This window comes from Streptomyces ureilyticus, assembly GCF_011045025.1.
GTDB classification, from domain to species: domain Bacteria; phylum Actinomycetota; class Actinomycetes; order Streptomycetales; family Streptomycetaceae; genus Streptomyces; species Streptomyces ureilyticus.
In genome coordinates, this window is record NZ_JAAKZX010000048.1 from 1 (window position 1) to 51,846 (window position 51,846).

Annotated in this window: 34 protein-coding genes and 1 pseudogene; 25 read left to right on the top strand and 10 right to left on the bottom strand. The window is 70.4% G+C overall.

The genetic code is table 11. The annotated features are described in order from the left end of the window. Positions 1–53 precede the first annotated feature (53 nt). The 21 genes from G6048_RS17420 to G6048_RS17520 all read left to right on the top strand — a co-directional run bounded on the left by G6048_RS17420 (position 54) and on the right by G6048_RS17520 (position 27,914). Entirely contained in the window at positions 54–1,532 is a 1,479-nt protein-coding gene (locus tag G6048_RS17420) for a sugar transferase (RefSeq protein WP_165340460.1), read from the top strand. 103 nt (positions 1,533–1,635) lie between these two features. Further along, the gene (locus G6048_RS17425; RefSeq protein ID WP_165340461.1) at positions 1,636–2,961 is read left to right on the top strand and encodes a nucleotide sugar dehydrogenase; all 1,326 of its coding nucleotides are present in this window, start codon (positions 1,636–1,638) and stop codon (positions 2,959–2,961) included. Next, positions 2,951–4,258 carry a glycosyltransferase family 4 protein gene (locus G6048_RS17430; protein ID WP_165340462.1) on the top strand — a complete coding sequence of 436 codons (1,308 nt, stop codon included), beginning with the start codon at positions 2,951–2,953 and terminating at the stop codon, positions 4,256–4,258. Before G6048_RS17425 ends, G6048_RS17430 begins: the two co-directional genes overlap by 11 nt. Continuing rightward, on the top strand, positions 4,255–5,622 hold the full coding sequence (locus tag G6048_RS17435) for a Wzz/FepE/Etk N-terminal domain-containing protein (RefSeq protein WP_165340463.1): 1,368 nt from the start codon (positions 4,255–4,257) through the stop codon (positions 5,620–5,622). Before G6048_RS17430 ends, G6048_RS17435 begins: the two co-directional genes overlap by 4 nt. Next, positions 5,619–7,172, top strand: coding sequence for a Wzz/FepE/Etk N-terminal domain-containing protein (locus tag G6048_RS17440; protein ID WP_165340464.1), 1,554 nt, complete (start codon positions 5,619–5,621; stop codon positions 7,170–7,172). The genes G6048_RS17435 and G6048_RS17440 overlap by 4 nt, the downstream gene beginning before the upstream one ends. Positions 7,173–7,175: 3 nt before the next feature. Beyond that, a complete protein-coding gene (asnB, locus tag G6048_RS17445) occupies positions 7,176–9,122 on the top strand; it encodes an asparagine synthase (glutamine-hydrolyzing) (protein WP_165340465.1) in 1,947 nt (648 codons plus the stop codon). A 17-nt stretch (positions 9,123–9,139) separates the two neighbouring features. Next, positions 9,140–11,326 carry a bi-domain-containing oxidoreductase gene (locus G6048_RS17450; protein ID WP_165340466.1) on the top strand — a complete coding sequence of 729 codons (2,187 nt, stop codon included), beginning with the start codon at positions 9,140–9,142 and terminating at the stop codon, positions 11,324–11,326. Next, positions 11,323–13,275 (top strand): heparinase II/III family protein, encoded by a 1,953-nt coding sequence (locus G6048_RS17455; protein WP_165340467.1) that lies wholly within the window; start codon positions 11,323–11,325, stop codon positions 13,273–13,275. Before G6048_RS17450 ends, G6048_RS17455 begins: the two co-directional genes overlap by 4 nt. Positions 13,276–13,284: 9 nt before the next feature. Continuing rightward, complete coding sequence (locus G6048_RS17460; RefSeq protein WP_165340468.1) at positions 13,285–14,826, top strand: right-handed parallel beta-helix repeat-containing protein; 1,542 nt, start codon at positions 13,285–13,287, stop codon at positions 14,824–14,826. Position 14,827: 1 nt separating this feature from the next. Then, positions 14,828–16,141: an O-antigen ligase domain-containing protein gene (locus G6048_RS17465; RefSeq protein ID WP_165340469.1), complete on the top strand. Its 1,314-nt coding sequence runs from the start codon at positions 14,828–14,830 to the stop codon at positions 16,139–16,141. Positions 16,142–16,149: 8 nt separating this feature from the next. Continuing rightward, positions 16,150–17,394, top strand: a complete 1,245-nt coding sequence (locus G6048_RS17470) for a glycosyltransferase (protein ID WP_165340470.1) — start codon at positions 16,150–16,152, stop codon at positions 17,392–17,394. After that, positions 17,391–18,635 (top strand): class I SAM-dependent methyltransferase, encoded by a 1,245-nt coding sequence (locus G6048_RS17475; protein WP_165340471.1) that lies wholly within the window; start codon positions 17,391–17,393, stop codon positions 18,633–18,635. The genes G6048_RS17470 and G6048_RS17475 overlap by 4 nt, the downstream gene beginning before the upstream one ends. An 11-nt stretch (positions 18,636–18,646) precedes the next feature. Beyond that, positions 18,647–19,468, top strand: a complete 822-nt coding sequence (locus G6048_RS17480) for a glycosyltransferase family protein (RefSeq protein ID WP_165340472.1) — start codon at positions 18,647–18,649, stop codon at positions 19,466–19,468. Then, positions 19,465–20,112, top strand: a complete 648-nt coding sequence (locus tag G6048_RS17485; RefSeq protein WP_165340473.1) for a PIG-L deacetylase family protein — start codon at positions 19,465–19,467, stop codon at positions 20,110–20,112. The genes G6048_RS17480 and G6048_RS17485 overlap by 4 nt, the downstream gene beginning before the upstream one ends. A 3-nt stretch (positions 20,113–20,115) precedes the next feature. Next, a complete protein-coding gene (locus G6048_RS17490; RefSeq protein ID WP_165340474.1) occupies positions 20,116–21,150 on the top strand; it encodes an NAD-dependent epimerase/dehydratase family protein in 1,035 nt (344 codons plus the stop codon). A 20-nt stretch (positions 21,151–21,170) separates the two neighbouring features. After that, positions 21,171–22,445, top strand: a complete 1,275-nt coding sequence (locus tag G6048_RS17495; protein WP_165340490.1) for a DUF4910 domain-containing protein — start codon at positions 21,171–21,173, stop codon at positions 22,443–22,445. Further along, entirely contained in the window at positions 22,442–23,749 is a 1,308-nt protein-coding gene (locus tag G6048_RS17500; protein ID WP_165340475.1) for an MATE family efflux transporter, read from the top strand. The genes G6048_RS17495 and G6048_RS17500 overlap by 4 nt, the downstream gene beginning before the upstream one ends. After that, positions 23,746–24,747: a glycosyltransferase family 2 protein gene (locus G6048_RS17505; RefSeq protein ID WP_165340476.1), complete on the top strand. Its 1,002-nt coding sequence runs from the start codon at positions 23,746–23,748 to the stop codon at positions 24,745–24,747. Before G6048_RS17500 ends, G6048_RS17505 begins: the two co-directional genes overlap by 4 nt. Beyond that, positions 24,744–25,991, top strand: a complete 1,248-nt coding sequence (locus G6048_RS17510; RefSeq protein WP_165340477.1) for a polysaccharide pyruvyl transferase family protein — start codon at positions 24,744–24,746, stop codon at positions 25,989–25,991. Before G6048_RS17505 ends, G6048_RS17510 begins: the two co-directional genes overlap by 4 nt. 11 nt (positions 25,992–26,002) lie before the next feature. Beyond that, positions 26,003–26,554 (top strand): dTDP-4-dehydrorhamnose 3,5-epimerase, encoded by a 552-nt coding sequence (gene rfbC / locus G6048_RS17515; RefSeq protein WP_165340491.1) that lies wholly within the window; start codon positions 26,003–26,005, stop codon positions 26,552–26,554. Between the two features lie 7 nt (positions 26,555–26,561). Next, positions 26,562–27,914 (top strand): glutamate-1-semialdehyde 2,1-aminomutase, encoded by a 1,353-nt coding sequence (locus G6048_RS17520; protein ID WP_328826220.1) that lies wholly within the window; start codon positions 26,562–26,564, stop codon positions 27,912–27,914. A 32-nt stretch (positions 27,915–27,946) separates the two neighbouring features. Here G6048_RS17520 and G6048_RS17525 read toward each other — a convergent pair whose 3' ends face one another. The 8 genes from G6048_RS17525 to G6048_RS17560 all read right to left on the bottom strand — a co-directional run bounded on the left by G6048_RS17525 (position 27,947) and on the right by G6048_RS17560 (position 42,847). Then, positions 27,947–28,633 carry a phosphatase PAP2 family protein gene (locus G6048_RS17525; RefSeq protein WP_165340478.1) on the bottom strand — a complete coding sequence of 229 codons (687 nt, stop codon included), beginning with the start codon at positions 28,631–28,633 and terminating at the stop codon, positions 27,947–27,949. Positions 28,634–29,345: 712 nt separating this feature from the next. Continuing rightward, complete coding sequence (locus G6048_RS17530) at positions 29,346–32,456, bottom strand: alpha-N-acetylglucosaminidase (RefSeq protein WP_165340479.1); 3,111 nt, start codon at positions 32,454–32,456, stop codon at positions 29,346–29,348. 75 nt (positions 32,457–32,531) lie between these two features. Further along, on the bottom strand, positions 32,532–33,446 hold the full coding sequence (locus G6048_RS17535; protein ID WP_165340480.1) for a beta-glucosidase: 915 nt from the start codon (positions 33,444–33,446) through the stop codon (positions 32,532–32,534). Beyond that, a complete protein-coding gene (locus tag G6048_RS17540) occupies positions 33,443–34,387 on the bottom strand; it encodes a hypothetical protein (RefSeq protein ID WP_165340493.1) in 945 nt (314 codons plus the stop codon). Before G6048_RS17540 ends, G6048_RS17535 begins: the two co-directional genes overlap by 4 nt. 5 nt (positions 34,388–34,392) lie before the next feature. Continuing rightward, positions 34,393–35,841, bottom strand: a complete 1,449-nt coding sequence (locus G6048_RS17545) for an alpha-L-fucosidase (protein ID WP_165340481.1) — start codon at positions 35,839–35,841, stop codon at positions 34,393–34,395. An 11-nt stretch (positions 35,842–35,852) separates the two neighbouring features. Further along, the gene (locus tag G6048_RS17550) at positions 35,853–38,003 is read right to left on the bottom strand and encodes a GDSL-type esterase/lipase family protein (protein WP_165340482.1); all 2,151 of its coding nucleotides are present in this window, start codon (positions 38,001–38,003) and stop codon (positions 35,853–35,855) included. Between the two features lie 9 nt (positions 38,004–38,012). Beyond that, the gene (locus G6048_RS17555) at positions 38,013–39,233 is read right to left on the bottom strand and encodes an SGNH/GDSL hydrolase family protein (protein ID WP_235989991.1); all 1,221 of its coding nucleotides are present in this window, start codon (positions 39,231–39,233) and stop codon (positions 38,013–38,015) included. A gap of 14 nt (positions 39,234–39,247) precedes the next feature. Then, positions 39,248–42,847 (bottom strand): beta-galactosidase, encoded by a 3,600-nt coding sequence (locus G6048_RS17560; RefSeq protein ID WP_235989990.1) that lies wholly within the window; start codon positions 42,845–42,847, stop codon positions 39,248–39,250. Positions 42,848–43,053: 206 nt separating this feature from the next. Here G6048_RS17560 and G6048_RS17565 point away from each other — a divergent pair, with 206 nt between their 5' ends. After that, positions 43,054–44,262 (top strand): RNA-guided endonuclease InsQ/TnpB family protein, encoded by a 1,209-nt coding sequence (locus G6048_RS17565; RefSeq protein WP_165340485.1) that lies wholly within the window; start codon positions 43,054–43,056, stop codon positions 44,260–44,262. A 13-nt stretch (positions 44,263–44,275) separates the two neighbouring features. Here G6048_RS17565 and G6048_RS17570 read toward each other — a convergent pair whose 3' ends face one another. Both G6048_RS17570 and G6048_RS17575 read right to left on the bottom strand, forming a co-directional pair. Further along, positions 44,276–46,150 carry a DUF4091 domain-containing protein gene (locus tag G6048_RS17570; RefSeq protein ID WP_165340486.1) on the bottom strand — a complete coding sequence of 625 codons (1,875 nt, stop codon included), beginning with the start codon at positions 46,148–46,150 and terminating at the stop codon, positions 44,276–44,278. A gap of 115 nt (positions 46,151–46,265) precedes the next feature. Continuing rightward, positions 46,266–49,193 carry a TIM-barrel domain-containing protein gene (locus G6048_RS17575; RefSeq protein ID WP_165340487.1) on the bottom strand — a complete coding sequence of 976 codons (2,928 nt, stop codon included), beginning with the start codon at positions 49,191–49,193 and terminating at the stop codon, positions 46,266–46,268. On the opposite strand from G6048_RS17575, the pseudogene G6048_RS17580 reads away from it, so the two are divergent. From G6048_RS17580 to G6048_RS17590, 3 genes and pseudogenes are all read left to right on the top strand, one after another. Then, a pseudogene (locus G6048_RS17580) lies at positions 49,177–49,917 on the top strand (IS200/IS605 family accessory protein TnpB-related protein); the annotation flags it as partial. The gene G6048_RS17575 and the pseudogene G6048_RS17580 sit on opposite strands and share 17 nt — an antisense overlap. Positions 49,918–49,932: 15 nt before the next feature. After that, the gene (locus tag G6048_RS17585; RefSeq protein ID WP_165340488.1) at positions 49,933–51,012 is read left to right on the top strand and encodes a serine/threonine-protein kinase; all 1,080 of its coding nucleotides are present in this window, start codon (positions 49,933–49,935) and stop codon (positions 51,010–51,012) included. A 68-nt stretch (positions 51,013–51,080) separates the two neighbouring features. After that, positions 51,081–51,566, top strand: coding sequence for a ribose-5-phosphate isomerase (locus tag G6048_RS17590; protein ID WP_165340489.1), 486 nt, complete (start codon positions 51,081–51,083; stop codon positions 51,564–51,566). Positions 51,567–51,846 lie beyond the last annotated feature (280 nt).

Consider the following 51,846-nt stretch of genomic DNA (forward strand, 5'->3'; position numbering starts at 1 on the left):
TAAGAGACAGGTGTTAGGCGATCACGTCGTACCACTGGGGACCGGGGGGTTCTGTGCGGCAGGGGGGAATAGTCGACCCTTTTTCGTCAGCGCGCGGGGGTCTGGCGAACGGGGCCATCAGCCGGCCCGCGATCGACTGGGAGCAGCGGTACCGCCGTACCGTGATCACCAGCGACACCGTGGCCACCGCCTTTGTGGTGGCAGCGATCGGCAACTTCTTCGGGGTCCGGGACGCGGCCAACTGGCACGAGAAATGGGGAATTCTCGCATTCGGCACCGAACTGCTGGTGCTGGGTGCGCTTGCGGTGGGCCGGGCGTGGACTCCGGCCGTGCTCGGTCAGGGCGCCGAGGAATTCCGCCGGCTCGGACGCTCACTGTTCGCGGCGACCGTCGTACTGGCGCTCGGCGGGATCGCCCTCACCTCGCGCAACATCAAGCTTTGGATCTTCGTCGCGATCCCCGCCATCGCGCTCGTCACCATGACCGCGCGATATCTGCTCCGCCTCCGGCTGCACAAACAGCGCAAGGATGGACGGTGCCTGAGACCGGTGCTCGCTGCCGGGAGCCCGGACACCGTGCGCGACCTGATCACCCGAACCCGCAAGTTCCCGCACATCGGCTGGCGGGTGGAGGCGGTGTGCACGACGGACGGTCGCGGGCTCGACGGTGACCACCTGGATGGAGTGCGGGTCGTCGGCCGACTGGCGGACGTCGCCAAGCACGTCCGACACGACGGCTACCGGGTCGTCGCGGTCACACCGGACCCGTACTGGACACCGCACCGGCTGCAACGGCTGGCCTGGAACCTCGAAGGCAGCGATACGGAGATGGTCGTGGCCCCGGTGCTGATGGAGGTGGCCGGCCCGCGGCTGCACGTCGACGCCGTGCTCGGGATCCCGCTGCTGCGGGTCAGCATGCCGACCTTCACCGGGGGCCGCAGGGCGATCAAGGGGGTCGTCGACCGGGTAGGCGCAACGATTCTGCTGGTGCTGTTCGCGCCGCTGATGGTGCTCGTCGGGCTGCTCGTGCTGGTGGACAGCCGGGGCGGGGTGTTCTACCGCCAGCGCAGGGTCGGCAAGGGCGGCCGCGAGTTCACCATTCTCAAGTTCCGCACCATGGTCGCCGGGGCCCACGGGGCACGTGCCGAGCTGGCCGACTGCAACGAGGGCGCAGGCCTGCTGTTCAAGCTCCGCCGGGATCCGCGGGTGACCCGGGTGGGAGCAGTGCTGCGCCGTTACTCGATCGACGAGCTCCCGCAGCTTTTCAACGTACTCACCGGATCGATGTCGCTCGTCGGACCGCGGCCTCCGCTGCCGGAGGAGACCGCTGCGTACGGTCCGGACATCCGGCGGCGGCTGCTGGTCAAGCCCGGACTCACCGGTCTGTGGCAGATCAGTGGACGTAGCGACCTGCCGTGGGAGGAGGCGGTCCGCCTCGACCTGCGGTACGTGGAGGACTGGTCGCTCGCCCTGGACACAGTGATCTTGTGGAAGACGCTGCGCGCGGTGTTCTACGGCCAGGGGGCCTACTGATGCGCGAGGGCCGTCGTCCGGCCGACGCGCGGACCGCAGGCCGCAAGGGTCTGCTTTGGGGGACCGCAGGCCACAAGGGTCTGCCTGGGGGGAGAGACGGGTCATGAGAGTCAGCGTTTTCGGGCTCGGCTACGTGGGCTGTGTGTCGGCCGCGTGCCTGGCCAGCATGGGTCACGAGGTCATCGGGGTGGACGTGAACCAGGTGAAGGTCGACCTGGTCAACGACGGCAAGGCCCCGGTGGTCGAGGAGCGGATCGGCGAGCTCATCGCCGACGTCGTGCGGACCGGAGCCTTAAGCGCCACCGACGACGTCCGCGAGGCGATCATGGGCAGCGAGGTGTCGCTGGTGTGCGTGGGCACGCCGTCGGAGCCCAACGGCAGCCTGTGCACCACGTACTTGGAGCGGGTCACCGAGCAGATCGGTGCCGCGCTGGCCGAGGGGGCCAAGCAGGGGGGCCGGCACACCGTCGTATTCCGCAGCACCATGCTCCCGGGGACCTGCCTGAACCTGCTGGTACCGATCCTGGAGAAGTACGTCGGCGGCACCGCCGGGGTAGACATCGGGGTCGCGGTCAACCCGGAGTTCCTGCGCGAGGGCACGAGCGTGCGGGACTTCTTCGACCCGCCCAAGACCGTCATCGGCGAGCTGGACCCGGCAAGCGGCGATGCGGTGATGGCGCTGTACGACGGCCTGCCCGGCGAGGTGTTCCGGGTGCCGGTCCCGACGGCCGAGGCGATCAAGTACGCGGACAACGCGTTCCACGGCCTCAAGATCGGCTTCGCGAACGAACTGGGCGCGGTGTGCCAGGCGCTCGGGGTGGACTCACACCAGGTGATGGATGTGTTCCTGGCCGACCGCAAGCTGAACATCAGCCCCGCCTACCTGCGGCCCGGCTTCGCCTTCGGCGGCTCCTGCCTGCCCAAGGACCTGCGCAGCCTGGTCCACGCGGCGCAGCGGGCCGACGTCTCGGTGCCCATCCTCTCCCACGTACTGCCCTCCAACTCCGACCATCTGCAGCGCGCGGTGGAGCTGGTCGAGCGCACCGGCAAGCGTCGTGTGGGCCTGTTCGGGCTGTCCTTCAAACCCGGCACCGACGACCTCCGCGAGAGCCCACTCGTCGAGCTGGCGGAGAGGCTCTTCGGCAAGGGGTACGACCTGCGGATCTACGACCCGAACGTGAACCTGTCCCGGCTGCTCGGCGCGAACCGCGAGTACATCGAAACCCGGCTGCCGCACCTCGCGCAGCTGCTCGCGGAGTCCGTCGACGAGGTGCTCGAGCACGCCGAGGTGTGCCTGGTCGGGACCAGGGATCCGGCCGTCCTTTCGGCGCTGCCCCATGGTGACGGCCCGGTGATCGTCGACCTCATCCACCTTCCCGACGCCGAAGCGCGCCGGGCCGAACCGGGGTACGTGGGCCTTGCTTGGTGACACATCGTTTGATGACGCATCGCTTGATGACCACGCCGCCGGCGACCGGCCGGGCCGGCGCGCGCTGATCCTGGTGGAGAACCTGTCGGTGCCGTTCGACCGGCGGGTGTGGCAGGAGTGCACGACGCTGCGCGACGCGGGCTGGGAGGTGCACGTCATCTGTCCCCGGGGGGAAAAGCGGGACACGGAGCCGGAGGCGGTGATCGACGGGGTGCGGATCCTCCGCTACCCGTTGCGTGCGGCCACCGGAGGACCGGCCGGCTACCTGCGGGAGTACGGATCGGCGTTGTGGCATACGGCCCGGCTGGCCCGCAAGGTCGGCCCGGTCGACGTGGTCCACGCCTGCAACCCGCCCGACCTGCTGTTCCTGCCGGCGCTGTGGCTGAAGCGGCGCGGGGCGCGGTTCGTCTTCGACCAGCACGATCTGGTACCCGAGCTGTACCTCTCCCGGTTCGACCGGGGCGAAGATCTGCTCTACCGCGCCGTGTGCGCGCTGGAACGGCGGACCTACCGGGCCGCGGACATCGTGCTCGCCACGAACGAGAGCTACCGGGACGTCGCGATACGCCGTGGCGGTCAACGCCCTGAGGACGTATTCGTGGTGCGCAGCGCGCCCCAGACCGACCGGTTCCAACCGGTGCCGCCCGAGCCGGAGTTGAAGCGCGGCAAGCCTCATCTGCTGTGCTACCTCGGGGTCATGGGCCCCCAAGACGGCGTCGACTACGCCCTGCGGGCCCTCGCGAAGCTGCGCGACGAGTTCGGACGGACCGACTGGCATGCGGTGTTCGTCGGCGCCGGCGACGCCTTCGACGCGATGGTGGAGCTGTCCCGGCAGCTCGGGCTCTCGGAGCAGGTGCAGTTCACCGGGCGCATCCCGGACGCCGACCTGGTGCGCTACCTGTCGACCGCGGACGTATGCCTGTCCCCAGACCCGCGCAATCCGCTCAACGACGTGTCGACCATGAACAAGGTCCTGGAGTACATGGCGATGGGCCGGCCGCTCGTCTCGTTCGACCTGAAGGAGGCGCGCGTCTCCGCCGGTGACGCCGCCGTCTACGCGCCCGCCAACGACGAGGCCGAATTCGCGGGGCTCATCGCGCTGTTGCTGGACGATCCGGAGCAGCGGGCTCGGATGGGCAAGATCGGCCAGGAGCGGATCAGCGGGCCGCTCTCCTGGCGGAACTCGCAAGCGTCGCTGCTCGCCGCCTACGCCGCCGCCTGCCGTGACCACACTCCGGTGCCGGCGAGCGACCCGGTCCGCACAGGGAAGAGCACAGGGAAGAGGCCGCGCCGTTGAGTGAAGACACGATCCGCCTGGTCACGATCGGGCGGATTCTCCGACGGCGGTGGCGGCTTCTCGCCACCCTCGCCGTGGTGGGCGCGCTCGTCGGCTACGGCGCCTCGGTGGTGTTCCCGCCGCGGTACACGACCTCGGCATCGGTACTGCTGCCGGGGCAGTGGGAAGAACGCGAGCTGCTGACTCAGGTGGACGTCGCGACCAGTTCGACGGTGGTCGACCGCGCGGCCGCCCAGCTCGGCTGGCCCGGCGTCAGCGGCGCCGAGCTGCGGGATCGAGTGAGCGCCAAGGCCGCCGACGGGAACATCATCAAGATCTCGGGTACGGCCGAAACCCCGGAGCGCGCGCAGCGGCTCTCCGACCAGGTGGCCAAGGAATTCGTCACATTCGCCGCACGGATCGCAGGCGGCAGTACCGACCCCGAAGCGGCCACGGCGCCCGAGACGCTGCGGAAGAAGGTGGAGGAGACCAACCGCCGCATCACCGACCTGGCCGAGGCCGCGGATCCGGGGCAGACCGTGGAGAGCGTGCAGGCCCGCACCGCGCTCGAGAGGCTGCGGACCTCGCTGGAGGAGGCCATGGAGAAGCTGGACCAGGCCGACCCGGCGAACACCGTGGCCGGCCTCGTCGTCATGGGACCGGCGACCCGGCCGGCCGGCGAGGCGCCGCCGACGAGGATCCATCTCATCGTCGCCGGGGCACTGCTGTTCTTCCTGTTCGCGGTCATCGGCCATCTGGTCGCCGCACGGATGAATCGCCGGCTGCGCACCGAACCGGAGATCGCCGCGGCGCTGGGCTCGGCACTGCTCGGCACCGTCGACGTACCTGATGAACCACGCGCGCACCGGCCGCAGGACCGTGGCCCACGGGCCTCGATCCGCCGACTCCTCGGCATCGATACCCGGTGGGACATACCGGCCCCGCAGAGGTCGGTGGACGAGGCCGGCAGGCGGATCCGCTACCGGCGGGTGTGCGCTCGTATCCGTGCCCAACTGCCTGCCCCTTGGCGGCTGTTGGTTGTCATTCCGGACGGCGACGAGATCGCCCGCCGGGCCGCCGATCAGCTCGTCGCCGAGGCCGAGGGCGATCCGCTGCTGCGGGTGGTGGAGGTCTCGGTGGACCGGCCGATGGTGCCGGACCGCGACACCGAGTCCGGTGCCCTGGTCGTCCTCAGCGCGGGCAGCCGGACCGCACAGGAGCTCGCCGGCATCGCCGAGGCGTGTGCGGACGGCGGACATGAGGTCGTCGGCATCGTCGTCGCCGGCACGGTCCGGGCCCGTGAGACGCGGTCCGCAGGCCCTCCTCCGGACGACGCCACTCCCGCGCCCGCGCTTCGCGGCCACTCGACGGGAGGTTCAGCGTGACGACGAGCACGACTTCGGAGTCGTCGGCCGCCACTCCGCTCTTCGACCTGCAAGCGCTGGTGGTGGCGGTGCGCAGGCGCCGCCGCTTCTGGTGCGCCCTGGCACTCTTTGGGCTGCTGGTCGGCGCGGCGGTGGCGGTCCTGCTGCCGCCGCCGCCGAGCGCGATGACCAAGGTGCTCGTCGCGCACGCGGAGGACCAGCCGAACGACACCGGGACCCTGATCCGCACCGACGTCGAGGTGCTGGGGACCACGCGGATCGCCGACAAGGCCCTGCAGACCCTCAACTCCCCGGAGAAGCCGGAAGACTTCATGCGGGACTACCGGGGCACCGGCTTGACCAACAACCTGCTGCAGATCGATGTGACAGGTGACAGCGACGCGGAAGCGGTGGCCCGGGCCAAGGCGCTGGCCGACGCGTTCATCGCGGACCATGTGCGGCGGATGCGGGAAACCGCGAAGGCCGAGTCCAAGGCCCTGCTCGACCAGCGTGACCGCATGCGGGAAGAGCTCGCCCAGGTCAATGAGGACATCGGAGGCCGATCGCCGGAGAGCGACTCGCAGGAGTCGGCGAGCATCGAGACGCTCTTCGCCCGCCGGGCCGAGCTCAACTCGCGGATCGCCGACTTCGACCAGCGTGCCGCGGAGGCGCGCACCGGCACACCCAAGGTCGTCGCCGGCACACAGATCGTGGACGCCCCGCGCGCGGTGCGACACTCCCTGCCCAAGGCCGCTGCCACCAACTCCGCGATCGGGCTCGTCCTCGGACTCGTCCTCGGACTCGCCCTCGCCGCGGTCCGCACGGTGGTGGCGGACCGCCCCGTACTGCGTCGGGACATCGCGGCGAACCTGGGCGCCTCGGTCATCGCCGAGCTGCCCCGCCGGTCGGGCAAGCTGTGGCGGCGCCGACGGACCCGGGCGGCACGCGAACGGCTCACCGCCACCCTTGCCCGCACCGTGCGCGGCTCCGCGGAACCGGTGTCGCTGCTGGAACTGGGCTGTGCGCGCAGCACGAGCGTGCTCGCACTGGACCTCGCCAGGGCACTGGCGGCGGAGGGGCCCGTGGTCATCGTCGACGCGCTGCCCGGCCAGCGGCTCGCACGCCGCCGCCCGAAGCCGGGAGACCCGACCGTGGTCAGCGGCGAGCCTGCCGCGGGCGTGTCTCCTCAGGAGCGCCGGATCGGCGTCGGCTCGGTGGCGCCCGGCATGGCGTGGACCGACCTCCAGTACCTCGGCACTCAGACCGCGCTCGTCGTGCGTGCCGGGCACGGCAGCGCCGCATGGCTGCACACCGTGGCGCGGCAGCTCGCGGACCAGCACATTCCGGTGATCGGCGTGGTGCTGATCGACCCCGATCCGCGGGACCGGACCGACGGCACGCTGTGGGACGGGCTGCACACCGCGCTGCGCGGCCGCAGCGAGTGGTCGGCCCGGCAGAACGGTGGGGGCACCTCCCACGCCGTTCAGGCCGTGGGGGAGGGCGGGCTGCGGACGGAGCGGCTGTCGAGGCCGGCCGTACGAGTCCCGGACAACGACCAGGAGGCGCGGTAGGAGATGTGTGGCATCGCAGGCACCTACCGATGGCCCGACGGGAAGGTCGTGACCGACCGGCTCACCGACACCCTCGCCCACCGCGGTCCGGACGGGGCGGGCCGGTACGGCCACCCCGTCGGCGACGGCGAAGTACAGCTCGGACACCGCCGGCTGGCCATCATCGACCTGTCCGAGACCGGCGCCCAGCCGATGGTCTCGGACGGCCTCGCCCTGACGTACAACGGCGAGCTGTACAACGCGCCCGAGCTGCGTGCCGAGCTGGCAGCCGCCGGCGTGCGCTTCCGCGGTACCTCCGACACCGAGGTGTTACTGGAGGCCTGGCGGCGCTGGGGCACGGACTGCCTGCCCCGGCTGCGCGGCATGTTCGCGTTCGGGATCTTCGACGAGCGCACCGGTGAACTGGTGCTGGCCCGCGACCAGTTGGGCATCAAGCCGCTGTTCCTGCTCCGCCGCGGTGCGGGCCTGGTGTTCGCCTCCGAGCTCAAGGCGCTCGCCGCCGCGACCGGCGGATCACTGGAGGTGGACCACGCGGCACTGGTGGCCTCCCTGCTCTACTACTGGGTGCCGGACTCACGCTGCGCGTTCCGCGAGGCGGAGAAGCTGCCGCCGGGGAGCTGGATGAGGTGCCGGCCCGACGGCCGGGTGGAGCGCGGCCGGTACTGGCACCTGAAGGACGTCGCCGCCGAGGGCCGCGAGCGAGCCCGGAGCGGTGAGCGGCCGGACCTGGCCGCCATCGTCGAGGAGTCGACTCGGCAGCACCTGCTCTCCGACGTACCCGTGGCGACGTTCCTCTCCGGCGGCCTCGACTCCAGCTACCTGACCGCGCTGGCCGCCCGCCACCAACCCGGGATCTCCGCCTACACGATCGGATTCCGCGCCGAGGACGCCAAGTTCGAGGCCATGCCGGACGACCTGCGCTACGCCCGTCAGGTGGCGCAGCAGTTCGGCGTCGACCTGCACGAGATCGAGATCGCCCCGAACGTGCTCGACCTGCTGCCGCAGATGACGTACCACCTGGACGAGCCGATCGGCGACCCCGCAGCGATCAATACGTACCTGATCTGCTCGGCCGCCCGGGAGGCCGGGGTCAAGGTGATGCTCTCGGGGATGGGCGCCGACGAGCTGTTCGCCGGGTACCGCAAGCACCTGGCCAACCTGCTCGCGCTGCGCTACCAGCGCGTGCCCCGGCCCCTGAGGCGCGGGGTGTCCGCGGCCGTGGACCGGCTGCCGGTCGCCACGGCCCGCCGGGGGTACCGGTCGGTGCGCTTCGCGAAGCGGTTCCTCTCCTTCGCCGATCTGCCGGAGGAGACCGCGTTCCGGCGCAGCTACACCATGTACGACCAGGACGAGCTGCTCGCGCTGCTCGATCCGGACCTGGCCGGGACGGTCGACGACGTACTGACCGAGCACGCGGACACCTACGAGGACAACGACCTCGACGACTTCGTCAACCGCATGTGCCTGACCGACGCCCGGATGTTCCTGCCGGGCCTGAACCTCGCCTACACGGACCGGTCGAGCATGGCCGCGTCGACCGAGGTGCGGGTGCCGTACGTGGATGTCGAGGTGGTCAAGGCGGCGTTCGCCGTGCCCGGCGAGCGCAAGATCGCCGGACGGCAGGGCAAGGCCGTCCTCAAGGAGGCGGCCGTCTCGGTCCTGCCCCGGGAGATCGTGTACCGGCCCAAGGGCCTGTTCAGCGCCCCGCTGCGCGCCTGGATGAGCCGGGATCTGGCACCGCTGGTGCGCGAGGTGGTCAACGACGGCTTGCTCGTCCGTTCCGGGTTCCTGCGCCGCGACGCGCTGGCGCGGATGGTCGCCGAGGACGCCGCCGGACAGCGGGACTTCTCCAAGCATCTGTGGCATGTGCTCACCCTCGAGTACTGGTATCGCGACGCGACCTCTGGGTCCGGCTCTGGGTCCGGTCAGAGCACTCGGTCAACGGATTAGGAATCAGAGGAGTTCGGGTGAAACAGGTTGTACAGAACTACAAGAGCGGCGAGCTGGCGGTGCTCGACGTTCCGGTGCCGGGGTGCAAGCCGGGGGGTGTGCTGGTCCGCAGCGCCTACTCGCTGATCTCCACCGGGACCGAGCTCATGAAGGTGTCCGAGGCCGGCATGTCGATGCTGGGCAAGGCCCGCTCCCGCCCTGACCAGGTGGCCAAGGTCATGCAGAGCGTGGCCACCAACGGGGTGCCCGCCACCTACCGCAAGGTGATGGGCAAGCTGGACTCCTATACGCCGCTGGGCTACTCGCTGTGCGGGGTGGTCGAGCAGGTCGGCGCCGGCATCGACGATGTGAAGGTCGGCGATCTCGTGGCCTGCGCCGGCAACGAGCACGCGCTGCACGCCGAGCTGAACTGGGTGCCGAAGAACCTCTACGCCCCGGTGCCCGATGGCCTCGCCCCCCGGCACGCGGCCTTCGGCACCGTCGGGTCGATCGCGCTGCAGGGAGTCCGCCAAGGCGAACCGCAGCTCGGCGAAGTGGCCCTGGTCATCGGCCTCGGGCTGATCGGGCAGCTGGTGGTGCGGCTCCTCACCGCCTCGGGAGTCCGCGTCGTCGGCGTCGACCCCGACGCGGAGCGCTGCGAGCTGGCCGAGCGTCTGGGCGCCGCGGCCTGCGGCGATCCCTCGTCCGCGGCCGTGGAAGCCACCGTCGCCGAACTCACCGACGGTCACGGCGTGGACCAGGTGTACCTGGCCGCCGGCGGCGGCAGCAACCAACCCGTCGAGCTGGCCGCCAAGTTGAGCCGGGACCGCGGCCGGGTCATCGACATCGGCAAGTGCCGTCTGGACCTGCCGTGGAACGCGTACTACGAGAAGGAGCTCGACGTCCGGTTCTCCCGGTCGTACGGTCCCGGTCGCTACGACCCGGAGTACGAGCTCGAAGGACGCGACTACCCGATCGGCTACGTCCGCTGGACCGAGCGCCGCAACCTCGCGTGCTTCCTCGACCTCGTCGCCCGCGGCAGCGTCGACGTGGAGCCCCTGATCTCCCACGTCGCCGACTTCGACGACGCGGTCGAGACGTACCAGAGCCTGAAGGACGGCGACTTGAAGGCCGTGGCCGTGCTGTTCCGGTACCCCGAACAGGCGGTGGAAGCCGAGGCTCCCGCGGTGGCCGTTCCTCCGGTGAACGTGCAGCGGAGTCCGGCTCGCGCTGCCAAGGCGCCAGTGCGCCTTGCGTTCGTCGGCGCGGGGAACTACGCGACGTCGATGCTGCTGCCGCACCTGGCACAGCGCGATGGCGTCGAGTTGTCGACCGTCGTCACCACGACAGCGCTGTCCGCGGCCAACGCGCAACGGAAGTTCGGCTTCGCCGAGGCGACCACCGACCTCGACGCCGTGCTCGGCGACAAGTCCATCGACGCGGTGTTCGTGGTCACCCGGCACAGCTCGCACGCCGAACTGACCCGGAAGGCGCTGCTGGCCGGCAAGACCGTATTCGTGGAGAAGCCCCTGGCCCTCACCGAGGACGAGCTGACCGGCGTACTCGCGGCGGTGGAGGAGTCCGGCAACGACCGGCTGCAGGTCGGTTTCAACCGCCGCTTCGCGCCGCTGCTCCAGGAGGCCAGAAAGCGGTTCGGCACCCGGACGGGTCCGGCGAACCTCCGCTACCTGGTCAACGCGGGCCGACTGCAGCACGGCAGCTGGTACCTCCAACAGGGCAGTGAGGGCTCGCGGTTCGCCGGCGAGGGCGGGCACTTCATCGACACGGCGAGCTGGCTGCTCGAGGCCGACCCGGTCTCGGTGTACGCGGTCGCCACATCCGGCAACGAGGACCTGCAAGTCGTACTGCGTTACCCGGACGGGTCCACCGCCACCATCAGCTACGTCACCACCGGTCCGTCCGGCTTCCCCAAGGAGACGCTGGACCTGGTCGCGGACGGCAAGGCGTTGCGGCTCGACGACTTCGTCCGCGCCTCGCTGTATTCGGACGGCTCGGCCGACCGCAAGCGGTGGGTCAGCTCGCGGCTGCCCAAGGCCCGGGACAAGGGCCAGAACGCCGAACTGGCCGCGTTCATCAAGGCCGTGCGGACCGGCGGGCCGATGCCAGTGCCGCTGGAGTCGCTGGTCGCCACCACGGCGGCCACCCTCGCCGTGCAGACCGGCCTGGCCGGCGGCGTGCCGGTGACGTTGGCGAGGACGCGATGACGATGAGCGCGGGCTGGTACCTGCGCCGGCTGTCCCGGATGGGACCGCGGGAGATCGGCGGCCGGGCGGGCGACGCGGTGCGCAGGCGCCGGTGGCGGTCGGCGCGGCCGGACTGCCCGAGCGTGACCGGCGCCCGGTTCACCGCCGTACTGCCCGCCGGGACGATCGCCGCTGTGCCACCGGACGCCGCGAAACGTCTCGTCGCCGAGGCGGACCGGCTGATGTACGGGCACGTCGAGTACTTCGGGGTGGTCCGCGACGACCTGACCGACCCGGACTGGTGGTGCGACCCGAAGACCGGACGCCGGGCTCCGTGGGGCTACGCCTTCGACGTGCCGTACCGGAACGAGGACGCGGTCGGAGACATCAAGCAGATCTGGGAGCTCTCCCGGCACCAGTACCTCACCGTGCTCGCCGCCGCCTATGCGATCACCGGGAACGAGCGGTACGCCGAGCGCGTGGCCGAGCACCTGAGGTCGTGGTGGGCGGCCAATCCACCCCTGCGCGGAGTGCACTGGATCAGCGGCATCGAGCTGGGCATCCGGCTGCTGTCCTGGGTGTGGATCCGCCGGCTGCTCGACGGCTGGCCGGGCGCGGCCGGGCTGTTCGAGGACAACCAGGTGGCCCTGAAACAGATCTGGCACCACCAGCGCTGGCTGGCCGCCTTCCCCAGCCGGGGGTCTTCGGCGAACAACCACGTCATCGCCGAGGCAGCCGGGCAGTTCGCAGCGGCCTGCGCGTTCGGCTGGTTCCCCTCCTCGACGCGTTGGCGAGCCGACGCGCTGCGGTCGTTGGAGAGGCACCTGCTCAGCAACACCTTCGGCTCCGGCCTCAACCGCGAGCTGGCCACCGAATACCACGGGCTCGTACTGGAGTTGGGCCTGGCCGCGGTGGCCGAGGCGGATGCCGCCGACGTGCCGGTTCCCGCGTCGATCCGGCTGGTGCTGCTGCGCATGACCGACGCGCTCGCGGCCGTCGTGGACAGCCGCCTGCGGCCGCCGCGCCAGGGGGACGCGGACGACGGGCACGGCCTCATCCTCGACGGGCCGGGCACCGACCGCTGGGGCTCGCTGCTTGCCACCGGGGACGCCGCGTTCGGCCGGCGCGACTGGTGGCCGGCGGTGACCGGCACCGATGTACGCACCCCGCTGCTGACCGCGCTCATCAAACCCACTGAACCGACCGTGCCCCGACCGGCAAGCCGCCCCGCGCACTTCGCCGACGCGGGCATGACCATCCTTCGCGGCCCGGGAGAGATCTGGTGCCGCTGCGACGGCGGCCCGCACGGCTTCCTGTCCATCGCCGCGCACGCCCACGCGGACGCGCTGTCCGTGGAGGTCCGGCACGACGGGGTCGACGTGCTCGCCGACCCGGGGACGTACTGCTACCACGGGCAGCCCGAGTGGCGGCAGTACTTCCGGTCGACCCTCGGCCACAACACCCTGCAGCTGGACGGCGATGACCAGTCCGTCTCCGGCGGCCCGTTCCTGTGGACCCGGCATGCCCACAGCCGCGTCCTGGTCGTGGACACATCAGGCGAGGATGTGGCCCGCTGGTGCGCCGAACACGACGGCTACCGGGGCTCCGTGCACCGCCGTCGGGTGGAACTGACTACCGCGAGCCAGGAGTTGAGAGTCGTCGACGAGGTCCGCGGCCAACACAGCCCGCGCCGGGCCGTACAACTGGCGTTCCACCTCGGCCCGGCGATCACCGCGGACCTGACGGGCGACCGTGCAGCGCTCACCTGGACCCGGGACGGCGAGGACCGTTCCGCGGTGCTCGGCCTGCCCGCGCAGCTGTTTTGGCGGGCGCACCGTGGCGAGACCGACCCGCCGCTGGGCTGGTACTCCGCCGGCTTCGGGCGCAAGGAACCCTCGACAACGCTGGTCGGCACCGGATTCGCCGACGGCGTGGAGGACTTCACCACCGTGCTCAGGTTCCACAGCTAGGGAGGACGCGTGGGGATGAAGTGGCGGAACTGGGCGAGCTCGTCGGCACCGCTGGCGGTCGTCCTGCTGGTGGCGACCGGCTGTACGAGCACGCCGGACGACGCCCGGGCGAAGCCGACCGGTACGCCCTCCACATCCGGGGCGCCCTCCACATCCGTGGCCCGGGTGTGCGCCAAACCCGCGGCCGGTCCTGCGAAGGCGCCGACGGGCGCGGTGACGGTCGACCCCGCAGTGGTCGGTGACCTGGCCGAGAAGACCGAGAGCAGCCCTCCGGGCACCACGTTCTGGCTTCGACCGGGCACGCACAGGCTCGTACCGGAGCAGTACGCCCAGGTCATCCCCAAGAAGGGGAACCGCTACCTCGGGGCGCCCGGCGCGGTGCTCGACGGCCGCAAGACCAACCAGTACGCGTTCGGCGGCGGTGCCACCAACGTCACCATCCGCTACCTGACCGTGCAGCGTTTCATCGCGCCGCACGACGAGGGCGTGGTCAACAACAGTTCGTCCGACGGGTGGGTGATCGAGCACGCGACGATCCAGAACAACTCGGGCGCCGGGATGATGGCCGGTGCCCGCCAGCAGGTCCGCGCCAGTTGCCTGCGTGACAACGGCCAGTACGGCATGAACGCGTACAAGAACGGCGACTCCATCCGCGGCCTGGTGGTCGAGGGCAACGAGATCGTGGGCAACAACACCGGCGACTGGGAGCGGCAGAAGCCGGGCTGCGGCTGCACCGGAGGGATCAAGTTCTGGGCCGTCAACGGCGCCGACATCCGCGGCAACTGGGTGCACGACAACCGCGGAGCCGGGTTGTGGGCGGACAACAACAACAATGACTTCCTCTTCGAGAACAACGTGTTGGAGGCCAACGACGGCACCGCGCTGATGTACGAGACCAGCTACAACGCGGTCATCCGGAACAACACGATCCGGCGGAACAACTGGGTCGAGGGCCGCAGGTCCGCCGACCGCGGCGACAACTTCCCGTACGCGACCATCTACGTGTCCGAGGCCGGCGGCGAACCACGCGTCCCAGCCCGCACGGACAAGATCGAGATCTACCGGAACGTGCTGGAGAACAACTGGAACGGGATCACCCTGTGGGAGAACGCCAACCGGTTCTGCAACAGCCCGGCCAACACCTCGACCGGTTACTGCACGTTGCTGGTGAAGGACACCAAGCGCTGTGCGAAGCCGGCGATCGCCACCGCACCGCTCTACGACGACTGCCGGTGGAAGACCCAGCGAGTGGACATCCACGACAACCGCTTCCTGCTGGACACGTCCGTCGTCGAGTGCACGGATCAATGCGGCCGAATGGCGGTCCTCTCCAACTACGGCACCTATCCGGACTGGTTGCCGTACAAGGGCAAGCGGGTGGCCGAGGCGATCACCCACAAGCAGCACAACCGCTGGCACGACAACGTCTACCGCGGGCCGTGGGACTTCACCGCGGTCGACACGGACCAGAAGTTCGACTCCGGGCAGTGGCAGGGCACGCCGTACCGGCAGGACGCGGGCAGCACCTTCGACCCACGGGCCGGTGGTTGAGATGCACGGAGACCTGAAGCGCGGCGTCCTGCCGGGCGGACCGGATACGACGGTCACGCAGCCCGGCGCCGAACCGCGCCCTGCTGCCGGCACACCGAAGGCCGTCGGGATCGTCTGGGCGTTGCTGGGCCTCAACACGCTCGGCTCCGCAGGGGCGAAGACCATCGTCCCGCTGCCTCGCTCCCTCATCCAGATGGTCACCATGGGCGCGCTGGTCGCCGCGTTCGCGCTGGCGCTCGCGCTCAATCGCCGGCTGCGCATCCGACCCAGCGCCTTCGTGTTCCTGCTCACCCTGCTGCTGGTGCCGAGCGTGATCTCCAGCGTGAACCTGGAGGTCGGGTTCGGCGCGCTGTTCCGCTGCGCCCGGTTCGCTCTCTTCGTCGGCACGCTCTGGCTGCTCACCCGATGGTGGGACGGCAGCCTGACGTTCGTCCGGCACCACATCCGGATGTACTTCGCGGTGCTCGGGTCGGCGGCCGTCGGCCTGGTCATCTCACCCGGCGCGGCCATGCCCGAGACCTACGGCGGACGACTCGTCGGCGCGTTGTGGCCGCTCACCCCGCCGCAGATCGGCCAGTACGCCGCAGTGATCACCGGGCTCACGGTCCTGCTCGTAGTGGGCCGCCGGACCACCAGGGGCAGCGCGGCGATGGTCATCGTGCCGTCACTCGTCCTGCTCGCGCTGACCCATACCCGGACGGCCACGGTCGGCCTGCTCATCGGCCTTGTGCTGGCGATCGGTTCGCTCGTCCTGACCAGCGCCGCCGCCCGCCGCTTCTTCTCCTGGGCGGTGGTGGTGTCCGTGGTGGCCGCGGTGGGGTTCGCCTCCGCGCTGCAGGCGTGGTTCCTGCGCGGACAGAGCAAGGAGTACTTCACCAGCCTCACCGGTCGGGCCAAGGTCTGGGACGCCCTGCTGGCAGCGCCCCGGACGACCTCGGAGCAGGTGTTCGGCATGGGCCTGGGCGACAAGTCGTTCGGCGGGCTGCCGATCGACAACAGCTGGCTGGCCGCTTACCACGAGCAGGGGCTGATCGGCGTCACCATCGTGGCGGCGATGCTCATCGTCCTTACCGGCGTCGCGCTACTGCGACCACCGTCGCTGCCGAGGGCCTGCGCGATCTTCCTGATCAGCTACGTCGGGATCTCGTCGTACACCGAGGCCGGCCTTGGTGACGCCTCGGCGTATCTGCTGCATCTGGCCTTGGCCGCCTCGCTGCTTGCGGCACCTGCCGCGGCCGAGCCCCTCTCGACGGCCACGCCCCTGACGACGCCCGCAGTTCCCCGACGACGTATCCCGCGATGGGCCCGGAGGTGACCTTGAGCATGCATGTCCTCGTGGTGCACAACCGCTACTCCTCGGCGCAACCGAGCGGGGAGAACAGAGTCGTCGACCAGGAAGTGGCGCTGCTGCGCGCGGCCGGCCACCGGGCCGAGGTGTTCGAGCGGCGCAGCGACGACATCGCCGGCCGGTCCCTCGTCGGCAAGGCCGCGGTGCCGCTCCTCGTGCCGTGGAACCCGGCGGTCCGCAAAGAGCTCGCCGCCCGACTGCGCACCTCACGCCCAGACGTGGTGCACGTCCACAACGTCTTCCCGCTCCTGTCGCCCGCGGTCCTCGCCGCCTGCGCCGACGTCGGCGTACCGGTCGTCGCCACGCTGCACAACTACACCCAGGTCTGCTCGCCCGGCACGCTGCACAGGGACGGCCGGTCGTGCACCGACTGCGTCGGGTCGAGGGCGTCGCTGCCCGCCGTCCGGCACGGCTGCTACCGGAACTCCCGGCTTGCGACGGTGCCGCTCGCGGTCAGCCTGACGGTCAACCGGCGGCGGTGGTGGTCCGGCGTGGAGCGGTTCTTCTGCATCTCCGAGGCGCAGCGCGACCTCCTGGTGCGGTCCGGCATGCCACCCGAGCGGCTGACGCTGAAGCACAACTTCGTACCCGACCCCGGCGCCTGCCGAACGGGCGCCGGCGAGCAGCTGCTCTTCCTCGGCCGGCTCGCGGAGGCCAAGGGCGTACGGCTGCTCATGGCCGCGTGGGACGAGATCGCCGCGGGCGGCGGTGTGGGCGTGCCGCTCGTGCTCGCCGGCGCGGGGCCGCTGGAGCGAGAGGTGACCGCCTGGGCGGCGGGCCGGGACGACGTGCGCTACGTCGGCCTGCTCGACCCGGCTCAGGTCCGGCAGGCCGTCGCGCGGTCGGTCGCCGTGGTGGCTCCCTCGATGGCCCCGGAGACGTTCGGCCTGGTGGTCGCGGAGGCGATGGCGGCGGGGGTCCCGGCCGTCGCCGCCGGTCACGGCGCCTTCGTCGAACTCCTCGAGGACGGGGTGACCGGGCTGCTGCACCAGCCGGGCGAGCCCGCCTCGCTCGCGTCCTGCATGCGCCGGATCGCGGCCGAGCCGGACCGCAACCAGGAGATGGGCCAGGCGGCCCGGCGCAGCTACGAGCAGCGCTTCAGCCCGGCCGTCGGGCTGGAGCGACTGGTGGATGAGTACCGCACCGCGATCGCGGGTCGGTCAGCACTGGCTCGCGGCGGGGACACCCGCGCGAACAGGGGGGATGGGGACAGTAGATGACACGATGCCGACTCTGCGGCTCGGAAGCGCTGGCGAGCGTCGTCGATCTTGGGGCGACCCCGCCGTGTGAGAGCTTTCTCGCCGCGGACCAACTGGACATGCCGGAGCCTGCGTACCCGCTGCACCTGCGGATCTGCACCGACTGCTGGCTGGCGCAGATCCCGCCGCTGATCACGCCGGAGGAGACGTTCAAGGAGTACGCGTACTTCTCCTCGTACTCGACCTCCTGGGTGGAGCACGCGCGCACGTTCGTCGCCGACGCCGTACAGCGGGTGGGACTCGACACCGAGGGCTCCGACGCCTTCGTGGTCGAGGTCGCGAGCAACGACGGGTATCTGCTGCGGCACGTGGTGGACCGGGGGATCCGCTGCCTCGGCATCGAGCCGTCGGTGAACGTCGGCGCCACGGCGCGGGACGCGGGTGTGCCCACGCTCACGGAGTTCCTGAGCCCGGACACCGGCTCGGCCGTCCGCGCCGAGCACGGCCCGGCGGACCTGGTCGTGGCGAACAACGTGTACGCGCACATCCCCGACGTGGTCGGGTTCACCCAGGGGCTGCGCGCCCTGGTCGCCGACGACGGCTGGGTCTCCATCGAGGTGCAGCACCTGCTGACCCTGATCGAGGAGAACCAGTACGACACGATCTACCACGAGCACTTCCAGTACTACACGGTCGCGTCCGCGACCCGAGCCCTTGCGAGCGGCGGACTCACGCTCGTGGACGCCGAGTTGCTGCCCACGCACGGCGGCTCCATCCGGCTGTGGGCCCGGCCGACCGAGGTGGCGGGCGAGCCGTCGCAGCGGGTGGCCGACGTGCTGGACCGGGAGAAGGCCGCCGGGCTGCAGGAGCTGTCCGGGTACACCGAGTTCTCCGCCCGGGTGGCCAAGGTCCGCCGGGATCTGCTGCGGTTCCTCATCAAGGCGGCCGAGCGCGGCGAGACGGTCGTCGGCTACGGCGCCCCGGGCAAGGGCAACACCCTGCTCAACCACTGCGGCATCCGCCCCGACCTGCTCCCCTACACGGTCGACCGCAACCCCTACAAGCACGGCAGGTTCACGCCGGGCACCCGCATCCCGATCCTGCCGCCGGAGCAGATAGCCGCCGACAGACCGGACTACGTCCTCGTCCTCCCGTGGAACCTGCGGGCCGAGCTGGTCGAGCAGCTGTCCTTCGTGCACGACTGGGGCGGCCGGCTCGTCTTTCCCATCCCGGAACTGAGCATTGCCGAGGCCGCGTCGTGAAAGGGCACAGCATGAAGGTCGTTCTGTTCTGCGGCGGTTACGGGATGCGGATGCGGAGCGGTGCCGCGGACGACGTGCCCAAGCCGATGGCGATGGTCGGCCCGCGACCGCTGATCTGGCACGTCATGCGCTACTACGCGCACTTCGGGCACAGGGAGTTCATCCTCTGCCTCGGCTACGGGGCCCACCACATCAAGGACTTCTTCCTCAACTACGAGGAGACGGTGTCCAACGACTTCGTGCTGCGAGGCGGGCGGACCGAGCTGCTGTCCACCGACATCGCCGACTGGACGATCACGTTCGCGCAGACCGGCATCGAGTCACCGATCGGGGAGCGGCTGCGCCGGGTGCGGCACCACCTGGACGGCGACGAGATGTTCCTCGCCAACTACGCCGACGTGCTCACCGACGCCCCGCTGCCCGAGATGATCGACCGGTTCGCGCAGCGCGACGCCGGTGCGTCGATGATGGTGGTGCCGCCGCAGTCGTCGTTCCACTGCGTGGAGTTGGGCGAGGACGGCCTGGTGGGGGGCATCACCGCGGTCAGCGAACTGCCGCTGTGGGAGAACGGCGGCTACTTCGTGCTCCGCCAGGAGGTCTTCGATCACATACCGGAGAACGGGGACCTGGTTGCCGACGGCTGCGCCCAACTGGCCAAGCAGGGCCGCCTCGTGGCGCACCAGCACCGCGGCTTCTGGAGGCCGACCGACACCGTGAAGGAGCGGGCCGCGCTCGACGCCGCCTACGCCCGGGGCGACCGCCCGTGGGCCGTGTGGGAACGGGACGGTGCTGGCGCGACCGGCACCAGAGACGGCGCCGGGGTGAGCGCGTGATCCGGCTCGGGGCCGGGCGCCTGGACCGGATCGTCGCGGTGGGCGCGCACTGCGACGACATCGCCATCGGCGCCGGCGGCACGCTGCTGACGCTGTGCCTCGCGCGGCCGGGTCTCCGTGTCGACGCCCTGGTGCTTTCCGGCGGCGGCAGCGAGCGCGAGCAGGAGGAGCGGGCCGCGCTCGCCGCCTTCTGCCCGGGCGCCGACCTGCGGCTGACCGTGCTCAAGCTGCCGGACGGCCGGATGCCCGTGCACTGGGACGAGGCCAAGGCCGCGGTCGAGGAACTGCGCGCGCAGACCGACCCGGATCTGATCCTGGCCCCGCGCACCGACGACGCGCACCAGGACCACCGCGGACTGGCGCAGCTGATACCCACCGCCTTCCGCGACCACCTCGTACTCGGCTACGAGATCGTCAAGTGGGACGGCGATCTCGGCCGTCCGGCGGCGTACCAGCCACTGTCCCCGGAGATCGCCGAACAGAAGGTGCGGCTGCTGCAGGAGCACTACCCCTCGCAGCGGCACCGGCCCTGGTACGACCGGGAAGCCTTCCTCGGCCTGGCCCGGATCCGCGGTATCGAATGCCACGAGCGCTACGCCGAGGCGTTCGCCGTCACCAAACTCACGCTCAACCTGGGGGATTGAACCTTGCGCGTACTACTGACCGGACACCAGGGCTACCTGGGCACCGTCATGGCCCCGGTCCTCACGGCCGCCGGACACGAAGTCGTCGGCCTTGACGCCGGCCTGTTCGCCGACTGCGTCCTCGGCCCGACGCCCGCCGACCCGCAGGGGCACCGGGTCGACCTGCGCGACGTCACGGCCGACCACGTGGCCGGGGTGGACGCCGTGATCCACCTGGCTGCCCTGTCCAACGACCCGCTGGGATCGCTGGCGCCGGAGCTCACCTACGACATCAACCACCACGCGTCCGTACGCCTCGCCCGGCTGGCCCGCGACGCCGGAGTGCGGCGCTTCCTGTACGCGTCGACCTGCTCGGTCTACGGCGCCGCCGGCGACCCCGACTTGTCGAACTTGGTGGGCGAGGACGCCCCGCTGCGCCCGGTGACGCCGTACGCGGAGTCCAAGGTGCGGGTGGAGGACGACCTGCACGCGCTGGCCGACGGCGACTTCACCCCGGTGTTCATGCGCAACGCCACCGCCTTCGGCTACTCGCCCCGGCTGCGCGCCGACATCGTGCTGAACAACCTGGTGGGCCATGCGCTCCTGTCCGGCGAGGTGCTGGTGCTCTCCGACGGCACCCCCTGGCGCCCGCTGGTGCACGCCGCCGACATCGCACGGGCCTTCACAGCCGCGCTGACCGCGCCACGGGAAGCGGTGCACGACCGGGCGTTCAACATCGGCAGCGAGATCAACAACGTCACGGTCGCCGAGATCGCCGAGCAGGTCGCCGAGGCGGTGTCCGGCGCGAAGGTGGTGATCACCGGGGAGAACGGTGCCGATCCGCGGTCGTACCGGGTGGACTTCTCCCGGTTCCGCGCCGCGATACCCGGCTTCGACTGCGAGTGGACGGTGAAGCGGGGTGCGCTTGAACTCGCCGACGCCTACCGGGAGTTCGGGCTGACTCGGGAGGACTTCGAGCGACGCTTCACTCGCCTTGCCGTGCTGCGCGCGGCGTCCGAGGCCGGCACCGTCGACGACACGCTGCGGTGGCGCCGATGACCTCGGCCGGCGAACAGCCGATGACCACCGCCGGCGACGAGATGTACGCGCTGGTGGAACGGCTGTACCCGCTGTGGCGGAGCATCACAGGGGACGGCGTGCGCGCCACCCTGGACATCGTCGGCGAGTACATCCCGCTGCAGGTGCACGAGGTGCCGACCGGGACGCAGGTGCTCGACTGGACGGTGCCGCAGGAGTGGAACATCCGCGACGCGTACATCGCCGACACCACCGGGAACCGGGTCGTCGACTTCGCCGCGTCCAGCCTGCACGTACTCGGCTACAGCGTGCCGGTGTCGGCGACCATGCCGCTGGCCGAGCTGCGCGCACACCTGCACACCCTGCCGGAGCACCCGAACTGGGTGCCGTACCGCACCAGTTACTACAAGCCGGAATGGGGATTCTGCTTGGCCCAGGACACCCTGGACGCGATGCCGGACGGCGAGTACGAGGTCCGCATCGACTCCACCCTCGCCGACGGCCACCTCACCTACGCCGAGCATGTGGTCCCCGGGCAGGTCCCCGACGAGGTGATCGTCTCCTGCCACGTCTGCCACCCGTCGCTGGCCAACGACAACCTGGCCGGCATCGCGGTGGCGACGTTCCTGGCCCGGGCGCTGGACCGGCAAACGCCGTACTACACCTACCGGTTCATCTTCGCGCCCGGCACCATCGGGGCGATCACCTGGCTGGCCCGCAACAAGGAGCGGGTGGAGCGGGTCAGGCACGGGCTGGTGCTGGCCTGTGTCGGCGACCCGGGCCACCTGACGTACAAGCAGAGCAGGCGCGGCGACGCGGAGATCGACCGGGTGATGCGGCACGTGCTGGCCGCCTCCGAACGTCCGCACCGCGTCACCGAGTTCACTCCGTACGGCTACGACGAGCGGCAGTTCTGCTCGCCCGGGTTCAACCTTGGCGTCGGCTCGCTCACCCGGACCCCGTACGCCGGCTACCCCGAGTACCACACCTCGGCGGACAACCTGGACTTCGTCTCCCCGGAAGCGATGGCAGACACCCTCTCCGTCTGCCGCGAGGCGTTCGCCGTCCTGGACCGCAACCGGCGGTACCTGAACCTCAGCCCTTACGGCGAACCGCAGTTGGGCCGACGCGGGTTGTACGACGCGATCGGCGGCCGCAGCGACACCAAGCAGGCCCAGATGGCCATGCTCTGGGTGCTCAACCTCTCCGACGGCGAGCACAGTCTGCTGGACGTCGCCGAGCGGTCCGGGCTGCCCTTCGACACCGTCGCCGCCGCGGCCGCAGCCCTGCACGGCGCCGGGCTGATCAAGGCATGACACCGGTGACCGCAGAGGGGGAGGATCCGCAGACAACGGCGCCATCGGCCGGATCCGCCAAGCGGGCCCTCGCCGGCCGGCTGTCCTGGGGACTGGCCGACCAGGCGGCCTCCAGCATGTCCAACTTCGCGGTGGGCATCTACGTGGCCCGCTCGCTCGGGGTGACGGCGTTCGGCGTGTTCACCCTCGCCTGGGTGACTTACGGCGTCGTGCTCAACGTCTCTCGCGGCCTTGCCACCGACCCGCTCGTTGTGCGCTTCAGTGGCGTGCCGCACGCTTCCTGGCGCGCGGCGGTGGCCCGGTCGTCGGGTACCGCGCTCGGCGTCGGTACCGCCCTCGGCACTGCGTGTCTGGTGATCGGACTGGGTGTCGGCGGCCGCGTAGGGCCCGCGTTCGCCTGCCTCGGCGTCGTCCTGCCGGGGCTGCTGCTCCAGGACGCATGGCGGTTCGCGTTCTTCGCCGCCGGCACCGGGCGGAAGGCTTTCGTCAACGACGTGGTGTGGGGCGTCGCGCTCGTCCCGGCCATGGTGGTGGCGGCCCGCGTGGGCAGCGTGTCCGCTTTCGTGCTCGCCTGGGGCGGGTCCGCCGCGGTGGCCGCGGTGTACGGCTGCTTCCAGTCCGGCATCCGGCCCCACGTGACCGGTGCGCGCGACTGGCTTCGCGCGCACCGCGACCTCGGGTACCGGTACCTGGTCGAGAACGTCAGCAACAGCGGCGGGGGCCAGCTGCGGGCGTACGGGCTCGGCGCGATCGTCGGGGTCGGCGCGGTGGGCGTGATCAGGGGCGCCGAGCTCCTGCTCGGCCCGTTCACGGCTGTGCTGATGGGGCTGTCCCTGGTCACCGTCGCGGAGGCGGCACGGGTGCTGCGGCGGGCCCCGCGGCGGCTGGGGAAATTCTGCCTTCTCCTTGGCGGCGGGCAGGCCGTCGCCGCGCTGCTCTGGGGCGGGGCGCTGCTGCTGGTCCCCGACCGGGGCGGCGAGTTCGTGCTCGGCGGCGTCTGGAGCGCTGCCTCGGAGCTCATCGTGCCGGTCACGCTCGGCGTCGCGGGCGCAGGACTCGGCACCGGCGCGGCGGCCGGGCTGCGCGCGCTCGGCGCGGCCCGGCGCAGCCTGCGCAGCCAGCTGATCGCCTCCGCCTGTTACGTCAGCGGCGGGCTCGGCGGGGCGGCCGTGGCCGGCACGGTCGGCTCGGCCTGGGGCGTCGCCGCCGCGATCGTCACCGGCTCGGCCGTGTGGTGGCTGCAGCTGCGGTCCGCCCTGCGCGAGCACCACCAGAACACCCTTCGCGAAGTGAGGACGTCATGACCGCCCATCCCCGGCTGAGCATCGGCCTGCCCGTGTACAACGGCGAGGAGTACCTCGCCGAGTCGCTCGACGCGCTCCTCGGCCAGACCTACGAGGACTTCGAACTGGTCATCTCCGACAACGCCTCGACCGACGGAACCCAGGACATCTGCCGCACATACGCGGCCCAGGACTCACGCATCCGGTACATACGCCTGTCGCGGAACGTCGGCGCCGCACCGAACCACAACTACGTGTTCACCGAGTGCCGCGGCGAGCTGTTCAAGTGGGCCTCGCACGACGACCTCTACGCCCGCGACCTGCTGCGGCGCTGCGTGGAGGCACTGGACGCGCGGCCCGACGTGATCCTCGCGCACGCCGACCAGGCGGTCATCGACGAGGACGGCCGGGTGAAGGTCCCGTACGAGTACACGCTCGCCACCGCCTCGCCGCACGCACCGGAGCGCTTCCGCAGCATGCTGTTCGAGCCCGGCGGCGACGACTTCTACGGGGTGATGCGGGCCGACGTGCTGCGCAGGGTGAAGCCGCACGACAGCTACCACCACGCGGACCGCACGTTCGTCGCCGAGATCGGCCTGCACGGGCCCTTCCACCAGGTGCCGGAGCTGCTGTACTTCCGCCGCGACCACCCCACCCGCGCCGAGCGGGCGAACCCCAGCAAACGCTCCCGGTGCGTCAACCTCGACCCGCGCCGGGCAGGCCCGCTGCACCCGACGCCCCGGCTGCTCGCCGAGTACGTCGGGGGCTTCGTTACGGCGATCCGGCGGGCGCCGTTGTCCTCGGCCGACCGGCGCGCGTGCTACCGCCACCTGGCGGCATGGATGACCAGCCGGGCCCGCCCGGGCGCCGGCGAGCGGGTCGAGGACCGTGCCCCGGTCGACCCGGCCAAGCTCAGCGTCTCCGTCGACGCCCTCGTCGCCGGGCGTGAAGTCCGTGAAGTCCGTGGAGTCCGTGGAATCCGTGGAGGTCGCGAAGGTCGTGAAGGGAGGCAGGCATGACGTCCGCGAACGAACCTCCGGTGCGCGTCGGGGTGTTCGGCCTGCTCGGCTCCGGCAACCTCGGCAACGACGGGTCGCTCGAGGCCGTGCTCGGCTACCTCCGCGCCGAGCACCCGAAGGCGGTCGTGGACGCGCTGTGCGGCGGACCCGAGGTCGTCGCGGCCCAGTACGGGATCTCCGCGACGCGGCTGCACTGGAACCGTGGGGAGTACCGGACCGCGTCACGTGCGGGCGCGATCGCGGCGAAGGGGCTGGGCAAACTCGTCGACGCCGTCCGCACCGCAGCCTGGGTGCGCCGGCACGACGTGGTGATCGTGCCGGGCATGGGCGTCCTGGAGGCCACGCTGCCACTGCGGCCGTGGGGCTTCCCGTACTCGCTGTCCCTGCTCTGCGCGAGTGGCCGGTTGCTTCGCACCCGGGTCGCGCTGGTCGGTGTCGGCGCCGCCCCGATCAGCGACCGGCCGACCCGGGCCCTGGTGCGCTGGTCGGCACGGCTGGCCGCGTACCGCTCGTACCGTGACGTCCAATCCCGGGACGCAATGCGGGAGATGGGCGTGGACACCACACGCGACGAGGTCTACCCGGACCTGGCGTTCGCCCTGCCGACGCCGGAGGCGAGCGCGCCCCCGGACGGCCCGCAGGGCACGGTCTGCGTCGGCGTCATGGACTTCCACGGCGGCAACGACGACCGCGCCCGGGCCGAGGAGATCCACCGGCGCTACCTCGACGGAACAACTCGCTTTGTCCGTGCGCTGGTCGAGGACGGCAGGCCGGTCCGGCTGCTCACCGGCGACGAGTGCGATACGCCCGTGGTCGCCGCGATCATCGACGCGGTGGACTCGCCGCTGGTCACCGCCGCCGAGGCGGCCTCGCTGGCCGACCTGATGAAGGAGACGGCGGCTGCCGACACCGTGGTGGCGACCCGGTACCACAACCTGATCTGCGCGCTGAAGGTCGGCACACCGACGCTCGCACTCAGCTACGCGGCGAAGAGCGACGCGCTCATGGATCGGATGGGGCTTGGCGCGTACTGCCACCCGGCTCGCGAGGTCGACGCCGACCGGCTGCTCGAGCAGTTCCGGGCGCTGGAGAAGCGATCTGCGGAGCTGCGGCGGACCCTCACCGAACGGAACCTGGCCGCCGCCCGGCAACTCGAGGACCAGTTCACCGCCTTGACCGTGGCCCTGTTCCCGGCGACCGACCACACCCACGCGCAAGCCCACGCTCGGCAGGAGGCTCCATGAATGCGCCCGGAATGAAAGTGACCGAAGTCCCGGAGATCGCCAGGGCGTACCTGTTCGAGCCGACGCCGTACGCCGACGAGCGCGGCTTCTTCTGCCGCACCTTCGAAGCCGACGTGGTCCGCTCGGTGGGCCTCGACCCGGACGCCTTCGTCCAGGACAGCCTGTCCCGCTCGGTCCGGGGCGTGCTGCGCGGCCTGCACCTGCGCTCCGGCGCCGGCGAGGCCAAGCTGGTGCGGTGCTCGTACGGGAGGATCTTCGACGTCGTCGTGGATCTGCGGCCGGACTCGCCGACGTACCGCAACCGGGCCTTCTTCGAGCTGTCCGACGAGACGCAGGCGACCTTGTACATCCCGGCGGGGTGCGCGCACGGCTTCCAGGCGCTCACCGAAACCACCGACACCTCGTACCGGATCGACCGCCCCCACGATCCGGCCGAGGACGTGACGATCGCCTTCGACGACCCGGAGCTCGCCATTCCCTGGCCGCTGTCGGTCACATCGATGTCCCAGCGGGACCGGGAGGCGCCGAGCCTCGCCGAGGTCCTGAAGCACAGAGAGAAGTGAGGCCGGCGTGCACACCGAAATCACCGAAGAGACCGAAGAGACCGAGGAGTTCGTCCTGCCCCGGTCGCGGATGGCGAACGAGCGGCTGCACGCCATGATCCCCGGGGGCGCGCACACCTACGCCAAGGGCGACGACCAGTACCCCGAGAACCTGGCCCCGGTCATCAGCCACGGCCACGGTGCCCACGTGTGGGACATCGACGGCAACCGCTACATCGAGTACGGCTCCGGCCTGCGGTCGGTCAGCCTCGGCCACGCCCACCCACGCGTGATCGAGGCGGCGCGGCGGGAACTCGACCGCGGCAGCAACTTCGTCCGGCCGTCCATCGTGGAGGTCGAGGCCGCGGAACGCTTCCTGGCCACGGTGCCGACCGCCGAGATGGTGAAGTTCGCGAAGAACGGTTCCGACGCCACTACCGCCGCGGTGCGCCTCGCCCGAGCCGCCACCGGGCGCCCGCTGGTGGCCATCTGCGCCGACCATCCGTTCTTCTCCGTCGACGACTGGTTCATCGGTACGACGCCGATGCCCGCCGGCATTCCGGCGGCGACCACCGAGCTCACCCTGTCATTCCCCTATGGGGACCTCGCCGCCACGGAGGAGTTGCTCACCCGCCACCAAGGCGAGATCGCCTGCCTGATCCTCGAACCCGCCACCCACACCGAGCCGCCGCCCGGGTACCTCGCCGGCCTGCGCAAGCTGGCCGACCGGCACGGCTGCGTACTGATCTTCGACGAGATGATCACCGGCTTCCGCTGGTCCGAGGCGGGCGCCCAGGGCCTGTACGGCGTCGTCCCCGACCTCTCCACGTTCGGCAAGGCGCTGGGCAACGGATTCGCCGTCTCCGCGCTGGCCGGGCGCCGCGAGCTGATGGAGCGGGGCGGGCTGCGTCACTCCGGCGACCGGGTGTTCCTGCTGTCCACCACGCACGGTGCGGAAACGCACTCCCTGGCAGCCGCGATGGCCGTGCAGACCACCTACGTCGAGGAGGGCGTCACCGCGCAACTGCACGCCCTCGGCGAGAGGTTGGCCGCCGGTGTCCGCGACGCCGCGGCGAGCATGGGCGTCGGCGACCACATCGTCGTCCGGGGCCGGTCCAGCAACCTGGTCTTCGCCACCCTCGACGAGAACCGACAGCCGTCGCAGCAGTACCGCACCCTGTTCCTCCGGCGGATGCTCGCGGGCGGGGTGCTGGCCCCGTCGTTCGTGGTGAGCAGCGCGCTCAGCGACGCCGACATCGACCGCACCGTGGAGGTGGTGGCCCAGGCATGCGCGGTATACCGGAAGGCCCTGGACGCCGCCGATCCCACCCCCTGGCTGGCCGGGCGACCGGTGAAGCCCGTATTCCGCCGCCTGGCGTGACGTGGCGTGACGTGACGTGAGGTGACGCGACGTCAGCGGCGCTCCTGCCGACCGGCGTCGGCCATCTCATCGCCCAGCCGGTCGGCCGTCCGATCGACCAGCCACGCGGTCGCCGGTACCACGGCCAGCGCGGTGCACCAGCCGCCGAGGACGTCGGTCGGGTAGTGCGCGCTCAGGGCGACCTGCGCCCAGCCCATGGCGGCGCCGGCCACCAGCGCCGCGGCGAGTACGAGCAACGTGCCGCCCGTCCTGCCGAGGCCGAACCGGCCGGTCGCGAGCAGCGCCACCACGAGCGCGAGCGCGGTGAGGAAGGCGGTGTGCCCGCTCGGGTAGGACAGGTTGCCGTCGCCGTGGATGGTGCGTCCCACCAGGGGCTTGAGCAGCTTCGTCGTCGCCACTGTCATGCCGGAACCGGCAACGATGAGCACCGCCGCGCGTGGCCGCCGAAGCAGCAGGCAGCCTGCGACGGCGGCCACGACCAGCATCGCGGCCCCGGCGGGCTCTCCCAGGAAGTCCGTGGCCAGAGCGACGCGCCGCCACGGCGGCCCCACGCTGTCCGCCGTCGGCTCGACGATCCACCTGTCCACCCTGCCAGGCTCGCTGTGACCGGCGTACAGGACCCCGAGCACGACGACCACCAGCGCGGCGAGCGCCGCGATCAGCCCGAGCCACGCGCGCAGCGACGGGGCCAGCACCGCGGGCGCCGACCGGCCGGTCACACGCCCACCGCGTCCGGTCGACCTGCGACAGTGACCTTCTCGTCTGCCGTGCGCGGCGTGGGGCGTTGCGGGATTACGCGGCCGCTCCGCCGACGCCGCGGGACCGCGACAAGACGCTGACCGCGCCGGCGGAACCGGTGACCCCGCCCCACGACGGCGGGGCGTTGTTTCCGGACGGCGACTGCTTCTACGGCCCCAGCGAAAGCCCGCACTTCGTCGCCGAACTCGACCGCGCCGCAGCTCCCTACGTGGCGGCGGTCGAGCCCCGCGAGAACCGCCCGCTGCCGCCCGCCGATATCGTCAGCCTTTACGGGCTGCGCGGCTGGACCGAGCAAGATGACAAACCCGTCAAGCATCAACTGGGCTGGGCCGACTTCCAGTGCTCCGGCCAGGCGATCCAACGCGAGCCCCCCGTCGTGTCCGACTCCCGAACTCGCCAGCGTGGCCACCGCCCTGGCCAAGGTCATCGGGATCAGCCTCTGCGCGTCACCCTAACCAACAACCGGTCGCGGCGAACCGCCGTCGGACAGTTTCGGAGTGTGAGCAGCTTGCGCCGTCCATGGTCGAAGGAGAGGCGCCTGCCGGGCAAAAGCCCCGGTGAGGCGCCTCTTTTTCGGACACTCGGAAGAACCCGAGCGGTCGTTGGCCCGGGAACGGTCCGGATCTTGATCCGTGAGCCGGACCCGCCGCGCGGCCGTCACGGTCACGGAGATCACGCCACCGTGAAACCGTCGAACGTGGCGATGCCCCGCGCGCCGTTCCAGCCGTTGGCCGCGGTCATGAAGACCCCGACGTCCTGTGCGGCCGTCGCGCCTCCCGGCGTGGCCGTGCCCACCGTCGTCCAGGTGACACCGTCCGCGCTGGCTTCCCCGATGTACGAGGCGCCGGACCTGGTCAGCCGCAGCCGCACCGGCGCGGTGAAGGAGCCCGACAGCGCGATCGAGTCGAAACGGCCGTCACCGTCGGCGTCCCAGCTCAGCGCGCAGCCGTTGGACGGCGTGACCGCCAGGTTCACATAGCCCGCGCTGCCCTGAGCGCCCAGGTCGTTGCGGACGACGAGGCCCGCCCGCGCCCAGCCCCCGGTCGCGTCCTGGGACATGACCATGACCTCGGCCACGGTTCCGTCGCCGTACGCGCCCGCCCGGTACACCGCCCCGAACTCGTTGGTGGCGCCCCACAGGTCGGCCCCGGCACCCTCGACGGCGATCTCGTCGCCGGCCTGGCCGAACACGGCGTCGTTGTAGGAGACCGTGCGGTACGGGTCGCCGACCCCTGCCGCGGCCACCAGCCGTATCGGCGCGACCGCCTTTCCGCCGCCCGCGTACGCCGCCGCTACGACGACCTGGCCGACCAGTTCCGTCGGCTCACCCGCGAGAGAGACCTCGAAGCGAGCGGCGAACGTCTCGCCGGACGCCACCGACTCGGTGCGCACCGGATCGAGCGGCTTCACCGCCATGCCCTCGGGGGCGGTGACGGAGAGGGTCACGTCGCGTGCCGCCGCGAACCCGTTCCTGTTGGTGAAGGTGGCTGTCACCGTTGCGGGCGTGTCCTCGGCCACCGCTCCCCGGTCGGCCCCTGCGGTGAGGGCCGCCTGATGGGGAGTGGCGGCGAGCAGGTCGCGTACGCGGCGGGCCAGGGCGTACGGGGAGCCGTGGGGCTCGGTCGGGTGCGTCTCGTGCGCGTGCGCCCAGCGGTCCTCCAGGGCGAACCAGTCGATCGTCGCCGGGTCCTTGCCCGTGGCGAGTCCCTTGGTGAGCGCGTCGAAGTACGTCTTCCAGCGGGTGCGGTACAGGCCGCCGACCAGCCCGGACCACTCCCGGTTCGCGTAGTCGTGCAGGCCCTCTTCGCTGCTGGCGCGTCCGCCCCAGGTGGTGAGGAGGGAGCGGGCGTCGTACTCCAGGCGGTCCTTCTCTGCTCGGTCGGCGCCCCAGGAGCGTGCGTCGGCGAGCCACCGCCCGAGCAGGTGCGGGCCGGAGGCCGCCAGCAGGTCGTCGAGGAGATCCATCCAGTGCAGCCAGGTCCCGGTCAACTTGCCGAACAGGGCCCTTTCCCCGGCCTCGTACGCGGCCTTGATCTGCGGCAGCAGGACACGGCTGCGGTTGGACAGGACCTGCCGGGCCACGTCGACGACGTCGTAGCGATACGCCGAGCTGTCCCTCAACTCCGCTCGCACGGCAAGGAGTTCGGTGAGTGCGCTGTCGAAGGTGGTGGTGTCGTAGCGGTCCTTCTCCGGGCCCCAGGCGGCGGCCTTGTTCGCCGTCAGGCTCGGACGGGCGCCGAACAGTCCGTCGGGTGCCTCGCTCCAGGAGTCCGCGCGGGACATGTTGTACGCGGTGTCGCGGATCGTCTGCCAGGCCGCGGCAGCGTGCCGGTCGGGGCCGCCGTAGCGGGAGAGGGCGTAGGCGGCGAACCAGTCGTCCAGGTCGATGACGCCGGGTGTCCAGGCCAGGTCGGTGAGGAGGGCGAGGGCGGGCGCGTTGTTGTCGGCGGCCTCCGGCATCGCCGCGATACCGGCGAGCGAACTGCCCTCCTTGTCACGCCACTTGGGGTACTGCTCCACCCAGTCCGGGGCGTTGGCGCCCATCGGGGTGTGGCCGCCGAAGTTCCAGATGCTGCCGAAGGCGTACGGGGTGCCGTCCCAGTCGCTCTCCCGGTCGGTGACGGTGGTGTAGCGGTCGGACAGGCCGTCCACGATCAGCATCCGGGACTTGTCGACCCCGTCGAGCAGCGCCTTGGACGGGTTGGACTGCCAGCCCAGGATGGCCCAGATCGCGCCCGGGTGGGCTTTCTGGAGCGCCCTTTCGACGGCTGCCGCGGCCTCGTTCACCGGCACGTCACCGGGGTTGCCGCCCTCGTGCAGCAGGTCCATCTTGTACATCGTGCTGTCGCCGAACCGCTCCGACTGGGCCCGGTAGAAGGCAGCGGACACCTCGTCGAAGGCCGTGGTGCGCGGGTCGAGCCAGTCGGGTCGCTTGAAGGCGCCCCAGTCGCCCTGGGGGACCACGGCCGCGTCCCCGCCGTGCTTGGCGACGAAGTCGTCCGGCACGGTACCGAAGTAGCCGGGCAGGACCGGGGTCATGCCCAGTTCCCGTACCCGGTCGGCGATCTTCCGCGCGAGCTCGGCCCGGCGCTCGATGAGCCGCCGGGACACCGGGCCGCCGAACCCCGACATGTTCTGCAGCAGCCACCACGGCTGATGGGCCGGTGCCGGTATCCACGCCCGCATTTCGGCGTCCGAGTAACCGAACTGCCGGAAGGTGTCGTAGTAGACGGCGTCGCCGCCGGTGTAGACCAGCACCCGGTTGATGCCGTGCAGCGCGAGCACGTCCAGCTCGCGCTCCCACGCGTCCCAGTCCCGGTAGGGGCCGGTGTAGCCGTCGTTGGTGTCGTTGAGGGCGAACCTGTGCGGCACGTTCGCCGATCCGGCGATCTCCCCGTCGGGGGCGGGCAGCAGCCTGGGGAGGTTCAGCTGTTCGCCGTTCCAGGAGATGTCGGCCTTTGCCACCCGCGCGAGATAGGTGTTGAGGCCGGTGAGCAGCACCGCCGGGCTGGTGCCCTCCACGGTGATCGCCCCGGCCCGGCCGGTGACCTTGAACCGGTCGGCGCTGTCGGCGGCCGGCGCGCGCAGCGTCACCTGCCGGTGGTGGTCGGGCAGCAGCCGTCGCAGCGCGACCGACGCGGGGGTCGTGTTGAACGGCTTGCCGGCCTTGTCCGCGGCCCCTGGTGCGGCGTGGGCACCTGACGGCGTCAGCAGCACCACTCCGCCGAACGCGGCCGCTCCGGTCAGCAGGCGTCTACGGCTGAGGGGTTGATTGCCTGTCATGAACGTCCTCTCAGAACTTTTCGGATCTTCCGAGCCGCGGTGCGATGTGGTGGTCGCACCGCGCCGCGGCTCGGTTCAGGCGACGGTCATCGCGAAGATGTGCAGAGCGGGACTACCGCTCGGCAGGCCGTCGCTGACCTTCGGCAGCACGACGGAGTGCAGTTCCTTGTCCTCCAGCTCCACGCCGAAGGTGTAGAGGCTGATCGGGTTCCTGTCCTGGCCGGAGGGGGTGTTGCGGTACGGCAGTACCACCGCGGCCTCGGGGTTCGCCCAGTACCAGTCGGGGACCTCGACGGAGAAGGCCTGCTCCGTACCGTCCGCGTACACGACCTTCCCGGACCCCTTGCCGTCGCCCCAGGTGCAGGTGCCGAGGAAGGCCAGCCGCGAGCCGGTGCCGGACAGCCGCACGGTCTGCCCGGAGGCCACCACGTTGTCCTTGGCCCCGGGCTCGGTGTCCGGCCAGGTGAAGGCCGTCCCGCCGTAGGTGACCGAAGCTCCGGGAGTCAGTCCGACCGAGGCCAGCGCCTGGGCGGACAGGCTGGAACGCGAGGCGTCGATGTCGGCGACGGCGGTGGCGTCGTCGGAGGAGATGCCGGCGTTGTCGAAGGCACTGGCCAGTGACCTGTACGGCAGTTTCAGCGACGAGGTCGCGCGGGTGCAGTCGGATCCGTGCTGGTGCACGTCGAAGAGCGCGTGTGCGATGCAGGGGACCACTCCCTCGGCGTCGTCGGGGAGCCGGGTCTTCCAGCTGCGGGTGACCGACCGTCCGGGCGCGATGCCGCCCAGGCCGTCCGACTCCGCGATGTCGCCCGCGGCGAGGTAGAGAACGGTGCCGCGCAAGGTGATGCCGGTGGTGTTCTTGAGGGTAGCGGTCAGGGTCACGGCCTGGCCCGGCCCGGGGGTGGCCGGGGTGACGGTGAGGGAGACGGGCGGCGGGAGGAAGTCCTGTTCGGGGCGGTAGGCGGCCTGGGCGAGGCGATGGGTTGTCATCTCGTCTCCACTGAGAAGTGGTCGAACACGGCCTGCACGGTGGTGCCGGGGTAGTTGAGGTTCACGGCGCTCGCCACCACGCCGGCGTCCAGGGCGCCGCTCGCGGAGGGGACGTTCACGCTCGCGATCTCGGTCCAGGAAAGGCCGTTGTTGACGCTGGAGTACGCGGTGTAGGTGGTGCCGTCGCGGACCAGGCGCAGCCAGGCGGGGTGGGTGGAGCCGCCGCCACCGGCCCAGGTGTCGAGCCGTCCGTTGCCGTCGCTGTCGGTCATGAACTCCAGGCCGAACGACTTCGACATGGTGAGGACGGCGTAGCCGCCCTTCTCCGGGGCGGTGAGGTCGTTGGCGACCGCGATGCCGTACTTGGCGGTGGGGTTGTCGCTGCCGGTGAGGCTGACCGTCTTGACCTGCACCACGCTCGCCTCGGCGGCGGAGCCGGGACGGAGGATGCCCCCCTTCTCGTCGGTGCCGCCGGAGAAGTCGCGGCCGCCCGCCCAGATCACCAATTGGCTGCCGTACTGGCCGAATTTGGCGTCGTCGGTGGTGGCGAACGTCCGGTACGGGTCCCTCACCCCGTTGGGTTCGTAGGGCACCGTGACCGTCGTCGCGGACCGCGCGCAGTCGCTGCTGCGCCCGTCGACGTCGAAGACCACGTGCGCGGTGAACGACACGTTCCCGGCCACGTCGGCCGGCATCGCCGTCTCCCAGCGCCGGGTCGTCTTCGCGCCGCGCCGCAGATCGCCGAGCGGGATGGTCTTCGCCGCCGTGGTGGCGCCGGGGTCGATCAGGTGGAGCACGGCGTTGCGGAGCGGGAAGGGGCAGTCGTTGGTGAGGACCGCGGTGGCGGTGACCGTGTCACCGGCGGCCGGCTCGGCCGGCTGCGTGGTGACGGTGAGGGTGGGCCCCAGGGCGTCGAACCGGGTGTCGTTGCGGATTCCCATGCCGGTCACCGGGCCCAGTCGACGGTGAAGACGTTGGCGATGTCGCTGGGCAGGTTGGACGGGACGGTGATGTTGATCTTTCCGTCACGGCGGGTCCACCTCAGACTGCCGCTCTCGCCGAGCAGCCGGATCCGGGAAGTGGCGCTGATGGGGATGTCGCCGGGCACCGAGAGGGTGCCGCTGGGCGCGCCCAGCACGATGATGTTGAACTTGCCCGGGGAGACGGTGTAGCGGATGCCGAGCGAGCTGCCCTCCTCCTCCGCCCGCACCCAGGGCGTCGACCCGTAGATCGCCGGGCCGTTGACCTTCAGCCAGGCGCCGATGTCCCGCAGCCGCCCCTGCATGATCTCGGGGATCGTGCCGTCCGGCCTGGGACCGATGTTGAGCAGCAGGTTGCCGTTCTTGCTGACCACGTCGGCGAGCAGCTGGATCAGGAACTCGGAGGTCTTGTAGTCCTCGTCCGGCTCGTGCTTGTTGTAGCCCCAGGAGTAGCCCATGGTCATGCAGCACTCCCACTTCTGGGGATCCATGGTCGGATTGGTGCGCTGCTCGTAGGTGGCGAAGTCGAAGTGGGTGTCGAAGCGGTCGTTGACCACGACTCCCTTGGGCCTACGACGGTTCTTGGCCTGGTTGTAGTAATAGGCCAGGGGTTCCTCACTGCGCCACGGCGGTTCGCCCGTCGGCCGGAACCACTGTCCGTCCGCCCACAGCAGCTCCGGGTCGTAGCGGTCGATGATCTCGTAGAGCTGCTTGAGCTCGTAGTCACCTATGTAGTCCTCGACCGGCTTGTAGCCGGTCATCGGGATTTCCTCGTCGGTGTAGAAGTTGCGCATCGGCCGGCCGATCGCCGGGTTGAAGTACTCGCCGAGCGAGTAGTACAGGCCCGGCCGCACCGTGCCGCGCTTGCGGGCCGCGGTCATCAGCTCACCGACGAGGTCGCGCTTCGGCCCGTACGCCACGGAATGACGGTCCGTCACCTTGCTGGGGTAGAGGGCGAATCCATCGTGGTGCTTGCTGGTCAGCGCGAAGTACTCGGCGCCCGCCTGCTCGAACAGCTTCACCCAGGCGTCGGGATCGTACTTCTCGGCCTGGAACTGCGGGATGAGGTCGTCATAGGTGACGTCCTCGCCGTAGGTGTCGCGGTGGTACTTCCACTCGGCGGTGTCCTTGGTGCTCTGATACCAGAGGTACCACTCGGAGGCGCTTCTCGGGGTCGCGCCGGCGATCACCGAGTAGACGCCCCAGTGGACGAAGATGCCGAACTTGGCGTCCTTGTACCAGCGCGGCACCGGGTGGGTGTCGAGGGAGGCCTTGGTGGGCTGGTAGTCGGGTATGCCCGGGGTCCCGGACACAGCGCCCTGTGCGAGCGCATGGGCGGTGCCGGGCGGGGCGAGCAGCACCGCGCCGCCGAGGGCGGCCGCCGTGGTCATGAAGTGCCTGCGATTCACTGCCATGGGGAGACCTCTCACTTGGTGGTGGAGAAGGAGTCGAATACGGCGGTGGTGGTCTGGCCGGGGTAGTTGAGGTTGACGGCGCTGGCGACCAGGCCCGCGTCGCCGTCGCCGCTCGCGGACGGCACGGTCACGGCGGCGACCTGCTGCCATGCGGTGCCGTCGGCACTGGCGTAGGCCGTGTACTCGACGCCGTCGCGGACGAGCTTCAGCCAGGCGGGGTGGTACGAACTGCCGCCCCCGGCCCAGGTGTCGAGTTTCCCGTCGCCGTCGCTGTCGGTCAGGAATTCCAGGCCGAACTGCGCGGACATGGTCAGCACGGCGTAGCCGCCCTTCTCCGGCGCGGTCAGGTCGTTGGCGACGGCGATCCCGGCCTTGGCGGAGGGCCCGCTGCCGGTCTGTCCGACGACGCGGGCCGTCACGGAGCCCGAGGCGGGCGCGGCGCCCGGCTGATGGATGACGGCCTTCTCGTCCTTCCAGCCGGACAGGTCCTGGCCACCCGCCCAGATGGCGAACTGGTCGCCGTTCTGCGCGTATTGGGCGTCAGTGGTGGTGGCGGTCGTCAGGTACGGCGCCCGCACGCCGGACGGAACGGGGGTGACCGTGGCGTCCACCTCGTCGGTGTCGAACCGCTGCTTGCCGTCCTGGCGGTAGGAGCTGCGGACACTCAACGGATGGGTGCCCCACACGGCGTCCGACCCGGGGGTCACGGTCCAGGTGACGGTGGAGCTCTCACCCGGGGCCAGGGTGCGGATACGCGCGCCGCCTGCCGGATCGGCGGACCAGCCGGCCGGAAGATCCAGCCGGGTACGGACGTTGGTGGCCGCCGAGCGGCCGTCGTTGGTGACGGTCGCCGTGATCTTCGTGCCCTGGCCGCCGGCTTGCAGGCTCGGCCGGTACGGGGTGAGCCTGACGCGGGTCGACGGACAGTCGCGGGCCGCCCCGAGAGTGGTGAGGTCGACGGCGTCGGCGAACGCCTTCATCCCGGTGTCGTTGGGGTGCAGATGGTCACCGGAGTCGAAGGCGGCGGCGTAGCGGGCGGGGTCCTCCGGATCCCGTACGGCCTTGTCGAAGTCGGCGTAGTCGTCGAAGACGCCGCCGGAGTCGCGCACGAACGCGTTGACCTTCTGCCGGTCGGCCTCCTTGGCCTCGGTCCACCAGTCACCCCAGCCGCGATACGGGACGACCGTCGCGCCGATCACCCGCAGCTCGCGGGCGTGCGCGCGGCGCGCGATCTCCTTCATGCCGTCGATCACCTGGTCGCCGGTGGCGCCGCCCCAGCTGAGGTCGTTGACGCCCTCGAAAAGAATCACCGTCCGGGCGCCCGGCTGTGCCAGCACATCGCGTTCCAGCCGGTCCAGCGCCGACGGGTTGCCGTCCACGCCGGCCGTGATCCGGTTGCCGCTGATGCCCTCGTTCAGCACTCCGGCGGTGGTCAAGCAGGCTGACAGCCGCCCCGCCAGATAGTCGGGCCAGCGCCGGTTGGCGTTCGCCGTGGAGGACGCCCCGTCGGTGATGGAGTCACCGAGCACCACCACGGCGCCCGCCGTGTCACCGCCGCGTACGTCGACACCGGTCAGGAACGGGAAGGTGGAGTCGGTCCTGGTGAAGGCGTCCCCGTCGGCGTCCGAGGCGTGGTCGCCGCCGCCGTCGGGCGTCCAGTACACGGTCTGGAGACCCATCCAGTGCTGGCTGATGTGGATGAGCCGACCGGGGAAGTACAGGCTGACGACCAGGTCGCTGCGGGCCGGCACGGGGACCCGGACGGCATCGCTCACCGCCTGCTCCCCGGCGGCGATGGTCACCTCGTCCTTGCCGCCGAACCGCAGCTCGTACGGCATCGCGACGGCCGAGCCGCCGTCACCGCGCCCCACGGTCGCGTGCCCGATCGTCACCGGCTCGGTGGTGAAGCCGTTGGTCAGGCGGATGCGTACGCTCGACCCGCCGGCGCTCACCCGCACCGGTATCCGTACGGTCACCTCCGAGGTGCCCGGGTCGTACGAGGCGTGCTGTGCGGTCGCCCAAGTCCCTGTCCACTCCGGCTGCTTGGTCTCGGCCGCGGCCGGAGTCACCGGGAGCAGGGCCGCCAGGACGGCCGCCACGGCCGTGGTCAGGGCTGCGAATCTTCGGCGTTCACGCAGGTGTCCACGTAGATGTCCGAACACGGGTCCTCCTCAGGAACAGTCGCGGCCGAGCCCGAGCGCGGCGAGGTCGATGGAGTCGGCGAAGGCCTTCATCCCGGCGTCGTTGGGATGCAGATGGTCGCCCGAGTCGTATGCCGCACCGAGCCGCCGCGGGTCCGCCGGGTCCCGTACCGCCCGGTCGAAGTCGGCGTAGTCGTCGAAGACCCCGCCGGAGTCCCGGACGAACGCGTTGACCTGCTGCCGCCGGGCCTCCGTCTCCTCGCTCCAGCCGCCCCAGGTGAAGTCCTTGTACGGCGTGATCGTGGCGGCGACGACCCGCATCCCGCGCTGGTGCGCCCGGTCGGAGATCTCCGTCATCCCGGCGATGATCTGCTCGGCACTCGCCCCGCTGAGATCGTTGATGCCCTCGAAGAGGATCAGGGTCCTGGCCCCCGGCTGGGAGAGCACGTCCCGTTCGAGGCGGTCCAGGGCCGAGGGGTTGGTCGCGGTCCCGGCGGTGATCCGGTTGCTCGTGATGCCCGCGTTGAGCACCCCGGCGCCGGGCCGGCAGGCGTTCAGCCGGGCGGACAGCAGGTCGGGCCAGCGCTGGTTGGTGTCGGGCGTCGAGAACGACCCGTCGGTGATGGAGTCGCCGAGCGCCACCACCGATCCGGTCCTCGGCGCGGTCACGTCGACGCCGCTGAGGAAGGGCCAGCTCGTGGTGGTCCAGGTGAAAGCGTCGCCGGCGGTGTCGGCGGAGTGGTCGCCCGCCCCGTAATCCGTCCAGTAGACGGTCTGCCGCGCCCACCAGTGGTCGGTGATGTGCGTGACCTGACCGGGCAGATGGAGACTGACCACCAGGTCGGCCAGGGCCGGCACGGCGAGTCCGACCGGATCGCTGACCGCCTGGCCGCCCGCCGGGACTGTCACCTCACGCTTCCCACCGAACCGCAGGTCGTACGGGCGCGCCACGGCGGAACCGCCGTCGCGCAGGCCCACGGTCGCGTGCCCGATCGTCACTGGGTCGGTGGCGTAGGCGTTGGTCAGGCGGATGCGTACGGATGAGCCGCCGACGCTGGTGTGCACCGGCATCCGTACCGTCACCTCGGACATCCCCGAGACGTCGTAGTGCTCGCTGGCCGCCGTCGCCCAAGTTCCCGTCCAGCCGCGCCGATCGTCCTGCTGACCGGCCTCGGCGGGCGCGACCGTCCCCGCCACGAGGGCCATGATCGCGAGCAGCAGCACGGTGAACCTGCCGCGTGCCGAACGCATCCCGCTCACGGGCATCAGACACCGCCGCCGCAGGTCAGCCTCGCGTCGGCCCAGTCGGCATGGTCCGTGGAGACATCGCCGTCCCCGTCGACCAGCAGGTCCAGCCAGCGGGCTCCGCTCACGTCCACGTCGACCGCGGCGCCGCCGTCGGAGCCGTACAGCACCGGGCTGTCGAACAGGGAGCGGCCGTCTGCGATCACCTGGAAGGCGACGCTGCCGTTGTCGGCGACCTCGTCGTCCACCCCGGCGATGGCGGTGAAGCGGGTGCAGCCGCCGCCGAGATAGACCCGGACCTGGCTGTTCGCGTGCACGCCGAGGCCCTTGTCGTACGAGGTGCCGCCGACCGAGAGCGTCCGACCGTCACCCGCCGCGGACTCGCCGTTGGAGGCGCCCTTCTCCACCGGGCCCCAGCCGTTGACCGCCTTGACCAGGGTCAGGTCGCTGACATAGGCGTCGGCGGACAGCCCCGGCGGCGGCACCTGCACGGCCCGTACACCCGTGACGGTGCCCGGACGGCCGGGCTGTGTGAGCGTGACGGTCGCGGACAGGACGGCGTAGTGGACCGGGTCGCCGGGCGGGATCACGGTGTACGTGGCGGTCACCGTGTCGCCGGGCCGCACCCGGCCGAAGCGTGTGGTGTCGTCGGTGGTCGAGGTCCAGCCGTCCGGGGCCTTCAGCGCCAGCTTGACGTTCCGGGCCGTCGGCGCGTCCTTCGGCACGCTCAGGGTGACGGGGACCTTGGCGGCGGTACCGGTGCCCAGGAACGGCTCGGCGTCGACGGTGACATGGGCGCCCGAGTCCGGCATGGCGTACGTCTTGGCGTTGTACGAGGGCGCGGCGACGGGGCGTACGTCGACACCGCCGGCGGAGGCTCCGAGGTCCACGAGCTTCGCCGAACCCGGGCCCGCGTCAGCCTCGGTGGACCAGACGGCCAGGGCGATGGAGTTGTCGCCCTGCTCGCGCAGGATGCCCTTGGGGATGACGAACCGTGTCTGGGGTCCGGTGTCCGGCAGGTAGCGGCCGATCAGCCAGCCGTTGACGAAGATCTGGGCGCGGTAGCCGGTACCGCCGCTGTCGGCTTCGGCGAGATCGAGTGCGATCGCGTTGTCCTGGCCCTGCGGCACGTCGAGCCGGGCGGAGGTGCGGTACCAGCGCACGCCCGGCCCGGTCTTCCCAGACTGGCCGGGCAGGGTGGTGCTCTTCCAGCCGCCGTCGGGGAAGCCCGGCAGCGACCAGCCGGCCCGCTCCCCGTAAAGCCCGCCGTTGTTGTACGGGCCCCGGGCAGTGTCGACCGGGTCCTCACCACCCCGGCTGCCCTGGATCTTCCAGGTGAGCGTGGAGGCCCCGCCGACCATCTCGGCGCCGAGCAGGCCGCGCGGCTCCTTGGAGTAGTCGTGGCCCCATTCCTCGTTGTGGCCCGCGTTCTCAACGAGCACGGAAAGGACGTTGTCACCTTCCGCCTTGAGCGTCCCGGACGGGATGCCGAAGGTGTGCGCGCCGTCGCCGGAACTGCCGAGGTAGCTGCCGTTGAGCCAGACCGCGTACTGGCCGGTCGGGCCGGTGTTGGCGTTCAGCGCGAGCGCGGTCGCCCGGCCCGTGGTCTTGAACCGGCCGCGGTACCAGACGTTGCCGTGGTGGTAGCCGTACTCGTCCATCGCGAGGACCGGCAGCGACCCGGCCAGTTCCGGGTTATTGGCGGTGAGGCGGTCGGCGGTGGTCCAGGCGGAGTCGTCGAAGTCCGGGGCGGACTCCGGAGCCTCCTCCTTGTACTTCCACGTCGTCAGCTCGGGCAGCCGGACCGGGCGCGGTGCCTGGGTGACGGCGACCGTGCGGCCGTTCCAGGTCATCTTCTTGGCCTTCTTGGTGTCCGCGATGACCTCGATCTTCGCGGCCTTGGTGGAGTCACCGGTCAACTTCAGGGTGGAGCCCGCCAGTTCGGCTGTACGGACGAGGGACGGGCCGCGTACGAGGACCGGGCCCGCGGCCGTGTCCTGCCGCCACCAGTGGGCCGTCTCGGCGGTGTCGGCGATGAGCAGTTTCAGGCCGTTCACCAGCACCCGGGCCATGCCCTTGTGCGTGTAGTTCAGCCGCAGATCGCCGCGCTCGGCGTCCCAGGTGGTGGTGACCTCACCGTCGAGGACGGTGACCTCGGGCCGCTCGGCGTACCGCAGCACGGTCTCGCCGGCCTCGCCCTCACGCCCGTACAGCAGCGCCACGTCCCGGTCACCGATCCGGGCGTGCGTCATGATCTCCGAGGTGGAGTAGACGAGCCGCTGGCTCTCGCTCAAGTCGTAGCCCGCGACGAGGAGTTTGGCGTCCCGGCCGTCGACGCTGATCTCGCCCTGCTGCGGTACGCGCGGGTAGTCGCCGTCCGCGCCTTTCAGCGACAGAGTCGTCTCGTCCTTGTCCTTCACGCGGGTGTCGGCGTGCCGGACGGTGAAGAACTGGGCTCCGTCGTCCGGGTTGACGCGCCGGTCGATGCGCAGGGCCTCATCGGGAGGAGCGGGTGCCTCGGCCTTGTCGGTGCGCGCCAGCGAGGTGACGGAGTTGACCATGTATCCGAGGCGCTTGAACTCCTGGTATTTGTCGGTCAGTTGGCGGGACTCGTTGATGGGGGCCCCGTAGTCGTACGACGTGTAGACCGCGTTGGGGTCGGCGAGCCAGCCCCAGTTGGTGCCGCCGTACGTCATGTAGAAGGACTGGCCGCTCACCCCGGCGGCGATGTTCATCTTGCTGAACACTCGGGTGAAGTCGGTGCCGGTGAGTTTCGCGCAGTCCTGGTACCCAGTGCCGCCCCAGGGGTCGAAGGCGCCGCCCTGTGCCTCCGGAATGATCAACGGGGACTCGGGTTTCCACTCATTGACGTACGAGTAGTCGGGCAGGTTCTTCCAGGTGTCGGGGTCCTTGCAGTCGAAGCCCTGCGGGTAGGCGTCGAAGCCGTAGATGTCCGGTGCACCCTTGCCGCTGACCCAGTTCTTGTTGGCACCGCCGTCATTGACGAAGGTGGGCACGTCGATGCCGTCTTCCTTCGCCCAGTCGATGAGGGTCTGCATGTAGTCGGCGTCCTGACGACCGCCCTGGTACTCGTTCTCGACCTGATAGAGAATCACATTCCCGGTGCCACGGGTGAGTTGGTGGCGTGCGATGATCGGGTTGATCCGGCTCATCCACTCCTGGGCCGCCTTCATGTACTCCGGCTCGGAGGTGCGGTTCACACCGGCCTGCGTCTTCCGCCAGGCGGGCATGCCGCCGCCGGAGACCTCCGCGTTGATGTAAGGGCCCGGCCGGGCGATCACATACAGGCCCGCGCGCTCGGCCTCGTCCAGCAGCCGTTCCACGTCACGAGTGCCGGTGAAGTCGTACGAGCCCGGCTTGGCCGAGTGGTAGCCCCAGTCGAAGTAGAGCGAGACCGCGTTGAATCCGCCCGCCTTGATCTTCTGGAGGACATCGCGCCAGGCATCCGGGCTGGGCAGCCGGAAGTAGTGGAACTCGGCGCCCCAGATGTACAGGGGTTTGCCGTCGACCCGCACGGAGTACTGGTCGTACGTGACGGTGTGCTTGGCCTGCGGCTCAGCCTGGGCCGGTGCCGCGGAGGCCCCACTGGTCAGGGGCATGACAGGCAAAAGGCTCGCGAGCAACAGGGATATCCATCGCCCTCTCATCGGGATACCTCCGTGGATACCCCGGCCTTCAGGCCAGGGAGGAAACGGACCTCTGTGGAGCAGGGCAGGGAGAGCCGGATCGCCGCCAGAGCGATTCGGCATCCGCCGACCACCGGCCGACACCCCTGGCTCACACGAAAACTGATAGATTGTGAGGCATGGCGCGGCAGGTCAAGCGGGCGTTCAAGTACCGCTTCCACCCCACCGACGAGCAGGCGGCTGAGCTGTCGCGCACGTTCGGCTGCGTCCGTCTCGTGTACAACAAGGTGCTGGAGGAGCGCACGCAGGCCTGGTACGGCGAGCAGCGCCGGATCTCCTACGTGCAGTCGTCCGCCGCGCTGACGGAGTGGAAGAAGACCGAGGAACTCGCTTTTCTGGCTGAGGTGTCCTCGGTTCCGCTCCAGCAGGCGCTCCGCCATCTTCAGACAGCATTCGGGAACTTCTTCGCCAAGCGCGCCAAGTACCCGCGCTACAAGAGCCGGAAGAAGTCCCGCGCGTCGGCCGAGTACACCCGCAGCGCCTTCAAGTGGCGCGACGGGCAACTGACGCTGGCAAAGATGGGGCAGCCCTTGGACATCCGCTGGTCGCGCCCCCTCCCGGAGGGTGCGGAGCCCACGACGGTGACCGTGTCCCGCGACGCCGCGGGGCGCTGGTTCGTGTCCCTGCTGTGCGAGGACACCATCGCACCCGCCCCGGCCACGACCAATGCCGTCGGCGTCGACGCGGGCGTGACGTCCCTTGTGACACTGTCCACCGGGGAGAAGATCACCAACCCCCGGCATGAGCGCGGCGACCGCGCCCGCCTGGTGAAGGCGCAGCGAGAGCTGTCCCGCAAGGCCAAGGGCTCGGCGAACCGGGAGAAGGCTCGCCGCAAGGTCGCCAAGGTGCACGCCCGGATCGCCGACCGGCGCCGGGACTTCCTTCACAAGCTGTCGACTCGACTCGTCCGTGAGAACCAAACGGTCGTGATCGAGGACCTGACCGTCCGCAATCTCCTGAAGAACGGCAAGCTCGCGCGCGCCATCTCGGATGCGGCCTGGACGGACCTCCGCATGATGCTGGAGTACAAGTGCGCCTGGTACGGGCGCGAACTCGTCGTGATCGACCGCTGGTTCCCCAGCTCGAAGCTGTGCGGGAACTGCGGCACGGTCCGCGAGGAACTGCCGCTGAACGTCCGCGAGTGGACGTGCGACTGCGGCACGGTGCATGACCGCGACGTGAACGCGGCACGCAACATCCTGGCCGCCGGGCTGGCGGCGTCTGCCTGTGGAGACGGTGTAAGACCTCAACGGGAGTCCTCCCGGACGGGGCAGTCGTCGGTGAAGCAGGAAGCCCAGCGGGTGACCGCTGGAATCCCCCGCCTTTAGGCGGGGGAGGAAGTCAAGACGTCAGCCCCTTCACGACGGCCCCCCGCGCGGTCTCGATGTCGCCGACGTTCTTCGTCCGGCCGTCGAGGTTCCGAGTCGCGGTGGTGAGGGCCTCGGTCAGGGCGTCGCTGTCGGTGCCGCCGTCCTTCTTCCGCAGCTGGGCGATGAGTTCGTAGTCCTCGATGCCCTCCTTCAGCTGCTCCCAGCGGATACTGGACATCGGGCCGCCCTTGCCCGGGTAGACCAGGTACTCGTCGCCCTGCGTGAAGATGTGCACCGGCTGCTTGAAGGGGTCGCTGGTCCAGCTGTTGTACGACCAGCGCAGGAAGCCGTCCAGGTTCCGCTGGGCGGAGATCCACGGCAGCATCCGTGACTCGACGGCGGGCGAGTACGACAGCGAGTTGGGGTGGGCCGGCGAGCCGTACACGTAGAAGGTCGTGGTCTTGCCGGCCTTGCGCCGCTCAGCCGCCTTCTCCTTCGTCATCGCGTCGATGCCGCCCCAGTCGACGGACAGGTTGGACGCGACGCCCTCGGTGCTGATCGAACCGGCCACGGAGATACGGTCGTCGAAGACCGGCGCGACCTCGTGGACGAAGTCCTTGACGACCGTCATGGTGTCGATCGGCCGCTCGTCGAACGACAGCCAGGTGTCCGCCAGCCAGCCCTTGGCCTTCAGATGCTTCTCGAAGGCGGGCAGGAACGCTCCCCACGCCTCCCGCCAGCGGTCGCCGCCCAGATCGACGTTCTCGTAGACGGTCTTGCCGGTACGGGTGTCGGTGTAGGTGAGGTGCTCCTGGTCCTGGAACGCCAGCATGGAGAAGGCACCGATGTCCGGTCCGAGACCGGCGCGTCTGGCGGTCTGGACGTACTTGTCCCAGCGGCCGAAGTCGAAGGAGAACGTCTTTCCGTTCCAGGTCCAGCCCACCATGCTGGTGTATGGCGTGGCCGTCTGCGACTCCCGGCTGCCGAGCGACCACTGGTGGTGCCACGGGTTGTCGACGATGGTGGTGTTGATGACCTTCTGGCCGCGCGACGCCAGGTCGCGGTTGTACTTCTCGATCAGCTTCCAGTGCCGGTCGGACCAGAGCTTGACGCCGTGGTTCTTGGCCATCGTCTCCGGCTGCGCCCATACGTCGAGGAAGAAGTCGTAGTCCTGAGGGTCGGGCACGCTCGCGTCCGCGACCTCGATGGTCAGCGGGTAGGTGGTCTGGGTACGGCCGTCGGCGTTGACCTTCACCGTGCCGGTGTAGGTGCCGGGCTTGGCCGACTTGGGGATCTGGAAGGTGAACCACAGCGGCTGCGCCGCGTATGCGGGCACGTCCACCGAGGACCGCTCCTCGAGCGCGTCGCCGACCACGTCGGGGTTGCGGTCGCCGGACACCTCCTTGCCGGAGCTGACCTGGTCGATGGTGGCGGACCAGTCGACCTCGCTCTTGGAGCGCTGTACGGGCACGTACTTGACGAACCGGACCTGGGTGTCGTCGCCGGACAGCTTCGCGCCGCCGGGCCCGGTGAGGTCGCCGACCACGGCCTTGACGTTGTCGAGGTTCTGGCCGGAGGCGATCGCCAGTTGCGCAGAGACCTGCTCGTTGCGCACGGCGGAGAGCTTCAGCTCCTTGGTGTCCTTGCCCTGGATGGCGGTCATCGGGTAGCGCGGGACGCGTTCCTCCGCGGAGCCGGCGAAAGAGCCGGTGGGAACCCAGGTGACGGTGTTCCTGGTGCCCATGGCGTCGGCGACCTTGGCGGTCAGCCAGGTGGTGGTGGCCTTTGCATTGAGGTCGGTACCGGTGGTCGTGCCAGTGGTGCCGGTGACGGCTATCGCGGTGGTGCTCGCGGCCACGACAACGCCCGCGACGAAGCCGGCGACAACTGAGGACGTACGTGCCATGGGGGTGGGTTCCCTCTCTCATGGACGTGCAGGGAGTGTCCGTCCCCGGCAGGCCCCACGGAGGGCCTGCCGGGAAACGGGGGTGGTGCCGGCGGTACCACTGGCACCTGTGGCGTCAGGAGGTGACGGAGAATCCGCTGAAGACCGCTTCGATGTTCTCGCCGGGGTAGCTGGCGTTGGCCGCGCTGGCGACCATCCCGGCGTCACCGGTACCGGTGGCCGATGGCACCTGGGCGGTGCCGACCTGCGACCAGGTCTCGCCGTCCTTGCTGGCGTACGCGGTGTAGGTGGCGCCGTCCCGGGTCAGCTTGAGATACGCCGGGTGATAGGTGGAGCCACCGCCCGCCCAGGTGTCGAGCTTCCCGTCACCGTCGCTGTCGGTCATGAACTCAAGTCCGTACTGCTCGGTCATGACCAGCACCGCGTAACCGCCCTTTTCCGGCGCGGTCAGGTCGTTGGCGAGGGCGATCCCGGCTTTGCCGAAGGGTGAGGCGCTGTTCTGGGAGACCAACTGGGCCTGGACGGTGGCCTTTTCCCCGGCCGCGTCGTCGCGGTAGATGACGCCCTTCTCGTCCTTCCAGCCGGACAGGTCCTGGCCGCCGGCCCAGATGGCGAACTGGTCGCCGCCCTGGGCGTACTGGGCGCCCCCGGAGGTTGTATCGGCCGTCAGGTACGGCTTCTGCACACTGCCCGGGGCTGCCTTCACCTGCGCCGGCACGGTGTCGGACACCTTCTGCGAGCCGTTGTGACCGGTGTAGGTGACGGTGCCGGTGAGATCGTGGCTGCCCCACCGGGCGTCGTCGGCCGGGGTCACCGTCCAGGTGGTGGTGAGGGTGGCGCCGTTCTTGAGGGACTTCGCGGTGGTCGGGCCGGTCGCCTTGGCGGTCCACCCGTCGGGCAGGTCCAGTGCCGCCCTGGCGTTCTTGAGGGTGCCGGTGCTCCAGTTGGTGACCTCGGTGGTCACCTCGAAGGGCGTACCGGCGTCGGTGGACAGGGCGTCCGGGGTGATCAGGACGGAGGCGGCCGGCGCGTCGTCGCGCTTGAGCGCCTTGACGGCCTTGGCGGCGCCCTTGGCCTTGAGATTGACGAAGGCCGGGGTGACGCCGAGCGGCGCCGCATACCCCTTGAGGGTCTTGGGGCCGCGGATCACGGTGCCCTGATTGACGTCGTACCAGGTGCCCGGCGGCAGATGGACGGAGCGGGTGGCGCCGGTGCTCAACTTGGGCGCGGCCAGCACGGCCGGGCCGAGCATCCACTCGTCGGTGACCGTGTAACTCGCCTCGTCCTTCGGGAAGTCGAAGAACAGTGGCCGCATGATCGGATCGCCGGTCTTGAGGGTGCTCTGCACCTGATCCCAGATGTAGGGGGCGAGCTTCTCGTGGGTCTCGATCGCCTCCCGGTAGAGGTCGACCGTCTCCTGGTCGTAGTCCACCTTCTGCCCGGTGGTGGTGTCGTTGGTGTCCACCGGGGATGTCGATGCGTACATCAGCGGCATCAGTGAGGCGGATTGCGCCCACCGCACCAGTACGTCCTTCGTCGGTGCGGGCTGGCCGCCGGAGCCGCCGATCATGTCGGACTCGACGAACGGGTAGCCGATGGTGGAGATGGCCAGGTTCTGGGTGGCGGAGGCGCGCAGGGAGTCCCAGCCGGTGCCCTTGTCGACCTGGCGTGTGACGAAGCCGGCCTCGTGGGCCGTCCGGTTCCAGTGCACTCGGATGCCGGCGCCCTGGAGGTCGAACTCGTCGGCGAGCTGCGTGCCCAACTTCTGGTAGTCCGTGGCCTGGTGGCCCTCGCGCGGCGCGCACTTCTCGTCGAAGAAGCGGGTGTCGAACTTCAGCCCGTCGATGTCGTACGTGTCCATCAGCTTCTTGAGGTTGCCCTCGTACCAGGCCTTGGCTTCGGGGTTCGCCAGGTCGATGATCCCGGCCTGGCCGTTCCACCAGGTCACTTCACACGGCTTGCTCGTGTCCTTGGCGTCCATGAGCAGATAGCCCTTGTCGACCGCGTACTGGTAGTTGTCGGAGTCCAGGTTGATCCACAGGGTGACCCAGATGCCGAAGTCGAACCCCATGTCGTGGATCTTCTTGGAGAGGCCCTTGGGATCGGGGAAGGTCTTGGGATCCCAGGTCAGATTGCCGTAGTTCGACTCCCACTTGTCGTCGAGCTGGATGGTGTGCCCGTCCAGACCGTTGTCGGAGAGGTCGGTGGCGTAGTCGAGCAGTTTCTCCTGGTCGATCTTGGTGTAGAACTGCGCCCAGGAATTCCACAGCGGCTTGGCGTACTGCTCGTACGTGGCGTCGCTCTTGGTCGGCTTGCCGACGATGCCGATGTAGTCGCGGTAGACCTCCAGCGGAGTCGACTCGACGAACACGGTGGCCTTGTAGGTGTCGGGCGACTCGACGGTGAAGGTGCCCAGGCCGTCCTTGTCCTTGTTGAGCGCCACGTCCATGACGTCCCCGGTGTCGACGCGCAGCCCGGTCGACTTGGAGGTGTACCAGAACGGGTCGATCATGTTGTACGACGCCGGGCCGAAGGTCTCGTGGTCGACCTCGCCGGCGTCGAGCGGCCAGGGCTGGTTGACACCGGGACCGCCCTGCGGGGTTTCCGCCTCGCCGTGGCCGTACCAGTGGCCGGCTGATGACAGCTCGTAGGCGAGGCCCAGTTGCTCCGCTCCGCCGCCGTGGACGTCCCAGTCGAGCTGGTAGCGGTCGGCGCGGGGGGTGATCCGGGCCTCCACCGTGGTGCCGTCGAGGGTGCTGTCGGCGGTGACGGTCAGGACGCCGTTCTTCCACGTCCAGTCGGTGACGCCGGTCGCGTGCTGCCATGTGCCGTCGGCCGCGGTGAAGCGCAGGGCGCCGGTGTCGCCGGTGGCGGTGGCGAGCACGGTCTTCCCGGCGCGGCGCGTGGTCAGGGCGAGTGCGTCGGTGGCTACGTCGAGGGTGTAGCCGGGGGTTCCGGCGGAGGCCGGTACGGAGACCGTGACGGCGTGCGCGGTGCGGGCCACCTTCGGCCCGTCGGTGGTGGCGGTGGTGGGGGTGGACATGAACGACGACCACCTGGCCGCCTGGCACCTGGATGTGCACGGCAACCCGGTCGGGGAGCCACAGCGGTTCTTCTACGACCTCTCGGGCAGAGCGGACCACCGGGATGCGCAGCTGCGGCATGCGCTGAGCCGGCTGCTGCACTACACCGGACGGTGCGGGGCGGCCGCGATCGCTATTGAGGACCTCGACTTCACCGACGGCACCAGCCGGGAGCAGCACGGCCGCAACAAGCGCTTCCGCCGCCTGCTCGCCCGCTTCCCCACCGCCCGCCTCAAGGCCCGGCTGGTGGCGATGGCCGCCGAACACAACGTGGCCGTCGTCGCGGTCGACCCCGCGTACACCAGCCGGTGGGGTGCCCAGCACTGGCAGAAACCGCTGACCACCCCGACACGACAGATGTCCCGGCACGATGCGGCAAGCATCGCGGTCGGGCGACGCGCCCTCGGGCATCCGATCCGGCTGGGGGCACCTCCCAGCGGTAGCTGGGGGAGGACGGCACCGCCCCCGCAGCACCGGAGTGATGCTGCGGGGCATCGGACCGTCCAGGCCCGACCGGAGACCCGAAGGCGTGAGGAACCCCGCCGCCACCTGCCCGGACCGCGCACCGGATGCGCGCCGCCCGGCGGTGGAGCGAAAGCGGGGAACCAGGGTGCCCAACACCGTTCGGGGCACCCGGCTGGGTATGAGTCCTGGCAGCAGGACTCACTCCCACTCAGTCTTTAGGAACGGTGTATTCGCATGTTCTGCGTCGTGGGCCGGTACCGGCTCCTCGAGCCCGTCGGGCAGGGCGGCATGGGCCGTGTCTGGCGCGCGGCCGACGAACTGCTCGATCGTCCGGTCGCCGTGAAGGAACTGCGGCTCGACGCCGCCGGAGCCGAGGAACTCGAGGTCCGGCGGGAGCGCGCGCTGCGCGAGGCCCGCGCGAGTGCCCGTATCGACCACCCCAATGTCGTACGGGTCTACGACGTGGCCGAGGAGGACGACCGGCTCTGGATCGTCATGGAACTCGTCGAGGCCCCCTCACTGGCCCGGACCGTCGTCGAACACGGCCCTCTCGACGTACACGAGACGGCCAGGATCGGCCTCGCGCTCGCCGAGGCGCTGTGTCCGGTGCACACGGCCGGAGTGCTGCACCGTGACATCAAGCCCGGCAACGTCCTGCTGGGGCCGGGCGGCAGGGTCGTCCTCACCGACTTCGGGATCGCCGCACTCCAGGACGCGCAGGGGCTGACGCAGGCCGGAGTCATCGTCGGCTCCCCGGAGTACATCCCTCCGGAACGTATCTCCGGCCGCCCACAGGGCTCGCCCTCCGACTTGTGGTCCCTCGGCGCCACGCTCTGCACCGCCCTCACCGGGCACTCCCCGTTCGAACGCGCCGGGACGCTCGCCACGCTGGCGGCGGTGATGTACGAGGAGCCTCAACTTCCGCCCGAAGACGGGCCGTTGACTCCGCTGCTGCGGGGGCTGCTGGCCAGGGATCCGGCGGCTCGGCCGGATGTGGGGGAGGTGGTGCGGTTCCTGAGCCGGGTGCTCGCGGGGCCGCCCGCAGAGCCCGTAGAACCTATAGAGCCCACAGAGCCCACAGAGAGGGAGCGGGGGACCGGGACGAGTGAGGAGAGCGACGGCCCTGAGTGGCTGCCGCGGCTGCTCACGGTGCTCGTTCTGGTGGCCGCCACCGCCGTGGGCATCGTCATGATCATCACCGCGATCCGTCCGGGCGGCGAGACGAAGCTGCCCGACACCAGCCCGGCGCCCACGGTCGCGGGGACCTCGCGTCCGCCGCCCTCACCTGGTGTGAGTCAGACCCCGTCGCCCTGACGCGGGGGTGCCTTCGACCGGCCTGACCCGAGGAGGCCCGGCCGAAACACGCGTGTCACACTCGGACCATGCGCGTGTACCTCGGCTCCGATCATGCCGGTTTCGAACTCAAGAACCACCTCGTCGAGTGGCTCAAGGCGGCCGGGCACGAGCCCGTCGACTGCGGGCCCCTCATCTACGACGCCCAGGACGACTACCCGCCGTTCTGCCTCCGCGCGGCCTCGCGTACCGCGGGGGATCCCGGGTCGCTCGGCATTGTGATCGGGGGTTCGGGGAACGGGGAGCAGATCGCGGCGAACAAGGTGGCGGGGGTTCGGGCGGCGCTCGCCTGGAGCGAGGAGACGGCTGCGTTGGGGCGGCAGCACAACGATGCGAATGTTGTGGCTGTGGGGGCCCGGATGCACTCGCGGGACGAGGCGACCAAGTTTGTCGAGACGTTCCTGAACACGCCGTTCTCCGGCGACGATCGTCACGTCCGCCGTATCGACATGCTGTCGGCGTACGAGACGGCGGGCGTTATGCCGGAGATTCCGGCGCACCACCCGCAGGGGTAGGAGTTTTTGTTCCCCAGCCCGGCCCCTTCCCGAAACCAAGGGGCTCCGCCCCTGGGACCCCGCTGGGGGCTGCGCCCCCAGGCCCCCGCTATCGGCCTGAACGGCCTCGTCCTCAAATGCCGGACGGGCTGATTGTGCGCGCCCCGTCAGGGGCGCGGGGCTGTATCAATTTGCGGCTCCGCCGCGCGGGCGCGACCCAGCCACGACGAACCCGCAGCCGCGACACGACTGTTCACCTCCACCCCTCTGGCGGGGGGGGGCTGGGGGCGGAGCCCCCCCC

Coding starts and splice junctions, on each gene's coding strand:
- G6048_RS17425 (WP_165340461.1), top strand. CDS start 1,636: ATGAGAGTCAGCGTTTTCGGGCTCGGCTACGTGGGCTGTGTGTCGGCC.
- asnB (WP_165340465.1), top strand. CDS start 7,176: ATGTGTGGCATCGCAGGCACCTACCGATGGCCCGACGGGAAGGTCGTG.
- G6048_RS17455 (WP_165340467.1), top strand. CDS start 11,323: ATGACGATGAGCGCGGGCTGGTACCTGCGCCGGCTGTCCCGGATGGGA.
- G6048_RS17465 (WP_165340469.1), top strand. CDS start 14,828: ATGCACGGAGACCTGAAGCGCGGCGTCCTGCCGGGCGGACCGGATACG.
- G6048_RS17470 (WP_165340470.1), top strand. CDS start 16,150: ATGCATGTCCTCGTGGTGCACAACCGCTACTCCTCGGCGCAACCGAGC.
- G6048_RS17475 (WP_165340471.1), top strand. CDS start 17,391: ATGACACGATGCCGACTCTGCGGCTCGGAAGCGCTGGCGAGCGTCGTC.
- G6048_RS17480 (WP_165340472.1), top strand. CDS start 18,647: ATGAAGGTCGTTCTGTTCTGCGGCGGTTACGGGATGCGGATGCGGAGC.
- G6048_RS17495 (WP_165340490.1), top strand. CDS start 21,171: ATGACCACCGCCGGCGACGAGATGTACGCGCTGGTGGAACGGCTGTAC.
- G6048_RS17500 (WP_165340475.1), top strand. CDS start 22,442: ATGACACCGGTGACCGCAGAGGGGGAGGATCCGCAGACAACGGCGCCA.
- G6048_RS17505 (WP_165340476.1), top strand. CDS start 23,746: ATGACCGCCCATCCCCGGCTGAGCATCGGCCTGCCCGTGTACAACGGC.
- G6048_RS17510 (WP_165340477.1), top strand. CDS start 24,744: ATGACGTCCGCGAACGAACCTCCGGTGCGCGTCGGGGTGTTCGGCCTG.
- rfbC (WP_165340491.1), top strand. CDS start 26,003: ATGAAAGTGACCGAAGTCCCGGAGATCGCCAGGGCGTACCTGTTCGAG.
- G6048_RS17530 (WP_165340479.1), bottom strand. CDS start 32,456: ATGACAGGCAATCAACCCCTCAGCCGTAGACGCCTGCTGACCGGAGCG.
- G6048_RS17535 (WP_165340480.1), bottom strand. CDS start 33,446: ATGACAACCCATCGCCTCGCCCAGGCCGCCTACCGCCCCGAACAGGAC.
- G6048_RS17540 (WP_165340493.1), bottom strand. CDS start 34,387: ATGGGAATCCGCAACGACACCCGGTTCGACGCCCTGGGGCCCACCCTC.
- G6048_RS17545 (WP_165340481.1), bottom strand. CDS start 35,841: ATGGCAGTGAATCGCAGGCACTTCATGACCACGGCGGCCGCCCTCGGC.
- G6048_RS17555 (WP_235989991.1), bottom strand. CDS start 39,233: ATGCGTTCGGCACGCGGCAGGTTCACCGTGCTGCTGCTCGCGATCATG.
- G6048_RS17560 (WP_235989990.1), bottom strand. CDS start 42,847: ATGCCCCTGACCAGTGGGGCCTCCGCGGCACCGGCCCAGGCTGAGCCG.
- G6048_RS17565 (WP_165340485.1), top strand. CDS start 43,054: ATGGCGCGGCAGGTCAAGCGGGCGTTCAAGTACCGCTTCCACCCCACC.
- G6048_RS17570 (WP_165340486.1), bottom strand. CDS start 46,150: ATGGCACGTACGTCCTCAGTTGTCGCCGGCTTCGTCGCGGGCGTTGTC.
- G6048_RS17575 (WP_165340487.1), bottom strand. CDS start 49,193: ATGTCCACCCCCACCACCGCCACCACCGACGGGCCGAAGGTGGCCCGC.
- G6048_RS17585 (WP_165340488.1), top strand. CDS start 49,933: ATGTTCTGCGTCGTGGGCCGGTACCGGCTCCTCGAGCCCGTCGGGCAG.
- G6048_RS17590 (WP_165340489.1), top strand. CDS start 51,081: ATGCGCGTGTACCTCGGCTCCGATCATGCCGGTTTCGAACTCAAGAAC.